Raw genomic sequence first — 53,866 nt, 5'->3', positions numbered from 1 at the left:
CGGGGCGGTACCGAGTTCGGGATAGTGCTCGGTCCAGCTTCCCTCGGCCGGTTTGGTGAAGTGGGGCAAGGCTTTCTACCTTTCGTCTTCGAACTCGATACCGAAGGTGTTGTACGCCATCGCCATCAGGCTGTAGCCACCTACGGTGAAGATCAGGTCCATGAGTTGTTTGGTGTCGAGACGGGCTGAAAGTGCCGTCCATGTCCGTTCGGAAATCCGCGAGGACTCGTGAAGCTCGTCGACCGCCTCGAGCACGGTGTGCTCGAAGGGATCGTCCGACTTGCCGTCCAGCGCTGCGGCGATTTCGTCTACGGTCAGGTCGGTTTCCGCCGCCGCAATGACTTTGTGATGCTCACGCTCGTACTCGCATTCGTGAAGATGTGCGGTACGAAGGATGACCAGCTCACGAAGGCGGGGCGGCAGCGTCGACCGGAAGAGCAGATGCACGCTGAACCCGAGGAATGCCTTTGTCAGCTCCGGGTGGTTCACGAGCGTCGCCATTGCGACACCCGCGCGTTCCGGATTTCGCATATCCCTGGGCATGAGCCCTTTCAGGGCGGCATCAACCTTGTCGTCCCATCGATCTGCCGGCAGTGGGGGCAGTAGGGCCACTCCCAGCCTCCTCCCTCTCGGAGAATCACATTCTCATTTCTGATCGATAGGTTTCCATGACTCGCGTCGGGTGTCAAACACTCACATTGTCGCTGCGATATGTGCAGGTCACCGAGGTGTCGAGCCGGTCCCCCCGCGCGCGTACGTCGCGCGAGGTCTGAAAAAGGAGGTCGATCTGCTTGGCGGTGTTCGCCGGGAGAAAAGGTTGATTCTCCGCAATGGAGAAGATAGTTTCCTTGTATTGAGCTGCTCGAACCGGTGCTCTGTGCCGCTCGTGCTCGGGCATGCCGTGGAACGCGGCTCCCAGGCCCGGCTTTCCGGATGTCGCGCACTCGCAGAACTCACGCTCGGTGTCCGAGCGATCGAAAGAGAGGTACGCCGTGACCACACCTTCACCGCTCCGCCCCGGTCAGCAGCTCGCCAGCACCGCCTGCTCGACGAGAATCGTCGTTGTCCGGGTTCCCTCGGAAGGCGTGCAGGAGTTCGCCTGTGGTGGCGAAGCCATGATCCCTGCCCCTCCGGGCCGGCCGTCGAAACCGGCCGGCGGCACCGGGACACTGCTCGGTAAGCGGTACGTCGACGCCGACGACACGGTCGAGGTGCTCTGCACTTCCCCGGGCGCAGGCGAACTCAGTTACGCCGGGGTTCCCATGGTCGTGAAGTCGGCACAGGCGTTGCCGGCATCCGACTGACCGATCCGGGTCGGTGCGTTCGAAGTGGTGCTCGAAAACCGTCGGGCACATTCCCGGGAACGGTGCACAGCCGGTGCACGAATCGCAGAAGGGCACGAAGTGAGCGTCCAGGTACGCAGTCACCGCAAGGTCGGTGCATCCGAACAATTCCGAAGCTGTCGGGAGACTGCGCGGCAATACCGTCGTCCCCGCGCACTCGTGCGGCCGTGCGGCTCGGACGTGAGGGGGCAGTCATGGGAGGCATGAGTTTCGACCTCACCGAGGATCAGAAACTGATCCGTTCGTCGGTCGCCGAACTGACGAAGAAGTTCGACGACCAGTACTGGATGGAAAAGGATCTCGCCCACGAGTTCCCGTCCGAGTTCTACAAGACGATGGCCGACGGCGGTTGGCTGGGCATCACGATGCCCGAAGAGTACGGCGGGCACGGTTACGGCATCACCGAGGCGACCCTGCTGCTCGAGGAGGTGGCGCGTTCGGGAGGCGGTATGAACGCCGCAAGCGCCATCCACCTGAACATTTTCGGTATGCAACCCGTGGTCAAGCACGGGTCCGACGAACTCAAGGCGCGGACGCTGCCCCGCATCGTGAACGGTGACCTGCACGTCTGTTTCGGTGTCACCGAACCGGGTGCGGGTCTCGACACGTCGCGGATCACCACGTTCGCCAAGCGCGTCGGCGACCACTACGTCGTCAACGGCCGCAAGGTCTGGATCTCGAAGGCGGCCGAGTCGGAGAAGATCCTCCTGCTGACTCGCACACAGCGTTACGACGAGGTCGAGAAGAAGACCGACGGCATGACCCTGTTCATGACCGACCTCGATCGCAGCAAGATCGACATCAGGCCCATCCGGAAGATGGGACGCAACGCCGTCACGTCGAACGAACTGTTCATCGACGACCTGCACATTCCGGTCGAGGACCGCGTCGGAGAAGAAGGCCAGGGCTTCCGCTACCTCCTCGACGGTCTCAACCCCGAACGGATGCTCATCGCGGCCGAAGCCCTCGGCATCGGGCGGGTCGCACTCGACAAGGCCGTCAAGTACGGCAACGAACGCGAAGTGTTCGGCCGGCCCATCGGAATGAACCAGGGCATCCAGTTCCCCCTCGCGGATTCGCTGGCACACCTCGACGCCGCAGAACTGGTGCTCCGCAAGGCAACATGGCTCTACGACAACGGAGAGCCGTGTGGCAGGGAAGCCAACACAGCGAAATACCTCTGTGCCGACGCAGGATTCACCGCTGCGGACCGTGCGCTGCAGACGCACGGTGGCATGGGGTACTCGGAGGAATACAACGTCTCGCGCTACTTCCGTGAGGCACGCGTCATGCGCATTGCACCGATCAGCCAGGAAATGATCCTGAACTTCCTGGGCTCGCACGTTTTGGGATTGCCGAGGAGTTACTGATGGCGGAGAAGAACAACCTTTTCGACCTCACCGGACGGTCGGCGCTGGTCACCGGCGCTGCAGGTGGCATCGGGTCGGCGGTGGCGGAGGCGCTCGCCGCAGCCGGCGCTGCAGTTCTCGTCACCGACGTGGACGGTGATGCGGCTGCGGCTGTGGCCGAGAGGATTTCGCAGAACGGCGGCAAGGCAGACAGTGCCGCATTGGATGTTCGCGACCGGGCCGCCGCCGATTCTGCGGCCGCGCGGGCCGCCGGCTTCACCGAAGGCGTCCTGCACATTCTGGTCAACAACGCCGGCGTCACCGATCCCGCGATGTTCGCGGAGACGAGCATCGAATCCTTCCAGCGCATCCACGACATCCACGTCCTCGGTGCCTTCACGTGTTCGCAGGCAGCGCTTCCTTTCCTGGCCACGGACGGCACCGGACGCATCATCAACGTCACCTCGTCCGCCGGAATCACGGGCACTCTCGGCCAGGTGAACTACTCGGCGGCGAAGGCCGGGATCATCGGAATGACCAAGTCGCTGGCACGCGAGCTCGCGCGGAAGAACATCCTCGTCAACGCGCTTGCTCCGCTCGCTGCGACACCGATGACGGAGACGATTCGCACGAACGAGAAGTTCGCCGCGACCATGCTGAACCGAATCCCTCTGCGGCGCTGGGCCGAACCCTCGGAGGTTGCCGGCGCTTTCGTATTCCTCGCCACGGATGCCGCGTCGTTCATCACCGGCCAGGTGCTGCCGGTAGACGGTGGCATGGTGATGTGATGACCGACCCGACGAGTCCGGAGGGCCCGCTTTCAGGGGTCACGGTCGTGACGCTCGAGCAGGCCGTCTCGGCGCCGATGTGTACTCGCACGCTCGCCGACTTCGGGGCGCGGGTCATCAAGATCGAAAACCCTCGGGGCGGTGATTTCGCCCGCGACTACGACGATGTTGTCAACGGCATGGCCGCGCACTTCGTGTGGGCGAACCGGGGCAAGGAATCCGTCACGATCGACCTGAAGTCGGACGCCGGAATCGCAACCTTGCACACGCTGCTGGCCGGTGCCGACGTACTTGTGTCGAATCTCGCTCCGGGAGCCACTGCGCGACTCGGCATCTCACAAGAGATGCTTGCGGAGCGCTACCCCGATCTGATCGCCGTCGAGATCGACGGTTACGGCCAAGGGGGACCGCTGTCCCACAAGCGCGCGTACGACCTGCTCGTGCAGGCGGAGTCGGGCGCGTGCGCGGTGACCGGTTTCCCCGATATGCCGGCGAAACCGGGTCCTCCCGTCGCCGACATCAGCACGGGGCTGTATGCGGCCGTGTCGATTCTCGCGCTGCTGTGCGGCAGGGAACGGCATCGTGGACGTGTCGGGGCGCTGACCTCGGTGTCCGTGAGTCTGTTCGACACCATGACCGAGATCATGGGATATCCGCTCACCTACACGCGGTACTCGGGTGTGGATCAGCAACCGCGCGGAATGAGTTCACCGGCGGTCTCGCCCTACGGTGCGTACCGGACGGCCGACGACCAGACCGTGGTGCTCGGTACGACCAACGACCGGGAGTGGCAGCGACTCGCACGCGAGATCATCGGACGTGACGATCTCGCCGACGACGAGCGTTTCCGCACCAATACCGGACGGTGTGAGAACAGGGCGGTTCTCGACGAGGCGATCTCACAGTGGTGCGCCCAGTACCCGCTCGACCACGTGCAGAAGGTCGCAGACGAGGCGGGGATCGGCAACGCCCGATACAACCTGCCGAGCGAAGTGCTCGTGCATCCACAATTGACGGCGCGTGACAGGTGGCGTGAGGTGGATTCGCCGAACGGTCCGATCGACGCGCTCTTGCCACCGCCGGTGATCACAGGCTTCGAGCCGCCGATGGGCGCCGTTCCGGGCCTCGGTGAACACACCGCACGGGTGCTCGCCGACGCCGGATTCAGGTCGGATCAAATCGAGGAACTTCGTGCGCAGGGCGCAATCGGTCCCGCGTACCGGTTCCCGGAATCGTCTGCGAGGCAGAGCCGGTGACGGCCGGGGACTCACTGCTCGTCGACGATCGCGGTGGTGTGCGAACGCTGACATTGAATCGGCCCGCCCGCAAGAACGCACTCGACAGCGGTTTGTGGGATGCGCTGCGCAACGCCCTCGACGAGGCCGGTCAGGACCCCGAGGTACGGGTGCTCGTGGTGACCGGCGCCGGCGGCGCGTTCTGTTCCGGAGCCGATCTGTCCAATCCCGGCCGGGCACACCCTTTGCGCAAGATGCGTGTCCTCACGGACATTGCATTGCTCCTGCACGAACTTCCGGTGCCGACCATCGCGAAGATCGACGGTGTGGCCGTCGGAGCCGGATGGAATCTGGCGCTGGGGTGCGATTTCGTTGTCGCGACTCCGAGATCCACGTTCTCACAGATCTTCTCGCGGCGGGGGCTGTCGTTGGACCTCGGCGGATCCTGGTTGCTGCCCAAGCTTGTCGGCCTGCAACAGGCGAAGAGGCTGGCTCTGCTCGCCGAGACGATCGACGCGGAACAAGCCCATCGATTGAACCTGGTGACCTGGGTCGAGTCCGAGGACACCATCGACGGGTTCGTCGACGACCTCGCCGGTCGTCTCGTCGCGGGGCCGCCGGTTGCACTCTCCCAGACCAAGGCGCTGTTGAACGAAGGGGTCGATCGCACCCTCCGCGAGTCGCTGGCCGGGGAAGCCCGCGCACAGGCGGTCAATTTCGCCACCGCGGACGCGCCCGAAGCTTTCGCCGCCTTCGCGGAGAAACGGGACGCGAGGTTCACCGGTCGCTGGGCGATCGGTGGCGCCGCCGCCCCGGAGTCGGTGCCCGGTGTGCCCCGCGTGAAGCAACAACCGGATACGAACGGAAGAGAAAAAGATGCGTGAAGTTGTCATCGTCGAGGCGGTCCGCACACCTGTCGGCAAACGCAACGGAGGACTGGCGGGTGTGCACCCGGTGGATCTGTCGGCGCACATCCTTCGGGCACTTGCCGAGCGAACGGGTATCGATCCCAGCGTGATCGACGATGTGGTGTGGGGTTGCGTGTCGCAGGTGGGCGACCAGTCCAGCAATGTCGGGCGCTACTCGGTGCTCGCGGCCGGATGGCCCGAATCCATCCCGGGCACCACCGTCAACCGCGCGTGCGGCTCGAGCCAGCAGGCACTGGATTTTGCGGCGCAAGCCGTGATGTCCGGTCAGCAGGACGTGGTCGTCGCCGGTGGGGTCGAGGTGATGAGCCGGGTGCCGCTCGGTGCGGCGCGGGGCACCGGTATGCCCTACGGTCCCCAGGCGCTTGCCCGCTACGACGGCTTCGCGTTCAACCAGGGGATCTCGGCGGAGAAGATCGCGCAGAAGTGGGGTTTTTCGCGGACCGACCTGGACGAGTACGCCGTGCTCTCGCACGAGCGTGCCGCTGCGGCGCAGGACCGGGGAGCGTTCGACGGGCAGATCGTGCCGGTCTCCACCGACCACGGATTGGTCTCCGCGGACGAAGGCGTCCGCCGGGGAAGCACGGTGGACAAGCTTGCCGGGCTGAAGCCTGCATTCGCCGAGGACGGAGTCATCCACGCCGGCAACTCGTCGCAGATCTCGGACGGCGCGGCCGCGCTGCTGGTGACCACCCCTGAGAAGGCGCGCGAGCTGGGACTGACCCCGCTGGTGCGATACCGCGCCGGTGCGGTCGCCGGAGCGGATCCGGTCCTCATGCTCACCGGCCCGATCCCGGCGACCGAGAAGGTGCTCGGCAAAGCCGGTATTGCGCTCGGGGATGTGGGAGTTTTCGAGGTCAACGAAGCATTCGCGTCGGTGCCGCTCGCCTGGCTTGCCGAAACGGGCGCCGACATCGGGCGGGTCAATCCACTCGGAGGTGCCATCGCCCTGGGGCACCCGCTCGGCGGATCGGGTGCGGTGCTGATGACGAGGATGATCCATCACATGCGTGACCAGGGACTTCGGTACGGACTCCAGACGATGTGCGAAGGCGGCGGGACCGCGAACGCCACGATCGTCGAGTTGACGGATCGCTGACCTGGTGTGACGTGAGTTGCAAAATAAACTGGATGAGACCCTTGTCACATGGGGGCAAACCGACCTAATGTGTGTTCGGTAGGTTTGGTCGACGGGGAGGCGAAGCAAGGGTGCAACACCGTGCGTACGACACACTCCTCGCCAGGGGTGAGGATCGGAGGGCGCAAATTCTCGGCGTCGCCCAACGGTTGCTGGCGAAGAACGGGTGGCGGGGTACCAGTGTTGCTCAGATCGCGCGGGCTGCAGGGCTGAGCCCGGCGGGTCTGTTGCATCACTTCGATTCGAAGACCGAGTTGTTGCATGCCGTGCTCGACGCGCGGGATGCCGACGACCTTGCTCGTGTGGACCTGTCCGGGGATCTGATCGAACAGATCAGGAAGATCCCCGGTCGTTTCCGGGACTCTCCGGATCTGGTGGGCATGTACGCGGTGCTCCTCGTGGAGAACCTCGAACCGGATGCACCACTGCACGATCGCCTACTCGGTCGATATCGAGCGGCACTCGACACGGTCGAGGCCGGGATCCGGCGCGGACAGTGCGCCGGCCGATACCGAACGGATCTGGACCCAGCCGTCAAGGCGGTGGAGATTGTTGCTTTCCTCAACGGAATGGAAACCTCATGGCTACTCGATCGTTCGCTCCCTCTGACCGAGATTTTCGGGGACTACACACGGTCTCTCGAGCAACAGCTCATGCACGCAAGCACATTCTGAGGAGGCGACTCGCAGTCGTCGCGCCTCGTGTCGCCGACGCAGTGCGATACACCGGCGGCTGGCTGTACGACCAGGTGGCCGCGGGATGGGAGGTCGTCGTCCTGGTGCCCGGAAATGCCGACATCCGACCCCTCGAGATCCTCGGTGCCACTACGGTCGACCTCGAATCGGCACTGGAGTGTTCCCCGCACGGCCCGATGCCCGAAACCGTCGCGGTGGCGACAGACCTCTACGAAGCCGACGCACGGATCCGTCAGGGGCTGCTCGAGACCTTGGCGAAGCATCCCACCACGATCACGATGTGGGGCGAGGGGGTTCCTTCCGAGCTCGACTCCCGGTTCGGTTCCACGCAGCACCGGTTGAGCAGAGCGGCACGAGTTTTCAAGGCGCACGCACTCCAGGCTGCGACGAACTCACACGTGGACGTCGGGTTCACCGAGTCCTTCCGTACCGACGGCGTGGGATCGATGCCGGCGACACGTACCCTCACCAGCATTCGCTGACGAATACGACACGGCCCGAATCCCCCTGGGTTTCGGGCCGTGTCGTCGTGTGTGGACCTATCGCGCAGGGTCACCGCGCGATGTCCACCACGACCTTTCCGATTGCTCGACCGTCCGCCACGTGACGCAGTGCGCGGGAAACGTCCTCCAGCGGGTATTCCGCTCCGATGTGAGGTACCGCCCGGCCGGACATCAGCAGGTCGACCAGTTCTGCCTCGTTACGCCGGTACTCGTCGGGATCGAGGTCCTGGAACTGGAATCCCATGATGCGAAGGCCCTTCACCAGAACGAGATTCAGCGGAATCTCCGGTATCGTGCCCGACGCATAGCCCACCGTGACGAATCGGCCGCCGCGCCTCAGGGACCGGAGTGCCGGTACCGAGAGGTCGCCGCCGACCGGATCCACTACGACATCGGCCCCCTCCGGCAGCACCTGCTTCAGGGCGCCACGCAGGTCGCCCGCCCGGTGGTCGATCAGGTGCTCGGCCCCGTACTTCTCGGCGACCGCGAGTTTGTCGGGCGACGACGCGACAGCGGTCACGGACGCACCCAGCGCGACACCCAGTTGTACGGCGGCGAGACCGACACCGCCTCCGGCGCCGAGTACGACCAGTCGCTCGGCCGGTTGGAGCCGGGCAACCGACCGGAGGGTGTGGTACGCGGTGCGATGGGCCACGCCGAAGGACGCAGCCGTGCGGTCGTCGATGCCGTCGGGAATCGCCTTCAGCGATGCCGTCGGCGCCACCACTTCTTCGGCGAAGGCTCCGACCAGGCTGGTGCCCGTGACCCGGTCTCCTACGGTGAACTCCCCGGTGTCGCCCGCGATCTCGGTGACCACTCCGGCGTACTCGCTACCCGGTACGAACGGGGGCGGCACGCTGATCTGGTACTTGTTCGCGACCAGCAACACGTCGGGAAAATTCACCGCCGCCGCACCCACCCGCACCCGGACCTGTCCGGGCGCGAGTGGTTGCGACGGAAGATCCCGGATCTCGATGATCTCGGGTGGCCCGTACTCCGCACAGACCGCCGCACGCACGGTACTCATTGCCCCTGCCAGGCCGGCGCCCGCTTCTCCATGAATGCCGCAGCGCCCTCCTTGGCATCGTCGCTGGCGAACACCAGGGACTGCCAGTATCCGAGCCGCTCCGACGCATATTCCGGATCGGTCAGCGAGGACCGTACGAGTTCCTTGACCGCGGCGAGTCCGAGAGGAGCGTTCGCGGCGATGCGCCGCGCGTAGTCCAGAGCGGTGTTCAGCACCTCGTCGGGTTCGACCACGGCATTGATCAGCCCGAGTTCGTACCCGCGTTGCGCGGTGATCGGATCACCGGTCAGTGCGATCTCGAGTGCGGCGCCGACCGGAATACGCGTCCCGATGGAGGTCCCTCCGCCGGCCGGGAAGAGACCCCGCTTGACCTCGGGCAGACCGAACTTCGCCGCAGACGAGGCGACGATGATGTCGGCCCCGAGGAGAAGTTCGAGCCCTCCGCCCACCGCGCTGCCGTTGGCGGCACCGATCACCGGTATCCCGAGCTTTCCCTGGCAGAGCCGCGCATAGGCGGCCGCGGCGTCGTCGGTTCCGAGTCCGATGTCGTCGCCGCGTGCGAACGCCCGCAGATCCATCCCGGCGCAGAACGCGCGGTCCCCGGTAGCGGTGAGCACGACGGCCCGGACATCCGGATCGCGCTCGGCGTCCGCGATCGCGGCACCGAGTCCGCGGATCACCGCACCCGTCAGCGCGTTCCGCGCATCGGGGCGGTCGATGCGCAGCACGAGGATCGGGCCGTGCTGCTCACGAACCAGCCCTTCGACTGCTGCTGCGGTCATCCCTTGTACTCCGTGGATTCGGCGAGGTCCGCGGCCGACTTCATCAGGTTGACGATCACCGGCCCGTACGACTGCAGTTTCACGTCGTCACCTGCACGCTGGAAACCCTGCTCCAGGACGATCGCGAGCTTCCACTTGGCCAGCACGAGGTAGTAGTCGAGGTCGTCGACCTGGCGGCCGGAGATCTCCGAGTAGTGCTGGACCAGTTCGGACCGGTTCGGCATTCCCCGGAGGTCGACGTAGGTGGCCTCGGCGGCGCTCGGCGAGTTCATGTCCTCGGGCCAGTTCATGACCATCCACGCGAGGTCGAGCTTGGGATCGCCGACCGTGCCCATCTCCCAGTCGACGAGGGCGGCGAGCTTTGCTGGCGCACCGTGCTGGAACATCACGTTCGCGAACTGGTAGTCGCCGTGCATCAGGCCCGGGATGTAGTCGAGCGGGCGATGGTTCTGCAGCCACTTGGTAGCGACGTCCAGACCTTCGATTTCACGTCCCTTGATCCGTTCGAAGAATGTGGTCCAGCGGTCGACCTGACGGTCGTGGAAACCCTCGGGCCGGCCGAGGTCCTGCAGGCCCTGAGCCTTCCAGTCGACCTTCGAGAGCAGCGCGATGCCTTCGGCGAGCTGATAGGCCAGGCCCGCGCGCGCTTCGAGATCGGTGTCGAAGGGTGCCGGCCATGCCTCCCGGTGATCCATCGGCGACCATCCGTCGACGTATCCCATGAGGTAGAACGACCGGCCCAGGACGGACTTGTCCTCGCAGGCCGCGACGGCTTCGGTGTGCGGGACATCGGTGCCGTCGAGGCCCTGGATGATGCGCCACTCGCGCATGATTCCCTTGTCGCGGTCGGCGGGTGCCGCAGCCGGCGGGATACGGATGACGCTGGTGAAGTCGTCACGGGTGAGCTTGTAGATTTCGTTCTGGGTACCGCCGGACAGGTACTTGGCTTCGAGCGGCGCACCCTTGCCGGGCAGGCCCTGCTCGTCCATCCATTCGGCGAGTCGCGAGGTATCGATCACTGGTTTCCCACTTCGAGTTCGAGGTAGTCGGCGAGTTTCGCCCGGGCTGCTTCCTGCTTCTTCGGAATCCACTCCGACGGCCACATGTCGTGGGTGGGCTCGTAGTCGCGGAGGACCTGCTTGGCGACCGTGGTCTTGTGCACCTCGGTCGGTCCGTCGGCGAGGCCCATCACGGCTGCGCCGTGGATCATCCTGAAGAACGGCATCTCGTTGGTGACACCGAGAGCGCCGTGCACCTGCATTGCGCGCCATGCGATGTCGTGCAGCACGGTCGGCATCACGATCTTCGCGGTGGCGATGTCCTTGCGGACCTTCTTGTAGTCGTTGTACTTGTCGATCTTCCATGCCGTGTTCAACACGAACAGCCGGAACTGGGCGAGCTGCGCGTACGAGTCGGCGATGTAGCCCTGCACGGTCTGCTTGTCCGCAAGGCGGCTACCGGCGGTTTCACGGCTCAGTACGCGCTCGCACATCATGTCGACGGCCTTCTGCGCGAGGCCGATCGTCCGCATCGCGTGATGGATCCGGCCACCGCCGAGGCGTGTCTGGGCCGCCGCGAAGGCCTGACCTTCCGCGCCCAGGAGTGCCTCGTGGGGCACGCGCACATCGTTGTAATGGATGAGTGCGTGGGTGCCGTCGTTCATCGGCTCGCCGTACAGTCCGACGTTGCGGACGATCTCGACCCCGGGCGTATCGGTGGGAACGAGGAACATGGATGTTCCCTTGTGCACCGGGACGTCGGGGTCCGTCACGACCATCACGATGAGGAACGCCGCAGTCCGCGCGTTGGAGGAGAAGTACTTCCAGCCGTTGATGACCCAGTCGTCGCCATCCCTGACGGCGCGGGTCCGGAACTGCGCGGGGTCGGCGCCGCCCTGGGGCTCGGTCATCGAGTACGAGGAGAAGATCTCCCCGTCGAGCAACGGCTGCAGGTAGCGCGCCTTCTGCTCGGGGGTTCCGTAGTGCGCGATGATCTCGGCGTTACCGGTGTCGGGAGCCTGGCAGCCGAACACGATCGGCGCCCAGGACGATCGCCCGAGGATCTCGTTGAGCAGCGCGAGTCTGAGTTGTCCGTAGCCCTGGCCGCCGAGTTCGGGGCCGAGATGCGTCGCCCAGAGTCCCTGCTGCCGGACCTGCTCCTTGAGGGGATCGATGGCCTTGCGGCGGAGTCCGTCGAGCGGCACGAACTGCTGGTGCTCCCACACCAGATCGAGCGGCTCTACCTCGTTTCGCACGAACGCGTCAGCCCAGTCCAGCTTTTCCTGGTACTCGGGATCGGTTTCGAAGTCCCACGCCATTGTGCCTCCTCTCCAACTATGAGAATATCTTTCTCGCAACTCAGAATACGATTCTTACACGGGTTCGGGTCGTTGCGAAACCCCTACGTTCGGAGGCGGCAGTGAAGGCAGAGGATCTGTTCCATTTCGGGATCGTCGCGGACGACCCGGGGGCGGCGCGCGACGAGCTGTCGGACCTGCTCGGTTACAGCTGGGGGCCGCAGGTGGGTGGTCCTGTTTCTGTGGAACTCCCGACCGGCGAAGCCGTGGTGACGCTCGAATGCTCCTATTCCGTCACGACGCCGCGGATCGAAGTCGTTGCGAGCGTTCCCGGAACCATGTGGCAGGCGACCTCCGGGGTGCACCACCTCGGGTACTGGTCCGACGACGTCGATGCGGACTGTGCCGAACTCGAACGCCAGGGTTACTCCGTGGAGGCCACGCGGGCCGCGCCCGGAGGTGGGCTGTTCTTCGCGTTCGCGCGCAGCCGAACGGGGCTGCTCGTCGAACTCGTGACCCGCGCAGCCGAACCGGGGTTGTCGGGATGCTGGGCACCGCAACACTGAACGCCGGACACGACACGGCACTTACCAAGGGGCGAAAACTGTGACAACAGTCGGGATTGCGACCGGGGCCGGCCGCGGAATGGGATACGCGTGCGCGGCGCGGATGGTCGGCACGGTCGACACGTTGCTGCTCATCGATCTGGACGAGGTGACGGTGACCGCGGCGGCCGAGGGATTGTCGACCGAACGAACACGGGTCGAACCGTTCGTGCTCGACGTCACCGACGCCGAGGGCCTCGCGCGACTCGCTCGCCGTGTCGCCGAACTCGGTACTCTCCGGTCGGTTGCGCACGCGGCCGGAATCTCGCCCACCATGGCCGATTGGCGCCGCATCTTCTCTGTGGATCTCGTCGGCACGGCTCTGCTCGCGGAGGCGTTGCGTCCGCTGGCGACCGCCGGTACCGCATCGGTGTACTTCGCCTCGATGGCGCCGACCATCGGGCAGATCCACGCATCTCCGGAGATCGCGGCGGTGTTGTCGAACCCGCTCGCCGAGGACTTTCTGGATCGTGTGCGCGAATCCGTGGGTGAGGCGGTGGAGCACACCGGAGTCGCGTACGCGTGGGCGAAATACGGCGTGCAACAGTTCGCGCGCGACGAAGCGATTCGTCTCGGTGCTGTCGGAGCGCGGGCATGCTCGGTCTCGCCCGGCATGATCGACACCCCGCAGGGCCGGCAGGAGGCGGCGCACAACGAGCGAATCGGCGAGATGGTGAAGATGACACCGCTCGGCAGAACCGGCGATGCCGACGAACTTGCCGCTGTCGTCGCGTTCCTGCTGTCCGGCGATGCGGGATTCGTCAACGGCACCGATGTGCTCGTCGACGGTGGTGTGTGTGCCGCGAGTCGTGCGCGACAACGAGCGGACGTATGAGTTTGCCGATGACGGTGGGTGTTCACGGTCTTCCGCCGACGCCGACAGGATGCGAAGTCTGGTCAGGTAGCGCCCAGACCATGTAGGAACAGCTTCACGGCGGCCCGTGTACGTTTGTCGACTTCGGCGGGGTCCCGGACGATGCCGAACGACGCGAGACGGGCGGGCGCGCTCGTGGCCATACCGAGAAACAACTCAGCGAGCATCTCCGGATCGTCGGCGACGATATCGCCGTTCCCGGCATGGTGCCGCAGCAGGTCGGCGACGAGTTTCGTCCGGGGCCATGCGCCGCGTCCGTACGTCCGGCGTGCGATCTCGGGGTAGCTGGAAGCGTGCGCGATCGCGACCTGTTCGAGACGAACCATCGACGGATCGAGCGCCCGCCGCAGCGCGGTCGTGGCGATCTCGGTCAGCGCGCCCTCGAGGTCGTCGAGTGGGGGTTCCGGCGGTTCGGGGAACGGCCAATCGGTGCGCTGCACCACCCACCCCATCACGGATCGGAACACCGCCTCCTTGGTGGGAAAACGCGCATACAACGAGGGTTTCGTCGTGCGGGCTGCGGCCGCGATGCCGTTCATGGAGGTGCCTTCGTAGCCGTGTTTCAGAAATAGCTCGAGGGCGCTTTCCCGGATACGGCGATCGAGATCCGAGGCTTGTTCGGCTGTCGGGCGTCCACCCTTGTTTCGCTTCGTGCCTTCGCCGGGGGCCGGGGAACTCGTCATATCCGTCAGTGTGCCAAAGCGATCCGGGCATAGACAGAAAACTTGACCCGTGGGTATGGTTACGGAAATCGCATATCGCCGGAGGGGAAATGTCAATTACGCAGGACAAGAACGATGTGATCGAAGCACTCGACGCGAAGTTTCAGGAACGACGCCATCAGGTCCCTGTGCTGCACCAGCGCGCAGAGGCAGAAGGCATCACCGAAATCACGTCCCGCGAGGACATGGTTCCGTTGCTGTTCCCGCACACGACCTACAAGAGCTACCCGGAATCGCTCATCGCCAAAGGCCGCTGGTCGAGCATGAACCGCTGGATCGACTCGCTGTCGACGCACCGCGTGACCGACGTCGACGTCACGAGCGTCTCCGACGTCGACGAATGGATCGAGGCACTCGAGGCGGCGGGTCACCTCGTGTCGAGCTCGAGTGGGACGAGCGGTAAAGGTTCCTTCCTCAACAAGTCGGTCCGCGATCGTGAAGCCAACATGCAGAACATGATCGACGGGCTCACCGAACTCGGAATGCCGCCGGAACGCCGCTGGCACGTCATCCCCGTCGGACCCGATACCGGGCAGAGCGCACACGTCGCCATGCGTGACCTGATCATCGACAACTACCGCCGGCCCGATGGCATCCCGTTGTTCGACGGCACTCCGCCGGTCGGGCACCACCGCTACATGGCCCGGCTGCAAGCGATGCGGCGTGCCATGGCCGACGGAACGGCCACCCCGGACGACATCGCTGCGTTCGAGGCGGAGGCGCACGGCCGTGCGGCAGAACAGGAACGGCGTCTGCACCACTGGGCCGACCACATCCTCGCGCGGCCCACCGAGGAGATCTTCTTCAATGCCCAGTTCACGCAACTGTTCCGCTTGGTGGAAATCCTCCGGGAGAAAGGTGCCCGGGAGGGCAGCATTTCGGGCGCAAACGCACTGACGGTCGGCGGCGGACTCAAGGGCAGCACGCTGCCGGCGGATTACCAGGAGCAGATCTTCACAATGCTCAACGTCGCGCCCGAGCGCTTCTTCCACTACTACTCCATGCAGGAACTCAACCTCCGCATGCCCAGATGCCTCGGCGGCCGCTATCACGTTCCCGACGAGCTAGTGCTGTTCGTTCTCGACAAGGACGGCGAGAAACTCGCGGACGTGGAGGACGGGAGAATCGAGGGCCGTGCAGCGTTCTTCGACCTGACCGTCGACGGACGCTGGGGCGGCACGATCTCCGGGGACCGCATCGTCGTCGAGCAGGGCGGGTGCCCGTGCGGCCGCCCCGGCGAGACGATCCTGCCCGAGATCGCGCGGTATTCCGACCTGGGCAACGACGACAAGATCACGTGCGCCGGAACCATGGATGCGTACGTCCGCGGGTTCATCGAGGAATGAGACGACCATGACCACAACTGCTTCCGCGCCGCGCACGTCCAAGATCCGGGTGCCGCACTTCGTCCGCGGTGAACTGATTTGGGGGGAGGACAGCGAATACCTCTCCCGCGACTTCGGCGTGCCGTTCGTGACTCCGCGTCTCGAGTACAACGGATTGTTCGCGCCCCGTTCGGAGGTCGGACCCGCATTCGACGTTCCGGTCGCGGAGATCATCGATTTCCTGGTCGAAACCGCGCAGTACCTGACCCTGGAGAAGAACGAATACCTCCAGGAATCACTCGAGATGACGGTGCAGGTCAGCGCATTGCCGCGCCGGATCATCGAGAACACCTTCGCGCGCCCGGGACAGTTCCTGACCCGGCAGGCGCTCGAATACCGGCTCGAACGGACCTTCGGAAGCCTCGACGTCCTCGACGGCTGGACCGAACGGACCGACCCGAACGGCAGCGTGAGCCGGGTTCGTGCCTTCCCGCCACGCCTGGTCCACATGATGGCCGGCAACTCCCCGAGCGCCGCGATGACCACGATCGCCGACGCCGCCCTGACCAAGGGCGTCAACCTCTTCAAGATGCCGTCGGCCGACCCGTTCACCACCGTGGCCGTCCTCCGCACGATGGCGGACATCGCTCCCGACCACCCCGTGCTCCGATCGATGTCCGCGGTGTACTGGCGAGGCGGTGACGAAAAGGTCGAGAACGTTCTCTACCGCTCGCAGTACTTCGACAAACTCGTCGCGTGGGGTGGCGGCTCTGCCATCGAGAATGCCGCGAAGTACGTGGGTCCAGGTTTCCAGCTCATCTCGTTCGACCCCAAGGTTTCCATGTCGATCGTCGGACGCGAGGCGTTCGAGTCCGAGGAGACACTGCGTGAGGTGGCCGAACTGGCCGCCCTCGACGCCACGATCTTCAACCAGGATGCGTGTCTCGCGGCCCGGCACATCTGTGTCGAAGGCGACGATGAACAGGTGGACCGGTTCTGCGCGCTGCTGCACGAGCGACTGGGCGTGGACCGCGATTTCGCGGAGGCATTCGGACCGAAGCCCGGCGCCGAGATCCGGGACGCGGTGGAGGGCATGCGATTCCTCGAGCCCGAGTACCGCGTATGGGGCACGTTCGACGGCAGCGGTCTCGTGGTGCGGTCCCCGGAGATGGTGGACTTCCACCCGACCAACAAGACGGTCAACGTCATTCCGGTCGGGCAGATGCGGGACGCTGCGTCCTATGCCACGGTGGCGACGCAGACCGTCGGCGTCTATCCCGCGTCGAGGAAGGCGGAGATCCGCGACCTCCTCGCCACTGCCGGAGTCCAGCGAATCGTGCGACTCGGCAGCGCCCTGAAGGGCAGTATGGGCGGGCCCCACGACGGCATGTATCCGCTGCACCGCTTCGTCAACTGGGTGGTGGACGACGATGCCTGAGCAGCTGTCGAGCGGGATGGCGCAACGGGTTCTCGGATCCTCGGGCCTCCGTGTGAGCGAGTGGTGCCTGGGGACCATGACCTTCGGAACGGAATGGGGATTCGGTGCCGACGAAGCGACCTCTCGTGAGGTCTATGACGAATACCGCGCAGCCGGCGGAAATTTCGTCGACACCGCGAACAACTACACCAACGGTGCGAGCGAAGAGATCCTCGGCCGATTGATCGCACCCGAGCGCGACGCGGTGGTCGTGAGCACCAAGTACACACTGCCGACCGACCCGCGCGACGCGAACTCCGGCGGGAGCAACCGGAAGAGTCTGCGCCGCAGTGTCGAGACGAGCTTGAGGAGGCTGGGCACCGATTACGTGGACATGCTGTGGGTCCACGCATGGGACCGCTGCACACCGGCGGAGGAAACCCTCCGTGCGCTCGACGATCTGGTGCGTTCGGGAAAAGTCCTGGCCCTCGGCATTTCCAACACGCCCGCATGGGTTGTCTCCCGGTCGGATGCGATCGCGGAACTCAGAGGGTGGACGTCGTTCTGTGCGATGCAGATCGAGTACTCGCTCGTCGCCCGGACGCCGGAGCGGGAACTGCTGCCCATGGCGGAGGAACTCGGGCTCGCGGTGAGCGCCTGGAGTCCCCTCGCCCGCGGCGTCCTGGCACGCGAACACACGGAGGAGAGTCTGGCCCGGCTGTCGGGCCGTGCGCGCCGCGTGGTCGAGGTGACGCAGACGATCGCGAAGGAACTCGGTCACTCGCCTGCGCAGGTCGCGCTCGCATGGGTGAGGCACCGCGGACCGATGGTCTCGATCGGAGCCCGGACCGTTGCGCAACTGCGGGACAATCTCGGTGCCGCCGCGGTGGTGCTGAACGACGCACACCTCGCACAACTCGACGACGCGTCGCGGATCACGTTGGGCTACCCGCACGACTTCCTCCACGAGCGCCGTGCGTTGCTCACCCCGGATGCCTTGCCGCCGTTGGGTACAACGAGGCAAGATTCGGAGGGCTCTGCGCGACGGCGGCACAGCGGTACCCGCCCGGGCGGACAGCAGACAGCATCGGCGGCACGGTAGCCGCGGCACTCGAAGACGACTGCGTTCTTCGACAACTCCCGGAAGGCAACATCATGGAGACGCTCGACCATTGGATCGGCGGCGCGGCAGTACCACCCGCCGGCGGTGAGTACCTCGCGGTCACCGATCCCGCGACCGGCCGGACCGTACGGAAGGTCGCGCGAGGTGATGCCGCCGACGTGGACGCAGCCGTGCGGGCCGCCGTGAAGGCGACTGCGCAGTGGCTCGCCATTCCCGCGCTCGGCCGTGGGCGGCTCCTCGTCGACCTCGCCCGCGCGATGCGGGCCGACGCGTCCGTCCTCGCGGCACTCGAGATCAGCGAAACCGGAAAGCCGGAGAAGGTCGCCCTCGCGGAGGTGGAGAATTCCGCGACCTACTTCGAGTTCTACGGCGGGCTCGTCGGCATGCCTGCGGGCGAAACCCTGGATGTGGCACCCGACCAGCACGTGTTCACCATTCGTGAGCCGTTCGGCGTGATCGGCGTGATCACGCCGTGGAACCTTCCGCTCAACCAGTCCGCACGCGCGTGCGCTCCCGCCCTGGCGGCGGGAAACACGGTGGTCGTCAAGCCTTCCGAGAACACCTCCGCGTCCAGCGTGCGGCTCGCACAGTTGGCCACCGATGTGGGCTTTCCCGAGGGCACCTTCACCGTGGTGCTCGGTACGGGAGCAGAAGCCGGGGCGGCACTCGTCCATCACCCGGACGTCGCCAAGGTTGCCTTCACCGGTTCGGTGCCCACCGGACGCGTGATCGCCGGTATCGCGGCCGACCGTGTCATCCCGGCCACACTCGAATTGGGCGGCAAATCCGCGAACATCGTGTTCGCCGACGCCGACCTCGACGCGGCGGTGGCGGGAGCCGTGCAGGGCTTCACCGCGAACGCGGGGCAGGTGTGCTCGGCCGGCACCCGCCTTCTCGTGCAGCGCAACGTGCACGACGAGGTGGTGACCCGACTGGTGGACGCGGTGTCCCGCATCCGCGTCGGCCACGACATGGGCCCCCTCATCACTCGTGACCAGTTCGAGAAGGTGCAGGAATACTTCAAGATCGCCGAATCGGAGGGTGCGCGTGTAGAAACCGGCGGCACGGTGTCGGCGTTCGCCGCCGAATCCGGCGGCTTCTACATCGACCCCACCGTGTACAGCGGAGTGCACAACGCGATGCGCATCGCCCGGGAAGAGATCTTCGGTCCGGTGGTCGTGGTCATCCCGTTCGACACGGCGGACGACGCGATCGCGATCGCCGACGACTCCGACTACGGGTTGGTCGCGGGCGTGTGGACGAGAGACATTTCGCGTGCCCTCACCGTCAGCGGGCGCCTGCGCACCGGCCAGGTCTTCGTCAACACATGGTCGACAGGGTCCGTACAGACACCGTTCGGAGGCTGGAAGCACAGCGGGTACGGCCGGGAAAAGGGCGTGGAAGCGCTCCACCACTACGGCCAGGTCAAATGCGTCACCGTCAAACTCGATTCGGCCCGGCTGTGAAGGCGCCGGCCACGAAGGGATCACCGATGTCTCCAGAGGTCACTACCGTGCAGAGCGGCGTCGCCGCAGCGCACGACACGGTGTACAACGCCGGTCTCACCGAACGCAGGGATGTGCTGGGCGACGAGTATGTCGACGCGGCGCTGACCCGCAACGCAGGTACGGACGGCGAAGCACTCCAGGGCTACGTCAGCGAATTCGTCTGGGGCGGCGTGTGGACCCGGGACGGCTTGGGACGGCGCGACCGATCCCTCGTCACGGTGTCACTGCTCATCGCGCTCGGGCAGCACACCGAACTTGCGACCCATGTGCGCGCGGGACTCCGGAACGGGCTGACCCGTAAGGAGATATCCGAGGCGGTCCTCCACGCCACCGCGTATGTCGGTGCGCCGGCGGGACTCGCCGCGATGCGGGTCGTCCAGGCGACACTCGTGGAACAACTGGGACCGCTCGACGCAGCGGAGTCCGGCATCTCCCCCTCCGAGGAGGCGGGAGCGTGAGTGCGACGTCGGTACGCCGCCTGGGGCACGTCGGTCTGGGCGCGATGGGCCGCCCGATCGCACGCAACTTTGCGCGCAGTGCCCGGCCCCTGGTGGTGCGCGACGCCGACACCGATTCTCAGCAGCGGTTCGTCGACGAGCATTCCGGGGTCACCGGTGCCGCCGGATTCGCAGAGTTCGCCGACTGCGATGCCGTGGTCCTGGTCCTGCCGACCAGCGACATCGTGGACTCCGTCGTGCTGGGTGACGACGGACTGCTGGCGCATCTCCGCCCGGGTGCTGTGCTGATCGATATGGGGTCGAGCGTGCCTACGCGCACACAACGTCTCGCCCGGATCGCCGACGAGAAGGGGATCTCGGTCGTCGACGCCCCCGTCAGCGGCGGGGTGGCGAAAGCCGAACAGGCCGCCCTCGCGGTGATGGTCGGTGGTGACACCGCAGTCGTCGACAGGGTCCGCCCGTTGTTGCAGGAGACCGGACAGGAGATCATCCACGTCGGTGCGGTCGGTTCGGGACATGCGGCCAAGGCGCTCAACAACCTGCTGGCCGCGAACAATGTCCTCGTCGCGGCCGAAGCCTTGCTCGTGGGCAGGAAGTTCGGCATCGCGCCGGAAACCCTTCTCGCGGTGCTCAACGCGGGGAGCGGCCGCAATCAGGCCACCGAGACGAAGTACGAGAAGTTCGTGCTGTCACGCACCTTCGATTCCGGATTCGCCGCCGCGTTGATGCGCAAGGATATCGGCATCGCGCTCGATCTGGCGCACGACCAGGGGATCGAACCGGTGCTGGGAGAAGCCATCGGGCGAGTCTGGGATGCGGCGGTCGATGCCCTCGAGCCGGGAGCGGACCAGACCGCGGTGGTGCGTTACCTCGAACAGGCACACGGCGTTTCGCTGGAAGACGCTGCGGCCGAGCAGAGCTGACGCACCACGGACACGGAGTAGGTCGTCAACGCAGGACGGTTCCGCCGTCCACGTTGACAACCTGCCCGTTGATCCAGGAGCCGTCGTCGGACATCAGATACGCGACCATGCTCGACACGTCGGCGGCTTCCCCGAGACGGGTGCTGCGCGTGCGCGCGAGCATTCCGGCGAGGAGCTCGGGCGGTGCGCCTTCCCGGATCTCGTCGGTCAGGATCAGGCCGGGGGTCACCGCGTTGGCGCGAATGCCTTCGCGCCCCCACCGCGACGCGACATGGCGTGCGAGAGCGTTGATTCCCGCCTTCGTCGCAGAGTATGCGGGCCGTTGCGGATCGCCGGTGAACGAGGCGATCGACGAGGTATAGACGATGGCGCCACCTCCACGCTCGAGCAGCAGTGGGACGGTGTGCCGCGTGACGAGCATGTGGCCCCGCAGATTGACGGCGATCGTGCGGTCCCACACGTCGAGGTCGATGCTCACCACGTCGGAATCCTTGGTGACGGCGGACATGTCGCCGGCATTGATGTGGACCGCGTCGAGTCCGCCGTAACCGTCCACCGTCGACGCCACGAGGGCTCGCACGGAATCGTCGTCGGAGATGTCGAATTGCACCGCGGTCGCCTCACCGCCCGTTGCGCGGATGGAGGCGGCGGTCCGCTCGGCTCCATCCGAATCGATGTCGCCGACGACGACCCGGGCACCTTCCCTGGCGAGACGATGCGCGGAGTCGGCGCCGAGTCCGGTTGCGGCACCGGCAATCAATACGACTTTGCCCTTCAATCCGTCCATATGAACATCCCTGCTTTTCGCGTCGGTTCAGGAAAACCGGAACCCGTGAATTCGAACCTACCTAGAGCAAGAACAAAGTTCTAGTGTGTGAGAACAATGTTTCCGTTTCGTCGGCGGGGGCCGGCGGTCGACGAAGAAGGCGAGAGTTCGTGACCGAAACACAGGAACTTCTGATACCGAGCACCCACGCACGCGCCACCCCGGACCGGCCCGCGATCGTCATGGCGTCCAGCGGAGAGACGGTGACCTACGCGCAACTCGAGGAGCGTTCGATCCGGTTCGCGCGAGCACTCCGATCCCGGGGACTGCGCCCCGGCGACCACATCGCAATCCTCATGGAGAACAACCGTCCGTTCCTCGAGATCTGCTGGGCAGCGCAGAGGTCGGGCCTGTACTACACGGCGATCAACCGGCATTTCAGGGCCGGTGAGGTCCAGCACGTGCTGAGCGACTGCGGTGCCGTCGCCCTCGTCAGCAGCGAAGGTATGTCGGAGGTGATCGAAAGTCTCGACCTCAGCGGAGTTCGGGTGCGGGTCTCGGCGAACGGGTCGATCCGGGGATTCGAAAACTATGACGACGTGCTTCGCAGCGAATCGGCGGAACCCCTCGACGGTGAAGTCGAGGGCCGGGAGATGCTGTACTCGGGTGGCACCACGGGCTTTCCGAAGGGTGTGCGCAAACCGTGGCCGGGCACGCCACTCGGTGATCCTTCGTGCGCACCTGTTCTCATCGCCCGCGGTCTGCTGCGCAACGGACCGCGTCAGGATGTCGTCTATCTCTCGCCCGCTCCGCTGTATCATGCTTCGCCACTGGTGTTCTCGATGTCCTGGCATCGGCTCGGCGGCACTGTCGTGGTGATGGACAACTTTGATGCACGCACGTGTCTCGAGTTGATCGAGAAGTATCGGGTCACGGACGCGCAGTTCGTCCCCACCATGTTCGTGCGGTTGCTCAAACTGCCCGACGACGTCCGCGCTCGGTACGACACGTCGAGCCTGCGGGAGGTCGTCCACGGTGCTGCTCCCTGCCCCGTGGCGATCAAGCAGCGGATGATGCAGTGGTGGGGACCGATCATCCACGAGTACTACTCGGGTACAGAGGATGTGGGCGCGTCGGCGATCTCTCCCGAAGAGTGGTTGTCACACCCCGGTTCGGTGGGCCGGCCGATGCAGGAGTGCCACATCGTGGGCGACGACGGCCATGAGCTTCCGCCGGGGGAGGTAGGGGTGGTGTACTTCGCGGGCGGTCGAGCGTTCGAGTACCACAACGATCCCGAGAAAACCGCGTCCATCACCAACGACAAGGGCTGGCGAACCCTGGGCGACATGGGATATCTCGACGCCGAGGGTTATCTCTACCTCACCGATCGCCAGGCGTTCATGATCATCTCGGGAGGAGTGAACATCTATCCGCAGGAGACCGAGAACCTGCTCGTCGGTCACCCCGCGGTGGTCGACGCCGCCGTGATCGGCGTTCCGGACGACGAGATGGGAGAAGCCGTCAAAGCTGTGGTCCAGCTTGCAGATCCGGCGTCGGCAGGCCCGGAGCTCGAGTCCGAGCTCATCGACTTCTGCCGTGACGAGCTGGCCTCCTTCAAATGCCCTCGCACGGTCGACTTCGTCACGGAGCTTCCACGTGACCCGAACGGCAAGTTGTACAAGCGCCGACTGCGCGACGGGTACTGGGCGGGTCGCGAATCCCAGGTCGTCTGACCGGGAGGCAGACGCCGGGGCTACGCACCGAGTGCGTCGCCCCGGCGTCCGGTGCCGCGAATTACGTACGCGCGTCGATCGCGGTGTCGAGCACGCCCAGGTCGGCTCCGAGTTCGGCGACGGTCGCACGCACCACAGCAATGTCTTTCGAGAGGAACTCGCCGACAGCGCTGCGGAACTCCGCGACGGAACCGCGCATCGCGATGTTGCCCATGACTTTGCACGACGAACTCGCGTGCGGAAGTGCCTCGAAGAGCGATTTCTCGTCGAGGCCGAGCCGGCGGCCGAGTTCGGCCGCCTCCGCCATCAGACCGATCTCCGCCGCGAACAAGGCATTGTTGACCAGCTTGACCCGCTGGCCGCTGCCGCTGGATCCGACGTGGATGACCGGGTCTCCATAACTCTTCAGCACCGGCGTCACGGCAGACACGGCCTCGTCCGCGCCACCGACGAACAACGTCAGCGCACCGGCCGCGATGTCGTGCGGTCCGCCGCTGACCGCAGCGTCGACCACCGACACCCCGTAGGGTTCCGCCTCGGCGGTCAACGTCTCGATGGAACGAGGGCTGATCGTCGTGTGGACGATCAGGGTCGAGCCCCGCGGCATACGCGCGAGTACCCCGTCGTCGAGGCACACCTGCCGGACCTGGGCGTCGGTGAAGACGCAGACCGCGACGATGTCGGCGCCGTCGCCGATTTCGGAGATATCGGCCGCCGGGCGTGCTCCGGCCGACTCGAGAGCCGATCGGGTCTCCTCGTTGCGCGCCAGCGCCCGCACGTCGTGGCCGTTCGAGACGAGGCGTTGCACCATGGGCAGGCCCATGCGGCCCGCGCCGACGAAATGCACTGTGGTCACCGCGGGTACTCCATCATCTCGAGGGTCGCGTCGGCTGCGGTCAGCGCGGCGCCGGGGTTGACGCCGGCTGTGTCGGCGATCTCTGCGATGTGCCGCACGTCCTTACGCAGAAGTTCACCCGCGTGCTGTGCGATACGGTCGAGTGTTCCTCCGGCCGACACGACACGTCCGAGGGCGAAGCTGTTCGCGGTGCCGTTCGCGACGACCTCACCCAGGCGTGCCGAGTCGATGCCGAGGGCCGCACCGAGTTCGAGGGTGCTTGCCGCGGCGGACAGGTTCGCGGTGAACAACAGGTTGTTGAGAAGCTTGGTCACCTGGCCGGCCCCCAACTCGCCGAGATGCACGACGGGGTTGCCGTAGGTCGAGAAAACCGGACGGCACTTCTCGACGATCTCGGGATCGCCCCCGACCATGACGAGCAGAGTGCCTGCGGCCGCGCCCATTCCGCCGCCGCTGACCGGCGCGTCGACGATCGAGACGCCGTGTGTGCCGGCGATCTCGGCGAGTTCCCTGCACGTATCCGGGTGGATCGTGCTGTGGATCGCGATGACGGCGCCCTCACGGAGTCCTTCGAGGAGTCCGTTCTCTCCGGCGACGATCTGACGGACGTCGTCGTCACCGACCACGCACAGGCACACCAGGTCGCTCACCGCTGCGAGTTTCGCGGGTGACTCGGCGTAGGTGGCGGCGGTGTCGGCGTACGGTTCGAGGGACGCGGGCCGACGAGCCCACAGTGTGGTCTCGAAACCTGCTTCGACGATTCGGCGGGCCATCGGCCCGCCTTGACTTCCGAGCCCGATGAATCCGACACGCATCACCGAACCTCCTTACCGTTCGTGGTGGTCATGACCTGAAATCCGCCGGCCGGGTGCGGTACTCGATGCACTCCTCGAGGAACGAGATCACGCGACGGTGGTAGGCGGGCGCGGCGTAACCGATGCTCAGGTTGTGCCCACCCGACGGTTCCACCTGAACCTGTACGCGGGGTGCCTCCGTGAACATCGCGGCAACGTCGTCGAGAGCGGACGGGTCGTTGCGCCATACCTTTTCGTGCTCGGCCGCGGTGAAGTGCACCGGTACTCGAACCTTTGCAGCGAGCGCGGGGAAATTCTGCTTGGGCCAGGACGCCGTCACGACCCCCTCGTACGCCGGGGTGGACGACGCGATCTTCGCGCCGCCGATGATGTCGGCCGGGTAGAGATCGGCCGGGGTCCAAAGCAGTTCGCCGACGCCGCGGGCGTTCGCGTACCGATCCTTGGTGCCGAAGATGTCGGCCGCGAGCGCGTGATGCTCGCGGCCGGTGCCCGACAGTTCGAGACCGAGGATGTCGCCGTTGCGATCGTCCACGGCCATCCGCATCGTCAACTCGCTTCCGACGGAATGCCCCCAGAGGAACACACCGGCACCGCGCGATCCCGAGCCGAGGAAAGCGTCGATCGCTGCGTACGCAAGTTCGACCCGACGAGCGGGTTCGGTCATGTCCTCGTGATGCGGGCGCGAGGACCCGTAACCCGGACGGTCGAGCGCCAGCACGGTGAATCCCTGCGCCACCGCCTCTCGCATCAGCGACAGCTCCGGGTGGTCGGGGCAATCCCAGTACACGGACTGGGCGGCACCACCGTGCAGCGCGACGATCACGGCGCGCGGTGCATCCGCCTCCATGATCAGGCCGGACATCGGGATGCCCTCGACATCGACGACGCGAGAGACGGGTGAGACGCCTCCCGCGCCGTCGACGCGGGCCTCCTCGATCGGTGAGGTGTGGGGGTGAGCGGCCATCACGACTCGCTCCGGAGCAGCATCGCGCTGCCCGGGGTGAGCCCGCCGCTGCTGACGACGGCGACACGCGCATCGCGAACCTGGCGGTCGCCCGCTTCGCCGCGCAACTGTGTGACCGCTTCGTGGACGAGGCCCATGCCGTGGGTGCGGCCGTGCGAGAGCTGACCGCCGTGTGTGTTGAGGGGGAGGATGCCGTCGCGCGCGATGTTCTTTCCTCCGTCGAGGAAGTCCTTCGCTTCGCCGATCCCGCAGAAGCCCAGTGCTTCGATCCAGGACAGGGCGTTGAAGCTGAATCCGTCGTACAACTGGGCGACGTCGACGTCTTCCGGACGGAGCGACGTGCGTGTCCACAGATGCGCTGCCGGCCCGAGGACCTGCGGCTCGTGCGTGAGAGTGCTCTGATCCCACTCGATGCGCTCGACGATCTGGGTCCCGACCGCTTCGACGCGGATGGCGGGACGGGCGAGATCGCTCGTCGTTTCGGCCGCGGAGACGATGACCGCGACGGCGCCGTCGCACGGGACGTCGCAGTCGTAGAGCCCGAAGGGCGTGGTGACCGGGCGCGCGGACAGGTAGTCGTCCATGGTCATCGGGTCGCGGTAGATCGCGGTCGGGTTGAGTGCAGCGTTTGCCCGCTGGTTCAATGCGATCCAGCCGAGGGTCTCGCGCGTCGTCCCGTAGCGATGGAAATGCCGCTGGGCGTTCTGGGCGAGCGTGTGCGCCGCGGAGCTTGCACCGAACGGCATCATCCAGCTCGTGGTGCGTCCACCGGACGGGGTGATGTCGCCCGAGCGCATCATTTCGCTGTAGGTCGACTCCCACAACGTCCGGTAGCAGAGCACGTGGCGTGCGAGCCCGCTCGCCACCGCGAGCATCGCGGCGATCACCGAGCCGCTGGGACCGGGGGTTTCGAGCCCGCCGTTGAACCAGGTGGGGCGCAGGCCGAGCGCGGACTCGAGCGCACCGATGCCGCCTTCGCCGAATCCGACCAGGGGGCCGGCACCGGGGTAGGTCGACAGGCCGTCGATGTCGTCCATCGTCAGCCCGGCGTCGGCCACGGCGCGTTCACAGGCCTCGATGGTGAGGGCGATCGGATTGACCATCATGCGGCGTCCGATGCCGGACATGCCGACACCGGTGATGGCGACTTTGTCCTCGAACTTGTCCTGAGTGACAGGGGGCCGGATGTGGAACCGGATCTGGTCCGGTTCGATCTCGTCCGTCGGCAGGGGAGCAGGGGAACCCTGCTCCGCTACCGGGCGGAAGAACGGAAGCCAGACGTCGCCGTCGGCTTCGAACACGACTTCCATGCGCATACCGAGCTCGAGTTGCTCGGCATCGCATTCCACCGTGTTGGTCGTGAGCCGCACCCGGGGGTCTTCTTCCAGTGCGACCTGTGCGATGACAAAGGGCGTAGGGAGGCCGGGCAGACCGAAGCGGTGGTTGACCGTGAATCCGATGAGTGTGGCGTTACCCGATACGACGCGCACCCCCATCTGTTTCCCCCGGCAGTAGCGGCAGATCGGCTGAGGAGGATGGATGAGAGCCGAGCACGACTCGCATTCCTGTATCCGCAGCAGGCCGTCCGCGCCTGATTTCCAGAAGAACTTGTTTTCCAGGGTCAGCTGGGGGAGGGGACGTCCGGAGGCTTTCGCCGGCGTGTCCCGTGTCCCTGCGTTCCCTGATTCCTGATCGACCACCGCTGTGTCAGCCACTTACCCGAGGATCCTTACTTCTTTGCCGTGATGGGTGCCGCGAGTCCCTGTTCGTCGATCAGGACTTGCAGCTTTTCCAGGGTCGCGTCGAGGCCGGGACCGATCCGCTTGCCCGGTGTGAACGTTGCGGGCAGGTGCCGCATGCCCTGGATGACTCCGATCGAGTCGTAGTGCACGGTGCCTTCCGGATCGCACGTGTAATCCGGCATGCGATCGAACACCGCGACCAGCATCCGCTTGAACACCGTGCGAGCCAGATTCGACCCGATGCACCGGTGCACCCCGAGCCCGAAGCTGAAGTGGCGATTGCCCTTACGCTCGAGATCGACGGTGTTCGGTTCATCGAACAGTGCGGGATCGCGGTTGGCCATCGCCCACGACAGCCAGATTCGTTCCCCTTCGCGGACCTGCGTGCCGCTGAACTCGCAGTCGGTGGAGAAGGTGCGTCCGTCACCGGGGGTGGGGGTGAAGTAACGCAGGAACTCTTCGGTGGCGCTGTCGAGCAGGGCGTCACGCTCGTCGCTGAGACGCGTCCGCTCGTCGGGGTTCTCACCCAGCCATTCGAGCGCGTGTGCGGTCAGTGCCGTGGTGGTGTCGAAGCCGCCGCCGATGAGGAGGCTGAGGATGCCCAGCAACTCCATGTCGTCGGGCTTCTCCCCGAGCACCTCGACGTCGGCGATCGCGTTGATCAGACCCGGGCGCGGGTTCTCCCGGATCTCGAAGAGATTGGTGAGCAGGTCGATACCCATGGTGCGGTGAAGCTCGCCGATACGCGCGATATCGGGGGAATCCGGCGGGGTGTAGATCGCCGCGTGGACCGGCTCGCAGTACACCTCCCACTTCTTGATCGGGATACCGAGCATGGCCAGGGTGATGACCGCCGGCACGATGTTCGCGAGGTCGTCGACGAAATCGATTCGCCCACTCTCGATCTTCTCGTCGAGGCTGGCCTGCACGACCTCGTCGATGATCGGAATCCACTTCTGGATCGCAGCGGGGGAGAGATACGGGTTGAGGAGCGCCCGGAATTCGCGGTGCTCCGGGTCGTCCATTTCGAGAATTCCGCCGCGCACGCCGGATGCGCGCTCGGCTGTGGGGATCATGATGCCCTTGTAACCGCGACGAACGCCCTTGATGTCGTGGTCGTTCGAGACGTTGGGCGAACGGACGATGTTGAACACCTCGTCGCTACCCGCGGCGACCCAGTGGCCTCCGTGGGTGTCCGACCATGCCATAGGGCATTTCGACTGCATTTCCTCCGTGATCGGCAGGAAATTCTCGCGGTAGTCGGCGGCGTGCCGGTCGAAATTGAAGACCGGGGTCCGGTGGGAATTGTCGGCAACGACGTCGTCGACACTCATGGTTTCCTCTCTGACGCTTCGATGGACGGGCTGTTCGAAACGCTGATGGTCAGGAGATCTGGACGGCCTGCTCGGGGCAGGACCGCGCGGCTTCCCGCACGGCCTCCTCGAGGTGGGCGGGTACTTCCTCCACGACGGCTGTGGCGTGCCCGTCGATTTCACTCAGTTCGAATACCTCCGGTGCCGCCATGGCGCACAGGGTGTGTCCTTGGCAGCGCTCGGGATCGACCTTCACCTTCACGATATTTCCTCCCGGTTGAGGTTGAAATTGGTTGGCGCCCGGATATTCCCACGACCACCCGGGAAAGTCCCGCGCACTGTGACGGTCAGATGTGGAAGTCGTACCACTTCAGGTACCCGCCACCGTCGACGCGCATCTGCATGCCCGTGACGTAGCGCGACTCGTCGGACGCAAGGAAGAGCACCATATTGCTGGAGTCTTCGGGCTCGATGTACGGAATCGGCATGGCCTGCTGGACACCGAAGACAGGCTCGGCGTCCGCGCGGGTCGGGTGCTCGAGGTCCGGGCGGAACGACCGGTACATGGGCTCGCTCTGCAGCATCTCGGTGTTGCAGTTCGTGGGATGCAGTGCGTTGACGCGGATCTTGCGGGGTGCCAGATGGGTCGCGAGTTCGTGAACCAGCTGTGCGATGGCACGCTTGGAGAAGACGTAGGCGACGCCGCCGAGATCCTTGCCGGGGACGTCGACCTTGGACACGTCCATCAGGGCGGCGGTGGAACCGGTGGCGATGATGGAGCCGCCCTCGGCGAGATGCGGAAGCGCGGCGTGGATCGCGTTGAGCGTGCCGACCAGGTTGGTGTCGACGACATCGGCCCACGCCTGGGTCTGCGGCTCGCCCTTCATGCCGGCGACGCCGGCCTGCGCGACGACGATGTCGACCTTGCCGAATTCGGCCAGCCCCTGCTCCAGGGCGGCTTTCACCTGCGCGGCCTCACGCACGTCGGCCTGGACGGCGACGATGCGCCGGCCTTCCTTCTCGACGAGCCGGACGGTCTCTTCGAGATCTTCCGGGGTCGCCATGGCGTACCCCATCGAATCGATGTTCCGGCAGATGTCGACGGCGATGATGTCGGCGCCTTCGGATGCGAGTTTGACTGCGTGACTACGACCTTGACCACGAGCTGCGCCGGTGATAAACGCGACCTTGCCTTCAACACGTCCCACGAGATGTCCTTTCGACGGGGTTTCGGCCGGAGGTTTCCGGTCGAGTGGAACCGGCACCTCGCGGGGCCGGAGCGGTTCTAGGTGTTGCGTCCGCCGTTGACCCCGAGGATCTGACCGGTGATGTAGCCGGCTTCTTCGGAGATCAGGAAGGAACACGCGGCGGCGATGTCTTCGGGGCGTCCTGCCCGCCGGACAGGGGTGCGCTGGATGTGGTCTTCGACGGTTCCGCCGAGCAGTCCCTTTGCTTCGGAGCGCCGGAGCATCGGGGTGTCGACGAAGCCCGGCGGTACGGCATTGACGGTGATGCCGCTCGGGCCGTACTCGAGGGCGAGCGATTTGGTCAGACCGTTGACGGCGGCCTTGGACGAGACATAGGCGGACATGAACTGCTGGCCCGACTGTGCGCTCGACGACGAGATGTTGACGATGCGTCCCCAGCCGGCCTCGATCATGTCGGGCAGGGCGGCCTGGACGCAGTGGAACACGCCTCCGAGGTTCACCGCGACGACCTTCTGCCAGGTGTCGTAGTCGATGTTCTGAAAGCGCTTGTACAGCTCGAGTCCCGCCCCGTTGACGAGGATCGTGACGGGGCCGAGTTCCGCGCGGATCTCGGCGAACGCGGCCTCTACCTGCTCACGGTCGGACACGTCGACCTTGTATTCGAACTCGTCCCCGGTGGGATTGAGATCGAGTACGGCGACCCGGTGTCCGTCCTTGCGCAAGCGTTCGGCGATGGCGCGCCCGATTCCGGAACTGCCTCCGGTGACGACTGCGGTCCTCATGCCCATGCCTCGTCCCCGACGATGGTGGTGCGGCGCATCAGGCGCTCGGACGCCGGATCATAGGGAAGGGCGCGATGCAGCATTCCGGTGTTGTCCCACACCACGAGGTCACCGACGGCCCATTCGTGCGAATAACAGAAGCGTTCCTGCGTCGTCCACGCGAGCAATTCGTCGAGGAGTTCGCGGCTTTCCTCGGGGCGCATCCCGACGATGTGATCGGCGGTGGCTCCGATGACCAGCGACCGCCGGCCGTCCCGTCGCTCCCACACCAGTGAGGACTCATGGGGTGGCAGTGCGCGCCACCGGGCGACCATCTCTTCCGGCGGGTCCGGATGGACGAGACGCTGAGCAGCTTCGAAGCTGTGCACGACGCGCAGGCCCTCGTAGCGCTTCTTCTCCTGCTCCGGAAGATTCTCGTACGCCGCGTAGGTGCTGGCGAATGCGGTGCCCCCGCCCACCATCGCCACGTGCCGGGCCGTGAGCGTGGTGGCTTTGGCAGGCACGTCGTTGGTGGTGTCGTCGATGTGCCAGTGGAACGTGCCCTTGAGGTACTCGGCCGACGGAGTCTTGGCCGGATCCAGCGAGACGGTGAAGATCTCCTGTCCCGGTGCCGGTGTCACGACCTTGCCGAGCTTGCGGCTGAAGGCCAACTGGGCGTCGTCGTCGAGGTTGACTCCGCGGATGAGCAGGACCCCCCGCCACTTGAGTGCTTCGAGCAGCTGCGCAACGACGGTGTCGTCGTCGAGGCTGTCCAAGCCGGTCACTTCTACACCCAGCGACGGACTGAGGGCTGTAGTCTGAATCACAAGAATCTCCCTTCCGGATGCGAGAACCATACTCTCGCGCAATTGCAGGTCGCAAGAGCCGGACGAATGGCGCTACGACGGCGAATCCGAGGTGGGGTTCGTGGCGCATATCACTTTCGGTCTATCTTCGCGGCTGACCGGTTGCTAGAGTTCTCGCTCACAGAGGGAATAATTCTCATTGAAGAGAATGATGTTTTCACCCATGTGAGGAGACGGAATGTCAGTGCAGGACAACGGGTCGACCGCTGTGGCCGACGACGCAACCTCGAACGGTGTGACGAAGCGCCTGCTCATCGACGGCGAGCTGGTCACCACCGATCGCACGTTCGCGTCCTACAACCCCGCGACCGGCGACATCGTCGGTCATGCTCCCGATGCCGGGGTGGAGGAAGCGGAAGCCGCGATCAAGGCGGCGCGTCGTGCATTCGACACGACCACGTGGTCGACGGATGTCGAATTCCGCGCCAAGTGCCTCGACCAGCTGTACCAAGCCCTGCGCGACAACGTCGAGGAGCTGCGCGAGCTGACCATCGCCGAGGTGGGTGCGCCGCGCATCCTGACCCACGGCAATCAGCTCGATGCCCCGATCGAGATCGTGAAGTACTACGCCGAACTCCTCCGGAACACACCGTTCACGGAAGAACTCGGCGAGGTCGAGTTCCGTGGACAGCCCCACCGTCGCTGGGTCGAGAAGGAAGCCGCCGGCGTCGTCGCGGCGATCGTCGCCTACAACTACCCGACACAGCTGGCGATGGCGAAGCTGCCGGCCGCGCTCGCCGCAGGCTGCACGGTGGTGCTCAAGGGCGCCCCCGACACCCCGCTCGTCACGCAGGCACTCGCCGAGGTCATCGCCAACCACACCGACATCCCCGCGGGCGTGGTCAACATCCTGTCGTCGTCGCAGATCGCTCCCGGCGAACTGATGACCACCCATCCGGACGTCGACGTGGTCACCTTCACGGGCTCGACGCCGGTCGGCAAGAAGATCATGGCGGCAGCAGCCGACTCCCTCAAGCGGGTCTTCCTCGAACTCGGCGGCAAATCGGCACTCATCGTGCTCGACGACGCGGACATCCCCACCGCCGCCCAGTTCGCGGCCTTCAGCATCTGCTCGCACGCGGGCCAGGGCTGTGCCCTCACCACCCGCCTGCTCGTGCCGCGCTCGAAGCACGACGAGATCGTCGCGCACGTCGCCGGTGTCATGCAGCACGTGCCGTTCGGTGATCCGTCGGACCCGAAGATCTACATGGGCCCGGTCATCAGCGAGAAGCAGCGCGAAAAGATCGACGCCATGGTCAAGCGCGCCGTCGACGAGGGCGCGACCCTCGTCACCGGTGGCGAGAAGGTGGATCCGGGCTGGTTCTACAAGCCCACCCTGCTCGCAAATGTGGACCCCGACAGCGAGATCGCGCAGGAAGAGGTCTTCGGGCCGGTCCTCGCCGTCATCCCGTTCGACGACGACGATCATGCTGTGGAGATCGCCAACAACTCCAAGTACGGCCTCTCGGGTGGCGTGCTCAGCGCGGACGACGAGCGAGGCATCGCCATCGGGCGTCGTATCCGGACCGGCACCTTCAGCGTCAACGGCGGCAACTACTTCAGCCCCGACGTCCCGTTCGGCGGTTACAAGCAGTCCGGTATCGGTCGCGAGATGGGCGCCGCGGGCCTGGCCGAGTTCCAGCAGCTGAAGGCATTCTCGGTGGTGGTCAAGTGAGGCCGCTCGAAGGAGTCCGTGTCGTCGAGGTCGCGATGTACGGCTTCGTCCCCTCGGCGGGCGCGGTGCTCGCCGAATGGGGCGCCGACGTCATCAAGATCGAGCACGCGGTCACCGGCGACCCGCAGCGCGGTCTCCGTCAGACCGGCACCATGCGAGTCGAGGGCGACCCGAACCCGAACGTCGAGCACGCCAACCGCGGCAAGCGCAGTCTCGGACTGGATATCTCGATTCCCGAAGGCCGTGAAGTCCTGCTCGAACTCGTACGCGGGGCCGACGTCTTCCTCACGAGTTTCCTGCCGAGGGTACGTACCAAGCTGAGCATCGATGTCGACGACATTCGTGCGGTGAACCCGAAGATCGTCTACGCGCGCGGCAGTGCACTCGGGCCTCGCGGTATCGAATCCGACAAGGGTGGCTACGACATGACGGCCTTCTGGGCCCGTGCCGGTGTCGCCGCGACCCTCACCCCGGCCGGAACGGAAGGGATGATCGCTCCTCCCGGGCCCGCGTTCGGCGACACCATCTCCGGCACCAACCTCGCCGGAGGAATCGCCGCAGCGCTGTTCAAGCGTGAACGAACGGGTGAGCCGTCCGTGGTCGACGTCTCGCTTCTGAGCAGCGGCGTGTGGGCCATGGGTCACACGATCGCACTGTCGGCGCACCTCGGCGTGCACATGGAGGCACCGAAGGCCGGCGGGCACGGATCACCGCGCAACCCGTTGTCCGGTGTGTACGGGACGGCCGACGGCCGGTACGTGTCGTTCGTGATGCTCCAGCCCGGCCGCTTCTGGGCCGACGTGTGCCGGCACATCGACCGGCCGGACCTGATCGACGATCCGCGCTTCGCGGATGCGGAGGCGATCGGTGAGAACACCGCCGAGGCCGTCGCGATCCTCCGTGAGGTGATCGGCAGCAAGCCGCTCAGCGAATGGACCCAGCGTTTCGGCACCCTGTCGGGGCCGTGGGCACCGATCCAGGACTCCCTCCAAGTGGTGAGCGACCCCCAGGTCCGGGCGAACGAGTACCTCATCAAGGCAGGGGAACTCGAACTCGTATCCAATCCCGTGCAGTTCGACGTCGCCGCTCCCGAAAGTGGTCCGGCACCCGAGTTCGCTGCCCAGACCGAGGAGATTCTCCTGGAACTCGGTCTGGACTGGGAACGCATCATCGAACTCAAGACCGCGGGCGCAGTCACCTAGCCCGCAAGGAGGGATCATGCCGTACATCGCTTCGATCGGAACGTATCTGCCCTGCTGGGGAACGTCGGACAGCAGGGTTGCCGGTGACGACGAGGATGCCGTCACCCTCGCCGTCGAGGCCGGTCGTGCCGCGCTCGAAGCGGGCGGATCCGCCGAGTACGTCGTCGTCGTGAGCCGGGACCTGCCGCTGACGGAAAGCAGCAATGCGGCGGTCCTGCTCGCGGGGCTCGGACTCGATCCCGAACTCGAGGTGACCGAGCGTCTCGGTGGCGCACCGGCGGCACTCGACGCCCTCGGGTCGGCTCGCCCTCGCACGCTCGTGATCGGCGTCGATATCGAACCTGCCGGAGCGGCAGCGGTACTGACGTCCGATCGCGGTCTGCAGGTTCGCACGGCTGCCCGGGTCTCGCGCAGCCTGCCGGTGCGGACACGGAGTGCGTCCGGCGACATCCATGACTACGGGGATCCGAGGCTGCTCGCGAAGCGCGGCTACCTCGCCTCGCTGTCGACGGCGTGGGTGGAGTCCCCTGCGATCGTGGCCGGGGTGACGTCATCGGAGACGGGGCGTCTCGCGGCGACGCGCCGGCTGGATCTGCCCACCACGGGCGCGAGTTCGGGGCTGTTCGCCCTCGCATCCATGGCCGAAGCCGGCATCACCGGGCCACTGGTCGGAGTGGAGCAGGCGAGCCTGTCGGGGTTGACGGTCGCCGACGGGGCGGTACAGGTGAATCGGCGGGAGCGGCCGCCCCGGCCGAGACCGGCCTCCATCCGTACCGCGGAAGGGGAGATTCCGATCTCCCTGGCTGCGTACGAACGAGCCTTCGAGGCGAAAGTGCGCTGGGAGGCCGGGCGTTTCGCGGACAGCGAGACCCTCGACTTTCCGCCCCGGTATCGCGTCGACGCCGACGGAACGCTGAACACCGGATATCTGCTCGTCGATCTTCCCCGGACCGGCACGGTGTACACCGAGGTCACCGTGCACATCCCGGTTCCGGGCCTGAGTTCGCCCTATTCGCTGGTCGTCGTCGAACTCGACGACGTCGGAGTCCGTGCGCTGGTGCGGGTTACCGGAGTCGAGGCCGGCACGGCCGACATCGGTGACCGCGGCAGGCTGGCGTTGCGCCGGGTCGCCGTGCGGTCGGGTGTCCCGGATTACGGCTATGCATTCGAGCCCGATGATGTCGGCACGGATGCGGAGGAGGCGGCATGAGAAACGTCGCAATCGTCGGCGCGGGAATGACTCCGTTCGCCGAGCATTTTGCGCTGGGCATGCGGGACCTGCTCCCGATGGCGTACTCCGAATGCGCCGCAAGCGTCGACAAGGGTATCGCCAAGTCCGACCTGCAGGCCGCGTGGTTCGGGTCGATGGGCACCACCGACGGATTTCCGTCCGGCATCCTGGCGGACACGCTCGGGTTGCCGGAACTTCCGGTGACGCGCGTCGAGAACTCCTGTGCCACCGGGCACGACACGATCCGTAATGCGATGTTCGGTATCGCCTCGGGCGCGTACGACGTCGCCCTCGTCATGGGTGCCGACAAGATCCGTGAGACGGCGTCGAAGGGCATGTTGTGGGAATGGGAGGCGATGACCCGGGACATGGCGTGGGACTACCCGCTGGGTCTCGCCCAAGCGGGGTTCGCACTCCACGTCCGGCGCTACCTGTACGAATCCCCTGCCACCCGTGAGCACATGGCGATGGTGGCGGTGAAGAACCATCGCAACGGAATGACCAATCCGAAGGCCTGCCGGCGTTTCGAACTGACGGTGGAAGAAGTGCTCGCCGCGGACACCACCGTCACGCCGTTCGGGGTCTACGACTGCGCGCCTCAGAGCGACGGTGCCGCCGCGCTCGTCCTCGTCGCGGACGACGTTGTCGATCGCTTCACGGATCGGCCGGTGTGGATCCGCGGTACCGGACTCGGCCTCGATTCCGTGATGCACCAGCACAAGGGGGATCTCACGACGCTCCCGGCGACTCGACGTGCCGCGAAGCAGGCATTCGCCGCGGCCGCGCTGGGTCCGGCGGACGTGGACGTCGCGGAGGTGCACGACTACTTCACCGGCATCGAACTCATCAGTTACGAGGATCTCGGTTTCGCGGAGAAGTTCGAAGCGTTCAAGTTGCTGGAGTCCGGGGCCACCGACATCGGCGGTTCCCTTCCGGTGAATCCCAGTGGGGGTCTCAATACGAAGGGGCACCCGCCCGGCGCGTCGGGGGTGGCGCAGTGCGTCGAACTCTTCGAGCAACTACGGGGACAGGCCGTCAATCAGGTCGACGGAGCACGAATCGGACTTGCGCACAACGTCGGAGGTCCGACAGCGGTAGCCGCTGTGACGATTCTGGAGGGGCCCGCAACTCGCTGACCTCTCTGCACCCGGACAGCCCGCACCCACGCCCGTGGGTGTGGGCTGTCCGGCGTAGCACGACTGTGGCTTTTCATCGGACGCTGCCCGAATATGTTGCAGCACTGCAAGATTGCCGTTCTGTATTCTTTGCACGCCATTCGCCTTTTTCGTGAATCCGTATTGCCGTGCCCACAAACAAGACTTAATGTGTGGGTCATCACATGGAGTGCTCGGGTGGGTCTTGTTCTGTGTCGCCGCGTCCCACGGCTCCGGCAGCACGATGAAAGTTGAGTGTGGATGATTCTCACGGTTTCGAAGAAAGTGGGCCGCAGCCTGCTGGTCGTCCTTCTGGTGACGATCGCGGTTGTCGCGCTGCTCGGTCTTGCTCCGGGATCTGTCGCGCAGGTCATCCTGGGCGAGAACGCAACACCCGAAGCTGTCGCCGCCATGGACGCCAAGCTCGGCCTCGACCAGCCGTTCTGGGCGCAGTACACGGGATGGCTCGCCGATGCGGTACGGGGCGATCTCGGAACATCGCCGCTGACAGGGCAATCGGTCAGCGAGGCCATCGCCGAACGTCTGCCGGTGACGCTCCAGCTCGCCGCTATGGGCTTGATCATCGCTCTCCTCGTTGCGCTCGTCATGGGCGTGGTCTCGGCGTCGCGTCCGGGTAGCAAGGTGGACCGCGGGATGAACGCGCTGTCGGCGGTCTTCCTGTCGGTGCCGGCCTTCATCGCCGGTCCGGTACTGATCTATTTCCTCGCGATTCAGCTCAACATCTTCCCGGTGATGGGGTGGTCCCGGATCGGGGAAGGCCTCGGCGAGAACCTGCGTGGCGCCCTGCTTCCGGCGCTGGCGATCGCCCTCACGGAGATCGCGGCATTCCACCGTCTGCTCCGCACCGATCTCATCGGCACGCTGCGTGAGGATTTCGTCGCCGCGGCCCGAGCCAAGGGAATGCCGTCCTGGTACGTGATGTTCCGGCACGCGCTGCGCCCGTCGTCGTTCTCGCTGATCACTGTCGCGGGCATCAACCTCGGCCGCCTCATCGGAGGCACGGTCATCGTCGAAACATTGTTCGGGCTGCCGGGTCTGGGGCAACTGGTCGCCTCGTCCATCACGTCGCGTGACGTGATCATGGTCCAGGGCATCGTGGTGTTCATCGCGGTCGTCTACGTGGGAATCAACACCCTTGTCGATCTCAGCTACCAAGTGATCGACCCGCGGGTCAGGAAGGTGGTCGGAGCATGACCCAGGTCGCGTTGGAGAAGAAGGACGACGGGCGCCCCGTCGACGAGGTAGCTACGAAACTTCCGGATGTACCCGAGGTCAAGAAGACCCGGTCGATTCTGGTGTACCTGTCGATCGCGTGGCTGGTGATCATCATCGGTGCCGCGGTCTTCGCCGGACTCCTGCCCCTCGCTCCGTACAACATCCCTATCGGTTCGCCCCGCACGCCACCCGGCTTCGGCTCGCTGGACACGATCCTCGGAACCGACACGCTCGGGCGGTCCCTGCTCTCGCGCGTCGTCTACGGCGCCCAGGTGTCGCTGGTGATCGGTGCTGTCGCCGGCACCGTCGGCTTCGTCGTCGGCTCGCTGTTCGGAATGATCGCGGGATACTTCGGTAAGCGTGTCGACGCCGTGATCTCGCTCGTTGCCGACGCCATGCTCGCGTTTCCGCCTCTCATCCTGCTTCTCGCCCTGGCGTCGATCCTGACTCCGAGCGTCCAGACGATGCTCTTCGGGCTCGGATTGCTGGCGGTTCCGTCGTTCATCCGGCTGTCCCGGGCCAACACCCTGGCGTGGTCCTCGCGTGAATTCGTGAGGGCGGCAAAGAACATGGGCGCAGGGAACGGGCGCATCCTCTTTCGCGAGATCATGCCGAACGTGCTCGCGCCGCTGGCGTCGTACATGCCCATCGTGATTGCGGCTCTGATCGTCGCCGAGGGTTCCCTGAGCTTCCTCGGGCTGGGTATTCCACCACCGCAGCCCAGTTGGGGCGGCATGATCAACGACGGTAAGGACGCAATCGCGACGTCCCCGCATCTGGTGTTCGTGCCGGCCCTCGTCATCTTCTTCACGGTGTTCGCTCTCAATCAGGTAGGCGACCACCTCCGCACCAAGTACGACCGGACGCTGCACGACTGAGTGGGCCTCGAACCGGTTGTATTCGAACATGTTTCAATGAGAGGTCGAGAATGATCCGACACAGACGTCTGGTGGCTGCGCTCGCGGCCGCATGCTCTGCCGCACTGGTGCTGGGGGCATGTGGGACCGGCGATTCCGCTTCCGCTTCCAACGCCCCCCAGAGCACCGTGGACGCGGGCGACCCCGTAGCCGGTGGTACCGGGCGCATCCTGCAGATGGGTGAACCACGCTCGCTCGACCCCGCGGCGCTGTCCAACACCTGGGCCCACCAGCCCGCTCTGGGCAATGCCCTCTACGGCACGTTGATGGTCACGGCCAACGACACGCTCGAACTCGAATACAAGATGGCGACCGACTTCTCGACTGCCGACGGCGGAAAGACCTTTACGCTGGTGTTACGGCCCGACCTCGCGTTCAGCGACGGTAGCCCGCTCGACGCCGCGGCCGTGAAGTTCAATTGGGACCGGCTCAAGGACCCCGCACTGGGATCCACAACGATCCGGCAGGCTGTGCAGATCGAATCGACCGAGGTGGTCGATCCGACGACGATGCGTGTGACGATGGTGAAGCCGAACCCCCAGTTCGGCCAGGCGGTCGTCGCCGGCGCACTCAACTGGATCGCATCCCCGGCCTCACTCGAGAAGGGGGCTGCCGCATTCGACGAGAATCCGGTGGGAGCGGGACCTTTCACGCTCGTGAGCTGGACCCGCCAGGATTCGATCGAGCTCGAGAAGAACGCCGGGTACTGGGATGCACCGAAGCCCTATCTCGACAAGCTTGTGATTCGCACCGTGGCCGACGCCAACCAGCGTTCCAACGCGATGACCACCGGTGGGGCCGACCTCACCACGGAGACGAGCTGGACCAACATCAACAAGGCCGAGGCCGCCGGCCTGCAGTACCTGGTCGCGTCGACCGGTGGTGGCCAGTTCGCCGGTATGAACCAACGGCGCGCACCGTTCGACGACGCGCGGGCACGACGTGCCGTCTCGCTCGCCGTCGATCTCGACGCCGTGAACACCGTGGTCTACAACGGTGAGGGCGACGTGCCGAAGACCCTGTTCCCCGAGGATTCCCCGTACTACGCCGATATTCCCTTGAGCACGACGGATGTCGCCGAAGCGCAGCGCCTCTTCGATGAGCTCGCCGCGGAGGGCAAGCCGGTGTCGTTCACCTTCCTCTCCTACCCGACGACCGAGAGTCGCGTGCTGGGTGAGGCAATCCAGGCTCAGCTCAGTGCATTCGAGAATGTGGAGATGAAGGTCGAGGTAGCCGATTTCCCCGCGGTGACAGCACGTGCGGGTGCCCGTGACTTCGACATGCTCGTCTCGTCCACGATCACCCAGGATCCGGATTACGCGCTGACCATGGCGTTCGACTCGCAGTCGAGCGGAAACTTCATGGGCGTGAACAATCCGGAACTCGACGCCGCGCTCGAGCGAGGCCGGTTCGGCCAGACCGTCGAGGAGCGCAAAGCAGCGTACGACGAGGCACAGCAGATCATCGCCGACACGGTGGTGGGTCTCTGGTACGTCCGGGCGTTGCCGTCGGTGACCTTCGGTAAGAACCTGCACGGCGCAAAGATTTACACACTCGGGTCTCCTCTCCCCGAAGAGTTCTGGATCAGTAACTAGCCGACACGAGGAAAGGGCCGGCTCGCCGTGAATGCTCAGCCGCTTCTCGAAGTGAGAAATCTACGTGCCTACATCGGCACTCCACGAGGCACCGTCCGTGCCGTCGACGACGTGTCGCTCGACTTGGATTCCGGACAGGCGCTGGGCATCGTCGGCGAGTCCGGCTCCGGCAAATCGGTGATGGCCCGCGCGATCATGGGGCTCATGCCTCCGCGTTCGGGCCGATCCGGCCACGTGACGTTCAGGGGCCGTGACCTGCTCTCCCTGACGAAGAAGGAGAAACTGGAGATCTGGGGAAACCAGATCGCCATGGTTTTCCAGGATCCCGGGCGTTCGCTCAACCCGGTGGTCAAGGTGGAGCGTCAGCTCACCGAGGGGATGCGGCGGCATCTCGGTGTGAGCCGGTCCGAAGCGCGGACCCGAGCGTTGAAGCTTCTCGAAGAAGTGGGCGTTCCGGACCCCGAACGACGGCTGGGTAACTATCCCCACGAGATGTCCGGCGGTATGCGCCAGCGCGTCATGCTGGCGATCGCGCTGGCATGTGAACCGGACCTTCTCATCGCCGACGAGCCGACCACCGCCCTGGACGTCACGGTGCAACGGCAGATCCTGGACCTGCTCCGCCGCGTCCAACGCGACCGGGACATGTCGATGATGCTCATCAGCCACGACCTCGCCGTCGTCGCCGGACGCACGGACCGCGTCGCGGTGATGTACGCGGGCCGCCTCGCGGAGGTGGGATCGACCCGAGAGGTGTTCGATGCGCCGATGCATCGCTACACCCACGCGCTGCTGGGGGCGACCCCAACGATCGATCACGAGCGTCACGCGCCGCTGCGCTTGATCGAGGGGTCGCTGCCCGATCCCACCGATCCGCCGCCGGGGTGCCGGTTCGCGCCGCGCTGCACCCATGTGGTGGACGAGTGCACCGTCGCGCCTATCGGTCTCGAGCCGGTCGGTATCGACCATGAGGTCGCATGTCTGCGTCCCGTCGTTCCGGCGGTCGGCGCTGTATCCGGAGGTGAATCGCATGGCGGGTAGTGGTACCGCTCATCTGCGGGGCGAAGAGGCCCTGCTCAGTGTTCAGGATCTTGTGGTGGAGTACCCGACGGATGCCGGCACCGTGCAGGCGGTGTCGAAGATCAGTTTCGACGTACTGCCCGGCGAGACGCTGGGAATCGTCGGCGAATCGGGATGCGGCAAGTCGACGACCGGCCGGGCCGTCCTCCGGCTCGACCGGGTGACATCGGGGCGAATCCGCTTCGGAGAAGAGTGGATCGAGAGCGCGAGCGAAAAGCACATGCGCTCGCTCCGCCGGGATATGCAGATGATCTTCCAGGACCCGGTGTCGTCGCTCAATCCCCGTCGCGCTGTCAAGGACATCGTGGTCGAGGGGATGACCATTGCGCGCGCGTCGTCCGAGTCGCGAGAGAAGGCATCGGCGTCGGTTCTCGAGCAGGTCGGTCTCGCGGGCGACCGGTTCGCGAACGTGCTCCCCCGGCAGTTGTCCGGGGGCCAGGCCCAGCGCGTGGCGATCGCGCGGGCGCTCGCGCTCGAGCCGAGGCTGCTCATCTGCGACGAACCGGTGTCGGCCCTGGACGTCTCGGTGCAAGCGCAGATCCTCAACCTCATCGAGGAACTGAAGACGAAGTTCGCTCTGACGGTGGTGTTCATCGCCCACGATCTCGGCGTCGTACGCACCGTCAGCGACAACGTGATGGTCATGTACCTCGGCAAGGTGTGCGAATTCGGTGATTCGATCGAGATCTACGACGATCCCGCTCATCCGTACACGCGAGCCCTACTCGATTCGGTTCCCCTGACCGATCCCGAGAAGGCGTTCGCCGGGCCGGCTCTGGCGGGCGACGTACCGTCGCCTCTCGCACCTCCGACGGGATGCCGGTTCAGGACCCGTTGCCCGAAGGCCGAGGATCGCTGCGCCGAGGAAGAACCCGAGATGCGGGAAGTACGGCCGGGACAGTATGCGGCGTGCCACTTCCCGTTGCCGTCGGTCACGGGCCGGAAGAACCTTTTCGACACCGTGGAGACCACACCTGTCGCGACCGAAGCCGTGGAGACCGAAGCCGCGGAGACCGAAACCGGGGACACCGAACTGGTGAACGCCGATGGGTGACGGTGGTCCCCGAGACGCCGGGCGCCCGTGAATGCCGTAGTACCGGCCGTCCGGACCGGTCCGACCATCTGGGTGCTGGTCTTCGCCGGAATCGTCACGACGCTGATGTCCACGTTGGTGATTCCGCTCCTCGTCGACTTGCCGGAAATACTCGGCACAAGTCCCGCGAATGCGTCATGGGTCGTCACGGTGACCTTGTTGTCCGGAGCGGTCGCCACCCCCGTGACCGGCCGGTTGGGCGACATGTACGGCGCACGACGGATCCTGCTGCTGTGCACCGTGCCGCTGATCCTCGGGTCGTTCCTGTGTGCGATGTCGTCCAGCCTGGCACCCATGCTCGTCGGACGTGCGCTGCAGGGCGCAGGATTCGGCATCGTTCCACTGGGAATCAGCGCTCTGCGCTCACTGGTACCTCCCGAGCGTCTGGGGTCGGCGATCGCGTTGATGAGTTCGTCGCTGGGCATCGGCGGAGCGCTCGGACTCCCGGTCGCCGCAATCGTCGCGCAGACGACGAGCTGGCGAATGCTGTTCTGGGGAGTGGGGATCCTCAGCGTGGTGATGGCGATCCTCATCGCATGGGTGGTGCGCGACACACCGGTGAACGAGCACAGGGGGAAGTTCGACGGATTCGGCGCGTTCGGTCTGTCGGTGGCACTGGTATGCCTGTTGCTCGCGGTGTCCAAAGGCGGTGACTGGGGATGGACCGCGGGACTGACCTTGACGCTGCTCGCGGTGTCGATCGGGGTGCTTCTCGGCTGGGGACGCTGGGAGCTTCGAGCGGACAGTCCTCTGGTGGACCTGCGGGTGGCGATGGGCAACCGGGTGCTCGTGACCAATATCGTCACCATCTTGATCGGCTTCTCGATGTACTTCCAGGCCTTGCTCGTTCCTCAGATCCGGGTGCTGCCCGAGTCCACGGGATACGGCCTGGGGCAATCGATGATCGTCATGGGACTCTGGTGTGCGCCCGCCGGCCTGCTGATGATGGTGATCTCACCACTGGGTGCACGACTCACGACCGCGCGTGGTCCCCGGACGACGCTGTGCACCGGTTGCCTGATGATGGCCGCGGCATACGGTTCGTCGCTGTTCATGATGGGATCCACCTGGGGCCTGCTGGTGATCACCTGTTGTATCGCCGCGGGAATCGGGCTGGCGTACGGTGCAATTCCGACGCTGCTCATGGGAGCGGTGCCGCTGACGGAGGTCTCGTCGGCGAACAGCGTCAACACGTTGCTGCGCTCATTGGGCAGCACGGTGTCCGCGGCGGTCGCGGGAGTCGTCTTGGCGCAGATGAGCATCATGTTCGCAGGCAACACGATTCCTACCGAGAAGGGATTTCTCGTGGGCATGCTGATCGGTGGCGCTTCGGCACTGCTCGCGGCGCTCGCCACTGTGGCGATCCGCGGAGCGCAACCCGGCGGTACGGCGACCCCGGTTCCCGGCATCGCGGCACAGTCGCCGGCCGATGCGTCGTCGCGCTCCGCGGTCACCGGCCCGGGGGCCGCGTCCGCACGGTGAGTGCGTCACGCAGAGAACTTGTCAGGCAGAGAGCTTACTGAGGGGATGCTCGGACGACACGCGACGCGGTCGCGCCCGGTCGCCGCCGGACCGGATATCGATCGTGCTGAGGCGGTCGTCGCAGATCCGGACGAGGTCCGTGAGTACCTGCGGCTCGAGCCGGTTCCAGCGGTGTTTGGTCAGGAGTCTGCGTAGCCGATGGAAATAGTCCTCGGGGGAGATCCCGAAGGTGACGAAGATGTCTTCGTCGGGCCCGCCGTTCCAGTGGCGCCACTTTACGGCGAAGGCAAGTATTGCAGCTTCATCGGTCATCGCGCCGTCTCCTTCGATTGTTTTGGGGGGGTCGATGCGCTGTGCATCAACGCAATTGGTCTTTCATGACTTTGCCCGTCGCGTTCAGCGGCAGGGCCTCGAGGTACTCGATTTCACGAGGGGCCTTGAACCCGGCCATTCGCTGCCGGCTCCAGCCGAGCAACTCCTCCGGCGGTACCGGATTCGCCGACACGACGAATGCTTTTGCGACCTGTCCGAGGCGCTGGTCCGGAATACCGATCACGGCGACCTGGTCGACGGCCGGGTGCTCGAGCAGGAACCCCTCGATTTCCGCGGGATATGCATTGAAGCCACCGACTATGAACATGTCCTTCTTGCGACCGACGATCCGCAGGTGGCCGTCGTCGTCCAGCGTCCCGAGATCTCCGGTATGCAACCAGCCTTCGGGGTCGACAGCTTCCGAGGTTGCCTCCGGATCGTCGAAATAACCCTGCATGACATTGTAGCCCCGGATGAGCACTTCTCCGTCACCCGCGATTCGGACTTCTATTCCCTCACAAGGAATCCCGACTGTGGTGGCGATCTGTTCGAAAGTGTCTCCGGGCCGGGAGGCCGTGGCCGTGCCCGCTTCGCTCAGTCCGTACCCGGTCATGATGGTCCGAAACGGCAATTCGTTGCGGATACGGCGGATGAGATCGACGGGGATGTCTGCCGACCCGGTTACCGCTGCACGCAACGACGACAGGTCCCGGGTGCCCTGTGCTGCGAGAAGGGAATGGTAGAGCGTCGGCGGCCCGGGAAGTACGGTAACCCGTTCGCGTTCGACCAGTTCGAGAACTCGGTCGACATCGAGAACAGGCACGGGGAGTACGGTGGCGCCCCGGATCATCGACGCGATCAGACCGGCTTTGTAGCCGAACATGTGGAAGAACGGATTGACGACCAGATATCTGTCGCCCTTGCGGAGATCGGCGAGGTCGCACCACTCCGAGAACATCCGGAGAGTCTGGCTGTGGTTCATCATCACGCCCTTGGGGCGTCCGGTGGTTCCCGAGGTGTACATGATGTCGGCGATATCGTCGCCACTCATCCTGCGAGCGAACGGGTTTCCGCTCTCCAGAAATCCCGACCTCATGTCGAACGTAGGTACTCCTGCCGGAGTGCGGAATTCGGTACCGAGGAAGCCGTTCTGGACGAGCACGGCCTTCGCTCCGCTGCGACGAATGATGTCGCCGGCCTCATCCTCTTTGTAGCGCGTGTTGACGGGGACGAGGATTCCGCCCGCTGCGAGCAACCCGAAGGCTGCGACGATCCATTCTGCGGAGTTGGGGGCCCAGATCGCTACCCGGTCACCCTTGTCGATACCCGCCGCTGCGAATGCTCCCGCGGCCCGGCGGATGCGGGCGGTGAGCTCGGTGAAGGTGAGCCGGAGGTCCCCGTCGACGACCGCTTCGGCATCGCCGAAGCGGTCGTCCGTGCTGAGGACCATCTCGGGGATGGTCCGCCAGGTCATACCTTCAGCAGCCTCGCGAGATTGCCACCCATAACCAGCTTCTGATCCTCGAGGGGAAGATGCTGGATGTGGTCGATGTAGCTGGTCGGCTCGGCCAGGCCCTCGGGGTGGGGGTAGTCGGAACCGAAGAGCACGTGGTCGGCACCGATGAGGGCCGTCAGCTTACTGAAGTCCTCTTCCCAGAAGGGGCTGACGTAGATGCTCTTCTTGACTGCCGCGACCGGGTCCTGCATGCCGAAGCCTTCGGGAGCCTTCTTGAAGGTGTCACCGAGGGTCTGCAGCACGTGCGGCAACCAGGATGCACCGTTCTCGATGACGGCGATCCGCAGTTCCGGGAAGCGGAACAGCGCACCGTGGCAGACCCATGACGCCACGGCATCCTGGATCGGACGCCATTCGCTGACCATGCGGAACGCGTTTGTGACGAACGGGAGCATTTCGTCGCCCGTGCCGTCCCACTCCTGGTTGTACCGGGCGTAGCCACTGTCGGACGAGTGCTGGGTGACCAGGACGTCGAGTTCGACGACGCGCTTCCAGAACGGATCGAACTCCGGGAGTGCGAACGAGCGCGGACCCTTGTAGCCGGGAACCGGTGCGGGCCGGACGAGGATCGCCTTCGCGCCGCGCTCGACACACCACTCCAGCTCTTCGATCGCCTTGTCGACGATCGGCAGGCTGATGACCGGGACGGTGAAGATGCGGTCCTTGTAGTTGAATCCCCAGGTCTCGTACAGCCACTGGTTGAGTGAGTGGACGACCGCGTGGATCAGCTCGGGATTGTCGCGCATGCGCTCTTCGACGAGGCTGGCCAGCGTCGGGAACATCAGAGTGCGGTCGATCTGGAGTTCGTCCATGAGCTCGAGACGCGCAGCGGGTTCACGGAAGGCGTCGATCGACTTCATCGGCTTGCCGAAGATCTCCCGCTTGCTCTTGCCCTCGGGATTGCCGTTCTTGAAGTAGTCCTCCATCGCTCCGGGACGAGCGACCACCTCGAAGGTGGGGTTGGGGATGTACTCGCTGATCTGGTTGCGGATTGCGATCTTCGTGCGGCCTTCGACCTGCACGTACTTGATGGCGCCCTTGTACTTCTCCGGCAGGAACTTGGTGAGAGCTTCCTCGGTCTCGTACAGGTGGTTGTCCGCATCGAACAGCGGATACGGCAATTCTTTCGGTGACATAGATCCTCCTTCTCCTGTTGTGAGAATACTATTCTCTTCCGCGGGAGGCCGCAATATCCCCGCGCACCCGGAACTTCTGGATCTTGCCGCTCGCGGTGCGGGGGAACTCCGCCACTTCATGCAGTTCCTCGGGCCACTTCTGCTTCGCGATACCGGACGCCCGGAAGTGTTCGCGCAACTCGTCGAGCGTGGGCATCGCGTGCCCCGGATGCAGCCTCAGTACCGCCGCGGCGTGCTCACCCAGGCGCTCGTCGGGGGCGGAGACGACCGCAGCCTCCGCGACCGACGGAAGTGTCAGCAGGACTTCTTCCACTTCGAGGGCGCTGATGTTCTCGCCACCCCGGATGATGAAGTCGGCCTTACGGTCGGTGATGGTCAGGAAGCCGTCGTCGTCCAGCACCCCGATGTCGCCCGTGTGGTACCACCCGTCCTCGTCGAACATACGGGCGGTGAGTTCGGGATCGGTGTAGCCCATGCAGAGATCCGGTCCGCGGCTCAGGATCTCGCCGTCCTCGGTGAGGCGGATCTCGACTCCCGGTGAGACGCAGCCGTCGGTGAAGAGCCGCTTGTCGGCGGGGTGGGTTACCAGCGAACTCGTGATCGACGGATGCTCGGTGCTCCCGTACGCCCGGAACACGGTGATCCCGAGCGAGTCGAGCCGGCGGGTGACTGCGGCCGGAACGGTCGACCCGCCGAGACCCGCGTACTTCATGTACTTCAGGTGCCGGTCGGGATCGAAGTCCGGGTGATCGAGGAGGCTGGTGACGAAGTACGTCGCGCCACCGCCGATGACCAGGCCGTCGCTCTCCATGAGTTCGATTGCGCGAGCGGGATTCCAGACGTCGAGCAGGTTGATGGGGGAGTTGTCGAGAAGGGGGATCAGGAAGGCATTGACCATGCCGATGAAGTGCCCCACCGGTGCGCCTGTGAGCTGCATGCCCCGGTCGGCGGGATAGCGGGCGGTGAGTTGCCGCGTCTCGAATCCGAGTGTGCGGTGGCTGTGGACCACGCCTTTGGGATCACTCGTGGTGCCGGAGGTGAACGCGAGCAGCGCCGGTGCCGCGGGGTCGGTGGGGAGAACACCTTCGAAGGGTTCGGCGTCGAGCAGGTCGTCGAAATCGCGCCCGACGACGCCGACGATCGGGATGTCGGCGCAGAGGTCGGGCTGGTACTCGGTGTACCCGAACCGCTCGGCACACACGAAGACCTTGGGCGAGGATTCGCGCAGGATGAACCCGAGTTCCTTGCGGCCGTAGAAGTGCACGATCGGCACCACGGTCGCACCGAGGAAGGACGTCGCCCAGAAGACGGCGGCCGCTTCCATCCAGTTCGGCAACTGGAACGCCACCACGTCGCCGGGGCCGACGCCGCGCCGGCGCAGGCCCGCTGCGAGACGACGCGCGACGTTTTCGACCTCACCGACTGTCCCCGACCAGGGCCGCACGTCGGAGTGGACCCGGAACTCGATGTCTGGGGCGGCCTTCAGACCACGAGCCAGCATGTCGCCGATGGTCTCGCGTGTCCACCACCCTTCGTGCTCGTAGCGTTCGACCAATTCGGGGGGTAACTGCCGCATCGTGGGAGCTCCAAGGTCAAGGGTGAGACCGCTCTGCCGTGCGTCGCTGCGCGCGGAGTCGGCTTCGGTCATATGCGAGCATGTTATTCTCCGAATTCCAGAATTCCAATATCAATTCGGAGAACAGAGCTATGGTCGATCTCGAACTCGAAGACGGACTGGCGATTGTCACGATCGATCGCCCCCACGCTCGCAACGCGATTGCGCCCGAGACCATGGACCAACTCGAGAAGGTTCTCGACGCCGCTGCCGGCGCGCGCGCGTTGGTCATCCGGGGTGCGGGCGACAAGGCTTTCGTATCCGGCGGTGATCTCAAGGAACTGGCAAAACTGCGGACCCACGAGGAGGCCGCCGAGATGGCGCGCCAGATGCGGGCGATCTGCGATCGGATCGCGGAGTTCCCGGCGCCCGTCGTTGCGGCGCTGAACGGACATGCGCTGGGCGGGGGTGCCGAGGTCGCGGTGGCCGCGGATATCCGGGTCGCCGCCGACGACATCAGGATCGGGTTCAATCAATCCACGCTCGCGATCATGCCTGCGTGGGGTGGCGCAGAACGGCTCGCGTCACTCGTGGGCCGGGGCCGGGCTCTGATGCTGGCGGGTTCCGGCACCATCCTTCGTGCCGAAGAAGCCGAGCGACTGGGACTCGTCGATCGGGTCCTTCCGCGCGAGACGTTCGACGAAGGGTGGCGCGCGCTCGGTCGTGCGCTCGCCAACGATTCATCCGCGTCGATCAAACGGGTGATGAACGGGGCCACTCCGGCCGAAGCCGTCGACGCCTTTGCTCGCCTGTGGGTTGCCGATGCGCACTGGGAAGCAGCCGAAAAAGTGATGAATCGGGCGCGCTGAAACCTCTCGGACGCGTGACCTCGGCCACTTTTCCGTCGAAACCTCCGAGACCTCGCGAACCAACTGAGGTTCGTGTGACCAGAGATATCTCTTTTTCGTAACCTGAGCCACTCTTTACAACGAACGTGTCAAGACGCCACGCCGTAGATCCGTAAAATCGGCGCTATCGTGATGATCTCGTAATCAGTTCGTTATCAGGGGACGACCAAGAGGGACTCGGCTTTGTCACACACATCGGAACACCTCGACCACGCCACCCGTGCATCCCACGGCCTCACCACGGCCGCACGCGTCGGCCGATGGGCGGCCGTGGTCCTCGTGACCGGTGCCCTCACTGCCGGCGGAACCACAGCCGCGAACGCGGCCGGCGGACCGGCCCGCCTCGAGACCGGTCCGGCATGGACGGGCATCGCTACGACCGCACTGTCCACCGCACCCCAGGTCCTGACGGTCCCCGGGTTCGAGTCCACCGACTACGCCGAGAAGTTGCGGCGTGCGTCGGAGCGCGAAGCCGCCGCTCTGCAGGCCGAGGCCGATCGTATCGCGCACGAGGAAGCCGATCGGCTCGCCCGAGAGGCAGCCGAACAGGCTGCCCGCGAAGAGGCCGCGCGTCGCCCCGCACTGGCGTTCCCCGCCGCGGGCACTCTCACCTCCGGCTTCGGCGCGCGGTGGGGAACCAACCACAACGGCATCGACATCGCCAACTCGATCGGTACCCCCATCGTGTCCGTGACCGACGGCGTCGTGATCGAGACCGGCCCGGCCACGGGATTCGGACTGTGGGTGCGCATCGCTCAGGACGACGGAACGATCGGAGTGTTCGGGCACATCGACCAGTCCCTGGTCTCGGTCGGTCAGCACGTGCGTGCCGGCGAGGTGATCGCGACGATGGGTAACCGCGGCCAGTCCACCGGACCGCACCTTCACTACGAAGTGTGGCTGCCCAACGGCGTCAAGACCGACCCCATCCCGTGGTTCCACGCGCGTGGCATCCCGGTGCCCAGCTCGCACCTCGGCTGACGAAACCACGAAAGCCCCCATGTTCGGAAAGAACATGGGGGCTTTCGCGTATCGATCACCAGATTTTCACGCGCTCCGACGGATCGAGGTAGAGGCCGTCGCCCTCCTGCACGTCGAACGCCCGGTAGAACTCGTCGATGTTCCGGACGACCCCGTTGCACCGGAACTCGGGCGGCGAATGCGGATCGACGGCAAGTCGGCGGAGCGCCTCTTCGTCACGAACCTTGGTGCGCCACACCTGCGCCCAGCCGAAGAACACGCGCTGCAGTCCGGTGAGCCCGTCGATGACGGGCGCAGGGCTGCCGTCGAGTGCGATCGCGTACGCCTTCAGAGCGATCGAGAGGCCGCCGAGATCGCCGATGTTCTCGCCGATCGTGAACTTCCCGTTGACGTGATGTCCGGGCAACGCCTTCGGCTCGAACGTGTCGTACTGCGCGATCAGTTGTGCGGTGCGCTTACCGAATTCCTCACGATCCGAGTCGGTCCACCAATTCTCGAGGTTTCCGTCCCCGTCGTACTTGGCACCCTGGTCGTCGAATCCGTGCCCGATCTCGTGCCCGATCACCGCACCGATCCCGCCGTAGTTCGCGGCGTCGTCGGCGTGGAGATCGAAGAACGGGGGCTGCAGAATCGCTGCGGGGAAGACGATCTCGTTCATTCCCGGGTTGTAGTAGGCGTTCACCGTCTGCGGGGTCATGAACCACTCGTCGCGGTCGACCGGACCGCCGAGCTTGGCGAGATCACGGTCGTACTCCGCAGCATATCCGCTGCGGTAGTTGCCGACGAGGTCCCCGGAGGTGACGGTGACCGCCGAATAGTCACGCCACTTGTCCGGATACCCGACCTTGGGCGTGAACTTGTCGAGTTTGCGGAGTGCCGCCGCGCGCGTCTCCGGGCTCATCCACTCGAGGTCGGTGATGCTCTGCCGGTACGCCTCTTTGAGGTTCTCGACCAGCACCTGCATCCGGGCCTTCGCCTCGGCGGGGAAGTGCTGTTCGACGTAGATCTTGCCGACGGCCTCGCCGAGCAGGTCTTGCACCAGCGACACTCCTCGCTTCCAGCGAGCGCGGATCTCTCGGGCACCGGTGAGTTCGCGCCCGTAGAACGCGAAATTCTCGTCGACGATCGCCGAGGTGAGATACGGCGCGCGTGCCCGCAGCACCCGCCACGTCGCCCACGCCTTCCAGTCGTCGAGGGATTCGTCCGCCCACAACTGCGCGAACACGTCGAGGAAACTGGGCTGCCTGACCACGATCTCCGACCACTGCTCGGGGGTCGCACCGGTCGCGGTGATCCAGCCCGCCCACTCGAATCCGGGCCGATCGGCGATCAGTGAATCCAGGGTGATCAGGTTGTAGGTGAGGTCCGCGTCGCGGCGTTTGACGACATCCCAGTGCCCGGCCGCGAGTGCGGTCTCCAGAGCGACGACCCGCGCGGGGTCGTGGTCGAGGCCGGCGAGGGCGAACATGCGGCCGATGTGCTCGGTGTACGAGGCGCGGATATCGGCGTACCGGTCCTCCCGGTAGTACGACTCGTCCGGAAGACCGAGCCCGCCCTGCGTTATGTGCATCAGATACCGCTGAGAATTCTTCGAGTCGGTGTCGACGTAGTGCGCGAGCGCTCCGCTGACACCGACTCGCTGAAGTTCGCCGAGGACCGATGCGAGCGCAGCGCGGTCGGGCGCGCCGGCGATCGCAGCTAGTTCCGCGGAGATCGGAGCCAGGCCCGCGGCCTCGATGGAATCGATATCCATGAAGCTCGCAAACAGGTCACCGATCTTCTGCGCATCGGTGCCGGGTTCGCTGCTCGACGCCGCAGCCTCCTCGATGATCGACCGGACGTCGACCTCGGCTTTGTCGGCGAGCGTGCGGAACGCGCCGTCGAGAGCGCGGTCGGCCGGAATCTCGTGTTCGGCGAGCCACCGCCCGCTGACGTGCTCGAACAGGTCGTCCTGGGGCCGGACGTGCTCGTCGACATGTTCGAGATCGATGCCGGAGCGGATCTCCGAATGTGGCGCGATGGTCATGGGCTCCATCCTTACACCGATTCCCCGGGAGGTGCAGACGCCCACCCGAACGCGGAGAACCTCCACGCCGGTGGTGCGCGGCTCCTACGATCGTGCGGGGGACAGCGGTTCGCGACGGTAGCGCTAGGAGCTCGGTGGCATGACCCAGAACGACATACCGGCCACGCAGATGGTGGTCGACCCGCGCTTCATGCCGGTCGCCGATCAGTTCTTCCGGATGTTCTTCTCACCCGGTCAGGGTGGCGGTGCACTGACGTGTTACCTGCACGGCGAATGTGTTCTCGACATCTGGGCCGGGTGGGCGGCCCGCGACCAGCGGTGGAAACGCGACACGGTGGTGCTGTCCTTCTCGACGGGGAAGGGAGTTGCCAGCACGGTTCTCCATCGCCTCGCCGAGCGGGGACTCGTGAAGTACGACAGTCCCGTGGCGCAGTACTGGCCGGAGTTCGCCGCGGCGGGCAAGGACGCCATCACGGTTCGTGAGCTGATGTCCCACCGCGCCGGGCTGCACAAGGCGCGGGGACTCGTCCCGGGACGATTCGGTTTGCTCGACTCCGAGGCCGTCGCTGTTGCGCTCGCCGCAGCGCCCCCGGACCCGCGTCGCTTGGCCGGACCCGGCTATCACGCCGTCACCTACGGAAACCTCGTTGCGGAGATCGCGGCGCGCGCGTCCGGGAAATCGTTCGAGGAACTCGTCCGCACCGAA

At 65.5% G+C, this 53,866-nt stretch carries 52 protein-coding genes (1 of these 52 running past the window's edge); 30 read left to right on the top strand and 22 right to left on the bottom strand.

From position 1 onward, the window contains the following. Window positions 1-75: 75 nt before the first annotated feature. Together ACFWU2_RS12725 and ACFWU2_RS12720 are read right to left on the bottom strand one after the other, a co-directional pair. Window positions 76-543, bottom strand: a complete 468-nt coding sequence (locus tag ACFWU2_RS12725) for a carboxymuconolactone decarboxylase family protein (RefSeq protein WP_378606297.1) — start codon at window positions 541-543, stop codon at window positions 76-78. A gap of 142 nt (window positions 544-685) precedes the next feature. Beyond that, window positions 686-1,000, bottom strand: a complete 315-nt coding sequence (locus tag ACFWU2_RS12720; protein ID WP_378606227.1) for a hypothetical protein — start codon at window positions 998-1,000, stop codon at window positions 686-688. On the opposite strand from ACFWU2_RS12720, the gene ACFWU2_RS12715 reads away from it, so the two are divergent. The 8 genes from ACFWU2_RS12715 (at window position 993) to ACFWU2_RS12680 (ending at window position 7,956) form a co-directional block, all read left to right on the top strand. Then, window positions 993-1,304: a hypothetical protein gene (locus tag ACFWU2_RS12715; protein WP_378606224.1), complete on the top strand. Its 312-nt coding sequence runs from the start codon at window positions 993-995 to the stop codon at window positions 1,302-1,304. The two genes, ACFWU2_RS12720 and ACFWU2_RS12715, sit on opposite strands and share 8 nt — an antisense overlap. Window positions 1,305-1,546: 242 nt before the next feature. Further along, window positions 1,547-2,713, top strand: a complete 1,167-nt coding sequence (locus ACFWU2_RS12710) for an acyl-CoA dehydrogenase family protein (RefSeq protein WP_378606221.1) — start codon at window positions 1,547-1,549, stop codon at window positions 2,711-2,713. Continuing rightward, window positions 2,713-3,480: an SDR family NAD(P)-dependent oxidoreductase gene (locus ACFWU2_RS12705; RefSeq protein WP_378606218.1), complete on the top strand. Its 768-nt coding sequence runs from the start codon at window positions 2,713-2,715 to the stop codon at window positions 3,478-3,480. Before ACFWU2_RS12710 ends, ACFWU2_RS12705 begins: the two co-directional genes overlap by 1 nt. Further along, window positions 3,480-4,736 (top strand): CaiB/BaiF CoA transferase family protein, encoded by a 1,257-nt coding sequence (locus tag ACFWU2_RS12700; RefSeq protein WP_378606215.1) that lies wholly within the window; start codon window positions 3,480-3,482, stop codon window positions 4,734-4,736. Before ACFWU2_RS12705 ends, ACFWU2_RS12700 begins: the two co-directional genes overlap by 1 nt. Then, entirely contained in the window at window positions 4,733-5,599 is an 867-nt protein-coding gene (locus ACFWU2_RS12695) for an enoyl-CoA hydratase/isomerase family protein (RefSeq protein WP_378606212.1), read from the top strand. The genes ACFWU2_RS12700 and ACFWU2_RS12695 overlap by 4 nt, the downstream gene beginning before the upstream one ends. After that, a complete protein-coding gene (locus tag ACFWU2_RS12690) occupies window positions 5,592-6,740 on the top strand; it encodes a thiolase family protein (protein WP_378606210.1) in 1,149 nt (382 codons plus the stop codon). Before ACFWU2_RS12695 ends, ACFWU2_RS12690 begins: the two co-directional genes overlap by 8 nt. A gap of 110 nt (window positions 6,741-6,850) precedes the next feature. Then, window positions 6,851-7,453, top strand: a complete 603-nt coding sequence (locus tag ACFWU2_RS12685; RefSeq protein ID WP_378606207.1) for a TetR/AcrR family transcriptional regulator — start codon at window positions 6,851-6,853, stop codon at window positions 7,451-7,453. A gap of 41 nt (window positions 7,454-7,494) precedes the next feature. Then, window positions 7,495-7,956 carry a hypothetical protein gene (locus ACFWU2_RS12680; RefSeq protein WP_378606204.1) on the top strand — a complete coding sequence of 154 codons (462 nt, stop codon included), beginning with the start codon at window positions 7,495-7,497 and terminating at the stop codon, window positions 7,954-7,956. A gap of 70 nt (window positions 7,957-8,026) precedes the next feature. Here ACFWU2_RS12680 and ACFWU2_RS12675 read toward each other — a convergent pair whose 3' ends face one another. The 4 genes from ACFWU2_RS12675 to ACFWU2_RS12660 are packed head-to-tail and all read right to left on the bottom strand — an operon-like array spanning window position 8,027 to window position 12,103. Beyond that, the gene (locus tag ACFWU2_RS12675; protein WP_378606294.1) at window positions 8,027-8,995 is read right to left on the bottom strand and encodes an NADPH:quinone oxidoreductase family protein; all 969 of its coding nucleotides are present in this window, start codon (window positions 8,993-8,995) and stop codon (window positions 8,027-8,029) included. 5 nt (window positions 8,996-9,000) lie between these two features. Next, window positions 9,001-9,786 (bottom strand): enoyl-CoA hydratase/isomerase family protein, encoded by a 786-nt coding sequence (locus ACFWU2_RS12670; RefSeq protein WP_378606201.1) that lies wholly within the window; start codon window positions 9,784-9,786, stop codon window positions 9,001-9,003. Further along, window positions 9,783-10,805, bottom strand: coding sequence for a phosphotransferase family protein (locus ACFWU2_RS12665; protein WP_378606198.1), 1,023 nt, complete (start codon window positions 10,803-10,805; stop codon window positions 9,783-9,785). The genes ACFWU2_RS12670 and ACFWU2_RS12665 overlap by 4 nt, the downstream gene beginning before the upstream one ends. Then, window positions 10,802-12,103 carry an acyl-CoA dehydrogenase family protein gene (locus tag ACFWU2_RS12660; protein ID WP_378606195.1) on the bottom strand — a complete coding sequence of 434 codons (1,302 nt, stop codon included), beginning with the start codon at window positions 12,101-12,103 and terminating at the stop codon, window positions 10,802-10,804. The genes ACFWU2_RS12665 and ACFWU2_RS12660 overlap by 4 nt, the downstream gene beginning before the upstream one ends. A 101-nt stretch (window positions 12,104-12,204) precedes the next feature. On the opposite strand from ACFWU2_RS12660, the gene ACFWU2_RS12655 reads away from it, so the two are divergent. Together ACFWU2_RS12655 and ACFWU2_RS12650 are read left to right on the top strand one after the other, a co-directional pair. Continuing rightward, window positions 12,205-12,648 (top strand): VOC family protein, encoded by a 444-nt coding sequence (locus ACFWU2_RS12655; protein WP_378606192.1) that lies wholly within the window; start codon window positions 12,205-12,207, stop codon window positions 12,646-12,648. 40 nt (window positions 12,649-12,688) lie between these two features. Continuing rightward, a complete protein-coding gene (locus tag ACFWU2_RS12650) occupies window positions 12,689-13,522 on the top strand; it encodes an SDR family oxidoreductase (RefSeq protein ID WP_378606189.1) in 834 nt (277 codons plus the stop codon). Between the two features lie 62 nt (window positions 13,523-13,584). Here the strand turns inward: ACFWU2_RS12650 and ACFWU2_RS12645 are convergent, their stop codons facing one another. Continuing rightward, on the bottom strand, window positions 13,585-14,244 hold the full coding sequence (locus ACFWU2_RS12645) for a TetR/AcrR family transcriptional regulator (RefSeq protein ID WP_378606186.1): 660 nt from the start codon (window positions 14,242-14,244) through the stop codon (window positions 13,585-13,587). Between the two features lie 89 nt (window positions 14,245-14,333). Here ACFWU2_RS12645 and ACFWU2_RS12640 point away from each other — a divergent pair, with 89 nt between their 5' ends. From ACFWU2_RS12640 to ACFWU2_RS12615, 6 genes are read left to right on the top strand one after another with little or no spacing between them, the layout of a single operon-like run. After that, on the top strand, window positions 14,334-15,629 hold the full coding sequence (locus tag ACFWU2_RS12640; RefSeq protein WP_378606183.1) for a hypothetical protein: 1,296 nt from the start codon (window positions 14,334-14,336) through the stop codon (window positions 15,627-15,629). Between the two features lie 7 nt (window positions 15,630-15,636). Next, window positions 15,637-17,046, top strand: a complete 1,410-nt coding sequence (locus ACFWU2_RS12635) for an acyl-CoA reductase (protein WP_378606180.1) — start codon at window positions 15,637-15,639, stop codon at window positions 17,044-17,046. Further along, window positions 17,039-18,127: an aldo/keto reductase gene (locus ACFWU2_RS12630; RefSeq protein WP_378606177.1), complete on the top strand. Its 1,089-nt coding sequence runs from the start codon at window positions 17,039-17,041 to the stop codon at window positions 18,125-18,127. The genes ACFWU2_RS12635 and ACFWU2_RS12630 overlap by 8 nt, the downstream gene beginning before the upstream one ends. A 53-nt stretch (window positions 18,128-18,180) precedes the next feature. Further along, a complete protein-coding gene (locus ACFWU2_RS12625) occupies window positions 18,181-19,614 on the top strand; it encodes an aldehyde dehydrogenase family protein (protein ID WP_378606174.1) in 1,434 nt (477 codons plus the stop codon). Between the two features lie 26 nt (window positions 19,615-19,640). Further along, entirely contained in the window at window positions 19,641-20,114 is a 474-nt protein-coding gene (locus ACFWU2_RS12620) for a carboxymuconolactone decarboxylase family protein (protein ID WP_378606171.1), read from the top strand. Then, window positions 20,111-21,037, top strand: coding sequence for an NAD(P)-dependent oxidoreductase (locus ACFWU2_RS12615; RefSeq protein ID WP_378606168.1), 927 nt, complete (start codon window positions 20,111-20,113; stop codon window positions 21,035-21,037). Before ACFWU2_RS12620 ends, ACFWU2_RS12615 begins: the two co-directional genes overlap by 4 nt. A 25-nt stretch (window positions 21,038-21,062) precedes the next feature. On the opposite strand, the gene ACFWU2_RS12610 is transcribed toward ACFWU2_RS12615, so the two are convergent. Next, window positions 21,063-21,824 (bottom strand): SDR family NAD(P)-dependent oxidoreductase, encoded by a 762-nt coding sequence (locus ACFWU2_RS12610; protein ID WP_378606165.1) that lies wholly within the window; start codon window positions 21,822-21,824, stop codon window positions 21,063-21,065. 149 nt (window positions 21,825-21,973) lie between these two features. Between ACFWU2_RS12610 and ACFWU2_RS12605 the strand changes: the two genes are divergently transcribed. Next, window positions 21,974-23,536, top strand: coding sequence for an acyl-CoA synthetase (locus ACFWU2_RS12605; RefSeq protein WP_378606162.1), 1,563 nt, complete (start codon window positions 21,974-21,976; stop codon window positions 23,534-23,536). 61 nt (window positions 23,537-23,597) lie between these two features. Here the strand turns inward: ACFWU2_RS12605 and ACFWU2_RS12600 are convergent, their stop codons facing one another. From ACFWU2_RS12600 to ACFWU2_RS12560, 9 genes are all read right to left on the bottom strand, one after another. Beyond that, window positions 23,598-24,392 (bottom strand): NAD(P)-dependent oxidoreductase, encoded by a 795-nt coding sequence (locus ACFWU2_RS12600; protein ID WP_378606159.1) that lies wholly within the window; start codon window positions 24,390-24,392, stop codon window positions 23,598-23,600. Further along, the gene (locus ACFWU2_RS12595) at window positions 24,389-25,207 is read right to left on the bottom strand and encodes an NAD(P)-dependent oxidoreductase (RefSeq protein WP_378606156.1); all 819 of its coding nucleotides are present in this window, start codon (window positions 25,205-25,207) and stop codon (window positions 24,389-24,391) included. Before ACFWU2_RS12595 ends, ACFWU2_RS12600 begins: the two co-directional genes overlap by 4 nt. A 28-nt stretch (window positions 25,208-25,235) precedes the next feature. After that, the gene (locus tag ACFWU2_RS12590) at window positions 25,236-26,171 is read right to left on the bottom strand and encodes an alpha/beta hydrolase (protein ID WP_378606153.1); all 936 of its coding nucleotides are present in this window, start codon (window positions 26,169-26,171) and stop codon (window positions 25,236-25,238) included. Next, complete coding sequence (locus ACFWU2_RS12585) at window positions 26,171-27,871, bottom strand: OB-fold domain-containing protein (protein ID WP_378606291.1); 1,701 nt, start codon at window positions 27,869-27,871, stop codon at window positions 26,171-26,173. The genes ACFWU2_RS12590 and ACFWU2_RS12585 overlap by 1 nt, the downstream gene beginning before the upstream one ends. Window positions 27,872-27,900: 29 nt before the next feature. Continuing rightward, window positions 27,901-29,247 (bottom strand): cytochrome P450, encoded by a 1,347-nt coding sequence (locus ACFWU2_RS12580; protein WP_378606150.1) that lies wholly within the window; start codon window positions 29,245-29,247, stop codon window positions 27,901-27,903. 49 nt (window positions 29,248-29,296) lie between these two features. Further along, window positions 29,297-29,488: a ferredoxin gene (locus tag ACFWU2_RS12575; protein WP_378606147.1), complete on the bottom strand. Its 192-nt coding sequence runs from the start codon at window positions 29,486-29,488 to the stop codon at window positions 29,297-29,299. A gap of 85 nt (window positions 29,489-29,573) precedes the next feature. Beyond that, window positions 29,574-30,434 (bottom strand): mycofactocin-coupled SDR family oxidoreductase, encoded by an 861-nt coding sequence (locus tag ACFWU2_RS12570; RefSeq protein ID WP_169651533.1) that lies wholly within the window; start codon window positions 30,432-30,434, stop codon window positions 29,574-29,576. A 77-nt stretch (window positions 30,435-30,511) separates the two neighbouring features. Next, on the bottom strand, window positions 30,512-31,216 hold the full coding sequence (locus ACFWU2_RS12565; protein ID WP_378606144.1) for an SDR family NAD(P)-dependent oxidoreductase: 705 nt from the start codon (window positions 31,214-31,216) through the stop codon (window positions 30,512-30,514). After that, complete coding sequence (locus ACFWU2_RS12560; RefSeq protein ID WP_378606141.1) at window positions 31,213-32,022, bottom strand: TauD/TfdA dioxygenase family protein; 810 nt, start codon at window positions 32,020-32,022, stop codon at window positions 31,213-31,215. The genes ACFWU2_RS12565 and ACFWU2_RS12560 overlap by 4 nt, the downstream gene beginning before the upstream one ends. Window positions 32,023-32,239: 217 nt before the next feature. On the opposite strand from ACFWU2_RS12560, the gene ACFWU2_RS12555 reads away from it, so the two are divergent. From ACFWU2_RS12555 to ACFWU2_RS12510, 10 genes are all read left to right on the top strand, one after another. After that, window positions 32,240-33,736, top strand: a complete 1,497-nt coding sequence (locus ACFWU2_RS12555) for an aldehyde dehydrogenase family protein (RefSeq protein ID WP_378606138.1) — start codon at window positions 32,240-32,242, stop codon at window positions 33,734-33,736. Continuing rightward, window positions 33,733-34,938: a CaiB/BaiF CoA transferase family protein gene (locus tag ACFWU2_RS12550; RefSeq protein WP_378606135.1), complete on the top strand. Its 1,206-nt coding sequence runs from the start codon at window positions 33,733-33,735 to the stop codon at window positions 34,936-34,938. Before ACFWU2_RS12555 ends, ACFWU2_RS12550 begins: the two co-directional genes overlap by 4 nt. A gap of 16 nt (window positions 34,939-34,954) precedes the next feature. Then, entirely contained in the window at window positions 34,955-36,148 is a 1,194-nt protein-coding gene (locus ACFWU2_RS12545) for an OB-fold domain-containing protein (RefSeq protein WP_378606132.1), read from the top strand. Continuing rightward, complete coding sequence (locus ACFWU2_RS12540) at window positions 36,145-37,305, top strand: thiolase family protein (protein WP_378606129.1); 1,161 nt, start codon at window positions 36,145-36,147, stop codon at window positions 37,303-37,305. Before ACFWU2_RS12545 ends, ACFWU2_RS12540 begins: the two co-directional genes overlap by 4 nt. A gap of 279 nt (window positions 37,306-37,584) precedes the next feature. After that, window positions 37,585-38,538, top strand: coding sequence for an ABC transporter permease (locus ACFWU2_RS12535; RefSeq protein WP_378606126.1), 954 nt, complete (start codon window positions 37,585-37,587; stop codon window positions 38,536-38,538). Then, entirely contained in the window at window positions 38,535-39,437 is a 903-nt protein-coding gene (locus ACFWU2_RS12530) for an ABC transporter permease (RefSeq protein ID WP_378606123.1), read from the top strand. The genes ACFWU2_RS12535 and ACFWU2_RS12530 overlap by 4 nt, the downstream gene beginning before the upstream one ends. A 50-nt stretch (window positions 39,438-39,487) precedes the next feature. Then, a complete protein-coding gene (locus tag ACFWU2_RS12525) occupies window positions 39,488-41,071 on the top strand; it encodes an ABC transporter substrate-binding protein (protein ID WP_378606120.1) in 1,584 nt (527 codons plus the stop codon). Window positions 41,072-41,098: 27 nt separating this feature from the next. Continuing rightward, window positions 41,099-42,112: an ABC transporter ATP-binding protein gene (locus ACFWU2_RS12520; RefSeq protein WP_378606117.1), complete on the top strand. Its 1,014-nt coding sequence runs from the start codon at window positions 41,099-41,101 to the stop codon at window positions 42,110-42,112. Continuing rightward, complete coding sequence (locus tag ACFWU2_RS12515; protein WP_378606114.1) at window positions 42,102-43,205, top strand: ABC transporter ATP-binding protein; 1,104 nt, start codon at window positions 42,102-42,104, stop codon at window positions 43,203-43,205. Before ACFWU2_RS12520 ends, ACFWU2_RS12515 begins: the two co-directional genes overlap by 11 nt. Window positions 43,206-43,232: 27 nt before the next feature. Then, window positions 43,233-44,726, top strand: a complete 1,494-nt coding sequence (locus tag ACFWU2_RS12510; RefSeq protein ID WP_378606111.1) for an MFS transporter — start codon at window positions 43,233-43,235, stop codon at window positions 44,724-44,726. Between the two features lie 21 nt (window positions 44,727-44,747). Here ACFWU2_RS12510 and ACFWU2_RS12505 read toward each other — a convergent pair whose 3' ends face one another. Genes ACFWU2_RS12505 through ACFWU2_RS12490 form a run of 4 tightly spaced genes read right to left on the bottom strand, consistent with a single transcriptional unit; the run spans window position 44,748 to window position 49,266 of the window. After that, window positions 44,748-45,038 carry a DUF3263 domain-containing protein gene (locus ACFWU2_RS12505; protein ID WP_378606108.1) on the bottom strand — a complete coding sequence of 97 codons (291 nt, stop codon included), beginning with the start codon at window positions 45,036-45,038 and terminating at the stop codon, window positions 44,748-44,750. A 46-nt stretch (window positions 45,039-45,084) separates the two neighbouring features. Then, window positions 45,085-46,512: a FadD3 family acyl-CoA ligase gene (locus ACFWU2_RS12500; RefSeq protein WP_378606105.1), complete on the bottom strand. Its 1,428-nt coding sequence runs from the start codon at window positions 46,510-46,512 to the stop codon at window positions 45,085-45,087. Continuing rightward, a complete protein-coding gene (locus ACFWU2_RS12495; protein WP_378606102.1) occupies window positions 46,509-47,690 on the bottom strand; it encodes an amidohydrolase family protein in 1,182 nt (393 codons plus the stop codon). The genes ACFWU2_RS12500 and ACFWU2_RS12495 overlap by 4 nt, the downstream gene beginning before the upstream one ends. 28 nt (window positions 47,691-47,718) lie before the next feature. Beyond that, window positions 47,719-49,266 carry an AMP-binding protein gene (locus ACFWU2_RS12490; RefSeq protein ID WP_378606099.1) on the bottom strand — a complete coding sequence of 516 codons (1,548 nt, stop codon included), beginning with the start codon at window positions 49,264-49,266 and terminating at the stop codon, window positions 47,719-47,721. A gap of 131 nt (window positions 49,267-49,397) precedes the next feature. Between ACFWU2_RS12490 and ACFWU2_RS12485 the strand changes: the two genes are divergently transcribed. Both ACFWU2_RS12485 and ACFWU2_RS12480 read left to right on the top strand, forming a co-directional pair. Beyond that, window positions 49,398-50,114 (top strand): enoyl-CoA hydratase/isomerase family protein, encoded by a 717-nt coding sequence (locus tag ACFWU2_RS12485; protein ID WP_378606288.1) that lies wholly within the window; start codon window positions 49,398-49,400, stop codon window positions 50,112-50,114. A gap of 309 nt (window positions 50,115-50,423) precedes the next feature. Then, the gene (locus ACFWU2_RS12480; protein ID WP_378606285.1) at window positions 50,424-51,134 is read left to right on the top strand and encodes a M23 family metallopeptidase; all 711 of its coding nucleotides are present in this window, start codon (window positions 50,424-50,426) and stop codon (window positions 51,132-51,134) included. 55 nt (window positions 51,135-51,189) lie between these two features. On the opposite strand, the gene ACFWU2_RS12475 is transcribed toward ACFWU2_RS12480, so the two are convergent. Next, window positions 51,190-53,160: a M13 family metallopeptidase gene (locus tag ACFWU2_RS12475; RefSeq protein WP_378606096.1), complete on the bottom strand. Its 1,971-nt coding sequence runs from the start codon at window positions 53,158-53,160 to the stop codon at window positions 51,190-51,192. 139 nt (window positions 53,161-53,299) lie between these two features. Here ACFWU2_RS12475 and ACFWU2_RS12470 point away from each other — a divergent pair, with 139 nt between their 5' ends. Further along, window positions 53,300-53,866: the beginning of a serine hydrolase domain-containing protein gene (locus ACFWU2_RS12470; RefSeq protein WP_378606093.1), read on the top strand. 618 nt of this gene lie beyond the right edge of the window; the window shows 567 of its 1,185 coding nt (coding positions 1-567); its start codon is at window positions 53,300-53,302; its stop codon lies off the right edge, out of view.

This window comes from Rhodococcus sp. NPDC058639 (assembly GCF_042717545.1).
Classification (GTDB): domain Bacteria; phylum Actinomycetota; class Actinomycetes; order Mycobacteriales; family Mycobacteriaceae; genus Rhodococcus.
This window is presented reverse-complemented; position numbering and strand designations above follow the sequence as displayed.

Coding starts and splice junctions, on each gene's coding strand:
- ACFWU2_RS12725 (WP_378606297.1), bottom strand. CDS start 543: ATGCCCAGGGATATGCGAAATCCGGAACGCGCGGGTGTCGCAATGGCG.
- ACFWU2_RS12710 (WP_378606221.1), top strand. CDS start 1,547: ATGAGTTTCGACCTCACCGAGGATCAGAAACTGATCCGTTCGTCGGTC.
- ACFWU2_RS12705 (WP_378606218.1), top strand. CDS start 2,713: ATGGCGGAGAAGAACAACCTTTTCGACCTCACCGGACGGTCGGCGCTG.
- ACFWU2_RS12700 (WP_378606215.1), top strand. CDS start 3,480: ATGACCGACCCGACGAGTCCGGAGGGCCCGCTTTCAGGGGTCACGGTC.
- ACFWU2_RS12690 (WP_378606210.1), top strand. CDS start 5,592: ATGCGTGAAGTTGTCATCGTCGAGGCGGTCCGCACACCTGTCGGCAAA.
- ACFWU2_RS12670 (WP_378606201.1), bottom strand. CDS start 9,786: ATGACCGCAGCAGCAGTCGAAGGGCTGGTTCGTGAGCAGCACGGCCCG.
- ACFWU2_RS12660 (WP_378606195.1), bottom strand. CDS start 12,103: ATGGCGTGGGACTTCGAAACCGATCCCGAGTACCAGGAAAAGCTGGAC.
- ACFWU2_RS12645 (WP_378606186.1), bottom strand. CDS start 14,244: ATGACGAGTTCCCCGGCCCCCGGCGAAGGCACGAAGCGAAACAAGGGT.
- ACFWU2_RS12640 (WP_378606183.1), top strand. CDS start 14,334: ATGTCAATTACGCAGGACAAGAACGATGTGATCGAAGCACTCGACGCG.
- ACFWU2_RS12635 (WP_378606180.1), top strand. CDS start 15,637: ATGACCACAACTGCTTCCGCGCCGCGCACGTCCAAGATCCGGGTGCCG.
- ACFWU2_RS12630 (WP_378606177.1), top strand. CDS start 17,039: ATGCCTGAGCAGCTGTCGAGCGGGATGGCGCAACGGGTTCTCGGATCC.
- ACFWU2_RS12625 (WP_378606174.1), top strand. CDS start 18,181: ATGGAGACGCTCGACCATTGGATCGGCGGCGCGGCAGTACCACCCGCC.
- ACFWU2_RS12620 (WP_378606171.1), top strand. CDS start 19,641: ATGTCTCCAGAGGTCACTACCGTGCAGAGCGGCGTCGCCGCAGCGCAC.
- ACFWU2_RS12610 (WP_378606165.1), bottom strand. CDS start 21,824: ATGGACGGATTGAAGGGCAAAGTCGTATTGATTGCCGGTGCCGCAACC.
- ACFWU2_RS12595 (WP_378606156.1), bottom strand. CDS start 25,207: ATGCGTGTCGGATTCATCGGGCTCGGAAGTCAAGGCGGGCCGATGGCC.
- ACFWU2_RS12590 (WP_378606153.1), bottom strand. CDS start 26,171: ATGGCCGCTCACCCCCACACCTCACCGATCGAGGAGGCCCGCGTCGAC.
- ACFWU2_RS12580 (WP_378606150.1), bottom strand. CDS start 29,247: ATGAGTGTCGACGACGTCGTTGCCGACAATTCCCACCGGACCCCGGTC.
- ACFWU2_RS12565 (WP_378606144.1), bottom strand. CDS start 31,216: ATGAGGACCGCAGTCGTCACCGGAGGCAGTTCCGGAATCGGGCGCGCC.
- ACFWU2_RS12555 (WP_378606138.1), top strand. CDS start 32,240: ATGTCAGTGCAGGACAACGGGTCGACCGCTGTGGCCGACGACGCAACC.
- ACFWU2_RS12545 (WP_378606132.1), top strand. CDS start 34,955: ATGCCGTACATCGCTTCGATCGGAACGTATCTGCCCTGCTGGGGAACG.
- ACFWU2_RS12540 (WP_378606129.1), top strand. CDS start 36,145: ATGAGAAACGTCGCAATCGTCGGCGCGGGAATGACTCCGTTCGCCGAG.
- ACFWU2_RS12535 (WP_378606126.1), top strand. CDS start 37,585: ATGATTCTCACGGTTTCGAAGAAAGTGGGCCGCAGCCTGCTGGTCGTC.
- ACFWU2_RS12530 (WP_378606123.1), top strand. CDS start 38,535: ATGACCCAGGTCGCGTTGGAGAAGAAGGACGACGGGCGCCCCGTCGAC.
- ACFWU2_RS12525 (WP_378606120.1), top strand. CDS start 39,488: ATGATCCGACACAGACGTCTGGTGGCTGCGCTCGCGGCCGCATGCTCT.
- ACFWU2_RS12515 (WP_378606114.1), top strand. CDS start 42,102: ATGGCGGGTAGTGGTACCGCTCATCTGCGGGGCGAAGAGGCCCTGCTC.
- ACFWU2_RS12505 (WP_378606108.1), bottom strand. CDS start 45,038: ATGACCGATGAAGCTGCAATACTTGCCTTCGCCGTAAAGTGGCGCCAC.
- ACFWU2_RS12500 (WP_378606105.1), bottom strand. CDS start 46,512: ATGACCTGGCGGACCATCCCCGAGATGGTCCTCAGCACGGACGACCGC.
- ACFWU2_RS12495 (WP_378606102.1), bottom strand. CDS start 47,690: ATGTCACCGAAAGAATTGCCGTATCCGCTGTTCGATGCGGACAACCAC.
- ACFWU2_RS12490 (WP_378606099.1), bottom strand. CDS start 49,266: ATGCGGCAGTTACCCCCCGAATTGGTCGAACGCTACGAGCACGAAGGG.
- ACFWU2_RS12485 (WP_378606288.1), top strand. CDS start 49,398: ATGGTCGATCTCGAACTCGAAGACGGACTGGCGATTGTCACGATCGAT.
- ACFWU2_RS12475 (WP_378606096.1), bottom strand. CDS start 53,160: ATGACCATCGCGCCACATTCGGAGATCCGCTCCGGCATCGATCTCGAA.